This is a genomic window from Nocardia jejuensis NBRC 103114 (assembly GCF_001613145.1).
Taxonomy (GTDB): domain Bacteria; phylum Actinomycetota; class Actinomycetes; order Mycobacteriales; family Mycobacteriaceae; genus Nocardia; species Nocardia jejuensis.
In genome coordinates this window covers 57,672-115,084 of record NZ_BDBU01000010.1, presented here as the reverse complement: position 1 = coordinate 115,084, position 57,413 = coordinate 57,672, and the positions used below count along the sequence as shown (strand labels likewise).

General features: G+C 68.9%; 54 protein-coding genes (2 of these 54 cut by a window edge). 33 read left to right on the top strand and 21 right to left on the bottom strand.

The window, feature by feature from the left end:
* Both NJ1_RS08005 and NJ1_RS08000 read left to right on the top strand, forming a co-directional pair.
* Positions 1-373, top strand: partial view of a TetR/AcrR family transcriptional regulator gene (locus NJ1_RS08005; protein WP_067689617.1) — the 3' portion only. 302 nt of this gene lie to the left of the window's left edge; only the last 373 of its 675 coding nucleotides appear in the window; its start codon lies off the left edge, out of view; it ends in the stop codon at positions 371-373.
* A gap of 123 nt (positions 374-496) precedes the next feature.
* A complete protein-coding gene (locus tag NJ1_RS08000) occupies positions 497-1,279 on the top strand; it encodes a VOC family protein (protein ID WP_169813110.1) in 783 nt (260 codons plus the stop codon).
* A 27-nt stretch (positions 1,280-1,306) separates the two neighbouring features.
* Here NJ1_RS08000 and NJ1_RS07995 read toward each other — a convergent pair whose 3' ends face one another.
* From NJ1_RS07995 to NJ1_RS07965, 7 genes are all read right to left on the bottom strand, one after another.
* Positions 1,307-1,717, bottom strand: a complete 411-nt coding sequence (locus NJ1_RS07995) for a YchJ family protein (RefSeq protein WP_067689821.1) — start codon at positions 1,715-1,717, stop codon at positions 1,307-1,309.
* A 201-nt stretch (positions 1,718-1,918) separates the two neighbouring features.
* A complete protein-coding gene (locus NJ1_RS07990; RefSeq protein ID WP_067689611.1) occupies positions 1,919-2,590 on the bottom strand; it encodes an O-methyltransferase in 672 nt (223 codons plus the stop codon).
* A 114-nt stretch (positions 2,591-2,704) separates the two neighbouring features.
* The gene (locus NJ1_RS07985) at positions 2,705-4,426 is read right to left on the bottom strand and encodes an urease subunit alpha (protein ID WP_067689608.1); all 1,722 of its coding nucleotides are present in this window, start codon (positions 4,424-4,426) and stop codon (positions 2,705-2,707) included.
* Positions 4,426-4,770 carry an urease subunit beta gene (locus NJ1_RS07980; RefSeq protein ID WP_067689605.1) on the bottom strand — a complete coding sequence of 115 codons (345 nt, stop codon included), beginning with the start codon at positions 4,768-4,770 and terminating at the stop codon, positions 4,426-4,428. The genes NJ1_RS07985 and NJ1_RS07980 overlap by 1 nt, the downstream gene beginning before the upstream one ends.
* A gap of 5 nt (positions 4,771-4,775) precedes the next feature.
* The gene (locus tag NJ1_RS07975) at positions 4,776-5,078 is read right to left on the bottom strand and encodes an urease subunit gamma (RefSeq protein ID WP_067689602.1); all 303 of its coding nucleotides are present in this window, start codon (positions 5,076-5,078) and stop codon (positions 4,776-4,778) included.
* 142 nt (positions 5,079-5,220) lie between these two features.
* Positions 5,221-5,610: a PaaI family thioesterase gene (locus tag NJ1_RS07970; RefSeq protein ID WP_422615743.1), complete on the bottom strand. Its 390-nt coding sequence runs from the start codon at positions 5,608-5,610 to the stop codon at positions 5,221-5,223.
* Positions 5,611-5,891: 281 nt separating this feature from the next.
* The gene (locus NJ1_RS07965; RefSeq protein ID WP_067689599.1) at positions 5,892-6,593 is read right to left on the bottom strand and encodes a hypothetical protein; all 702 of its coding nucleotides are present in this window, start codon (positions 6,591-6,593) and stop codon (positions 5,892-5,894) included.
* Positions 6,594-6,693: 100 nt separating this feature from the next.
* On the opposite strand from NJ1_RS07965, the gene NJ1_RS07960 reads away from it, so the two are divergent.
* The 14 genes from NJ1_RS07960 to NJ1_RS07895 all read left to right on the top strand — a co-directional run bounded on the left by NJ1_RS07960 (position 6,694) and on the right by NJ1_RS07895 (position 23,175).
* The gene (locus NJ1_RS07960; RefSeq protein ID WP_067689595.1) at positions 6,694-7,752 is read left to right on the top strand and encodes a FecCD family ABC transporter permease; all 1,059 of its coding nucleotides are present in this window, start codon (positions 6,694-6,696) and stop codon (positions 7,750-7,752) included.
* The gene (locus NJ1_RS07955; RefSeq protein ID WP_067689592.1) at positions 7,749-8,825 is read left to right on the top strand and encodes a FecCD family ABC transporter permease; all 1,077 of its coding nucleotides are present in this window, start codon (positions 7,749-7,751) and stop codon (positions 8,823-8,825) included. Before NJ1_RS07960 ends, NJ1_RS07955 begins: the two co-directional genes overlap by 4 nt.
* A 161-nt stretch (positions 8,826-8,986) precedes the next feature.
* Positions 8,987-9,766 carry an ABC transporter ATP-binding protein gene (locus NJ1_RS07950; protein WP_067689816.1) on the top strand — a complete coding sequence of 260 codons (780 nt, stop codon included), beginning with the start codon at positions 8,987-8,989 and terminating at the stop codon, positions 9,764-9,766.
* A 116-nt stretch (positions 9,767-9,882) separates the two neighbouring features.
* On the top strand, positions 9,883-10,281 hold the full coding sequence (locus NJ1_RS07945) for a BlaI/MecI/CopY family transcriptional regulator (RefSeq protein ID WP_067689589.1): 399 nt from the start codon (positions 9,883-9,885) through the stop codon (positions 10,279-10,281).
* A 45-nt stretch (positions 10,282-10,326) separates the two neighbouring features.
* A complete protein-coding gene (locus tag NJ1_RS07940) occupies positions 10,327-11,268 on the top strand; it encodes a M56 family metallopeptidase (RefSeq protein WP_067689586.1) in 942 nt (313 codons plus the stop codon).
* A gap of 88 nt (positions 11,269-11,356) precedes the next feature.
* Positions 11,357-12,886: a DEAD/DEAH box helicase gene (locus NJ1_RS40385; protein ID WP_422615742.1), complete on the top strand. Its 1,530-nt coding sequence runs from the start codon at positions 11,357-11,359 to the stop codon at positions 12,884-12,886.
* 366 nt (positions 12,887-13,252) lie between these two features.
* Positions 13,253-14,689, top strand: a complete 1,437-nt coding sequence (locus NJ1_RS07930) for a GuaB1 family IMP dehydrogenase-related protein (protein ID WP_067689580.1) — start codon at positions 13,253-13,255, stop codon at positions 14,687-14,689.
* A gap of 288 nt (positions 14,690-14,977) precedes the next feature.
* Positions 14,978-16,357, top strand: a complete 1,380-nt coding sequence (locus NJ1_RS07925) for a hemolysin family protein (RefSeq protein WP_067689813.1) — start codon at positions 14,978-14,980, stop codon at positions 16,355-16,357.
* Entirely contained in the window at positions 16,350-17,414 is a 1,065-nt protein-coding gene (locus NJ1_RS07920; RefSeq protein WP_067689577.1) for a hemolysin family protein, read from the top strand. The genes NJ1_RS07925 and NJ1_RS07920 overlap by 8 nt, the downstream gene beginning before the upstream one ends.
* Before the next feature lie 2 nt (positions 17,415-17,416).
* Positions 17,417-18,337: a 3-methyladenine DNA glycosylase gene (locus NJ1_RS07915; RefSeq protein ID WP_067689574.1), complete on the top strand. Its 921-nt coding sequence runs from the start codon at positions 17,417-17,419 to the stop codon at positions 18,335-18,337.
* A 163-nt stretch (positions 18,338-18,500) separates the two neighbouring features.
* Positions 18,501-19,919 carry a DUF1254 domain-containing protein gene (locus tag NJ1_RS07910; RefSeq protein WP_067689571.1) on the top strand — a complete coding sequence of 473 codons (1,419 nt, stop codon included), beginning with the start codon at positions 18,501-18,503 and terminating at the stop codon, positions 19,917-19,919.
* A 207-nt stretch (positions 19,920-20,126) separates the two neighbouring features.
* Complete coding sequence (locus NJ1_RS07905) at positions 20,127-21,662, top strand: LVIVD repeat-containing protein (RefSeq protein ID WP_422615737.1); 1,536 nt, start codon at positions 20,127-20,129, stop codon at positions 21,660-21,662.
* Positions 21,659-22,324: a DUF305 domain-containing protein gene (locus NJ1_RS07900; RefSeq protein WP_067689565.1), complete on the top strand. Its 666-nt coding sequence runs from the start codon at positions 21,659-21,661 to the stop codon at positions 22,322-22,324. Before NJ1_RS07905 ends, NJ1_RS07900 begins: the two co-directional genes overlap by 4 nt.
* 110 nt (positions 22,325-22,434) lie before the next feature.
* Positions 22,435-23,175: a PaaI family thioesterase gene (locus NJ1_RS07895; RefSeq protein WP_067689562.1), complete on the top strand. Its 741-nt coding sequence runs from the start codon at positions 22,435-22,437 to the stop codon at positions 23,173-23,175.
* A 40-nt stretch (positions 23,176-23,215) separates the two neighbouring features.
* Here the strand turns inward: NJ1_RS07895 and NJ1_RS07890 are convergent, their stop codons facing one another.
* Entirely contained in the window at positions 23,216-23,782 is a 567-nt protein-coding gene (locus NJ1_RS07890; protein ID WP_067689559.1) for a GlcG/HbpS family heme-binding protein, read from the bottom strand.
* A gap of 174 nt (positions 23,783-23,956) precedes the next feature.
* On the opposite strand from NJ1_RS07890, the gene NJ1_RS07885 reads away from it, so the two are divergent.
* Positions 23,957-25,147, top strand: a complete 1,191-nt coding sequence (locus NJ1_RS07885; protein ID WP_245717271.1) for a sensor histidine kinase — start codon at positions 23,957-23,959, stop codon at positions 25,145-25,147.
* Positions 25,144-25,806, top strand: a complete 663-nt coding sequence (locus tag NJ1_RS07880; protein ID WP_067689556.1) for a response regulator — start codon at positions 25,144-25,146, stop codon at positions 25,804-25,806. Before NJ1_RS07885 ends, NJ1_RS07880 begins: the two co-directional genes overlap by 4 nt.
* Positions 25,807-25,932: 126 nt before the next feature.
* Here the strand turns inward: NJ1_RS07880 and NJ1_RS07875 are convergent, their stop codons facing one another.
* The 3 genes from NJ1_RS07875 to NJ1_RS07865 are packed head-to-tail and all read right to left on the bottom strand — an operon-like array spanning position 25,933 to position 28,621.
* Positions 25,933-27,222 carry an acyl-CoA dehydrogenase family protein gene (locus NJ1_RS07875; RefSeq protein ID WP_067689553.1) on the bottom strand — a complete coding sequence of 430 codons (1,290 nt, stop codon included), beginning with the start codon at positions 27,220-27,222 and terminating at the stop codon, positions 25,933-25,935.
* A gap of 2 nt (positions 27,223-27,224) precedes the next feature.
* Complete coding sequence (locus tag NJ1_RS07870) at positions 27,225-27,878, bottom strand: TetR/AcrR family transcriptional regulator (protein ID WP_067689550.1); 654 nt, start codon at positions 27,876-27,878, stop codon at positions 27,225-27,227.
* The gene (locus NJ1_RS07865; RefSeq protein ID WP_067689548.1) at positions 27,875-28,621 is read right to left on the bottom strand and encodes an SDR family NAD(P)-dependent oxidoreductase; all 747 of its coding nucleotides are present in this window, start codon (positions 28,619-28,621) and stop codon (positions 27,875-27,877) included. The genes NJ1_RS07870 and NJ1_RS07865 overlap by 4 nt, the downstream gene beginning before the upstream one ends.
* Positions 28,622-28,803: 182 nt before the next feature.
* On the opposite strand from NJ1_RS07865, the gene NJ1_RS07860 reads away from it, so the two are divergent.
* Positions 28,804-30,987 (top strand): malate synthase G, encoded by a 2,184-nt coding sequence (locus NJ1_RS07860; protein WP_067689545.1) that lies wholly within the window; start codon positions 28,804-28,806, stop codon positions 30,985-30,987.
* A 538-nt stretch (positions 30,988-31,525) separates the two neighbouring features.
* On the opposite strand, the gene NJ1_RS07855 is transcribed toward NJ1_RS07860, so the two are convergent.
* The 7 genes from NJ1_RS07855 to NJ1_RS07825 form a co-directional block, all read right to left on the bottom strand.
* Positions 31,526-32,488 carry an NAD(P)-dependent alcohol dehydrogenase gene (locus tag NJ1_RS07855; RefSeq protein WP_067689542.1) on the bottom strand — a complete coding sequence of 321 codons (963 nt, stop codon included), beginning with the start codon at positions 32,486-32,488 and terminating at the stop codon, positions 31,526-31,528.
* On the bottom strand, positions 32,488-32,709 hold the full coding sequence (locus NJ1_RS07850; protein ID WP_218025147.1) for a helix-turn-helix transcriptional regulator: 222 nt from the start codon (positions 32,707-32,709) through the stop codon (positions 32,488-32,490). The genes NJ1_RS07855 and NJ1_RS07850 overlap by 1 nt, the downstream gene beginning before the upstream one ends.
* Entirely contained in the window at positions 32,706-33,131 is a 426-nt protein-coding gene (locus NJ1_RS07845) for a hypothetical protein (RefSeq protein ID WP_174557053.1), read from the bottom strand. The genes NJ1_RS07850 and NJ1_RS07845 overlap by 4 nt, the downstream gene beginning before the upstream one ends.
* Positions 33,132-33,281: 150 nt before the next feature.
* Entirely contained in the window at positions 33,282-34,565 is a 1,284-nt protein-coding gene (locus tag NJ1_RS07840) for a cytochrome P450 (RefSeq protein ID WP_067689535.1), read from the bottom strand.
* Position 34,566: 1 nt separating this feature from the next.
* Positions 34,567-35,919, bottom strand: a complete 1,353-nt coding sequence (locus tag NJ1_RS07835) for an FAD-dependent oxidoreductase (RefSeq protein WP_067689533.1) — start codon at positions 35,917-35,919, stop codon at positions 34,567-34,569.
* Positions 35,916-37,136 carry a cytochrome P450 gene (locus NJ1_RS07830; protein ID WP_067689531.1) on the bottom strand — a complete coding sequence of 407 codons (1,221 nt, stop codon included), beginning with the start codon at positions 37,134-37,136 and terminating at the stop codon, positions 35,916-35,918. The genes NJ1_RS07835 and NJ1_RS07830 overlap by 4 nt, the downstream gene beginning before the upstream one ends.
* Entirely contained in the window at positions 37,133-38,371 is a 1,239-nt protein-coding gene (locus NJ1_RS07825; protein ID WP_067689808.1) for a cytochrome P450, read from the bottom strand. Before NJ1_RS07825 ends, NJ1_RS07830 begins: the two co-directional genes overlap by 4 nt.
* Positions 38,372-38,636: 265 nt before the next feature.
* Between NJ1_RS07825 and NJ1_RS07820 the strand changes: the two genes are divergently transcribed.
* From NJ1_RS07820 to NJ1_RS07785, 8 genes are all read left to right on the top strand, one after another.
* The gene (locus NJ1_RS07820; protein WP_067689528.1) at positions 38,637-40,322 is read left to right on the top strand and encodes an AMP-binding protein; all 1,686 of its coding nucleotides are present in this window, start codon (positions 38,637-38,639) and stop codon (positions 40,320-40,322) included.
* Positions 40,323-40,376: 54 nt separating this feature from the next.
* Positions 40,377-41,165 (top strand): ferritin-like domain-containing protein, encoded by a 789-nt coding sequence (locus tag NJ1_RS38845; protein ID WP_067689525.1) that lies wholly within the window; start codon positions 40,377-40,379, stop codon positions 41,163-41,165.
* 2 nt (positions 41,166-41,167) lie between these two features.
* The gene (locus NJ1_RS38840; RefSeq protein WP_245717270.1) at positions 41,168-41,680 is read left to right on the top strand and encodes a PaaI family thioesterase; all 513 of its coding nucleotides are present in this window, start codon (positions 41,168-41,170) and stop codon (positions 41,678-41,680) included.
* Positions 41,677-41,925 (top strand): acyl carrier protein, encoded by a 249-nt coding sequence (locus NJ1_RS07805; protein ID WP_067689522.1) that lies wholly within the window; start codon positions 41,677-41,679, stop codon positions 41,923-41,925. The genes NJ1_RS38840 and NJ1_RS07805 overlap by 4 nt, the downstream gene beginning before the upstream one ends.
* Entirely contained in the window at positions 41,922-42,755 is an 834-nt protein-coding gene (locus NJ1_RS07800; protein WP_067689519.1) for an SAM-dependent methyltransferase, read from the top strand. The genes NJ1_RS07805 and NJ1_RS07800 overlap by 4 nt, the downstream gene beginning before the upstream one ends.
* 9 nt (positions 42,756-42,764) lie before the next feature.
* On the top strand, positions 42,765-43,610 hold the full coding sequence (locus NJ1_RS07795; protein ID WP_067689516.1) for an acyl-ACP desaturase: 846 nt from the start codon (positions 42,765-42,767) through the stop codon (positions 43,608-43,610).
* A gap of 183 nt (positions 43,611-43,793) precedes the next feature.
* On the top strand, positions 43,794-44,474 hold the full coding sequence (locus tag NJ1_RS07790; protein ID WP_067689513.1) for a CPBP family intramembrane glutamic endopeptidase: 681 nt from the start codon (positions 43,794-43,796) through the stop codon (positions 44,472-44,474).
* Between the two features lie 71 nt (positions 44,475-44,545).
* Positions 44,546-47,770: an alpha-mannosidase gene (locus tag NJ1_RS07785; RefSeq protein ID WP_067689510.1), complete on the top strand. Its 3,225-nt coding sequence runs from the start codon at positions 44,546-44,548 to the stop codon at positions 47,768-47,770.
* 34 nt (positions 47,771-47,804) lie between these two features.
* On the opposite strand, the gene NJ1_RS07780 is transcribed toward NJ1_RS07785, so the two are convergent.
* Positions 47,805-48,422, bottom strand: a complete 618-nt coding sequence (locus NJ1_RS07780; protein ID WP_084477872.1) for a PaaI family thioesterase — start codon at positions 48,420-48,422, stop codon at positions 47,805-47,807.
* 155 nt (positions 48,423-48,577) lie between these two features.
* Here NJ1_RS07780 and NJ1_RS07775 point away from each other — a divergent pair, with 155 nt between their 5' ends.
* Complete coding sequence (locus NJ1_RS07775; RefSeq protein WP_067689508.1) at positions 48,578-50,083, top strand: cytochrome P450; 1,506 nt, start codon at positions 48,578-48,580, stop codon at positions 50,081-50,083.
* Positions 50,084-50,443: 360 nt separating this feature from the next.
* On the opposite strand, the gene NJ1_RS07770 is transcribed toward NJ1_RS07775, so the two are convergent.
* Together NJ1_RS07770 and NJ1_RS07765 are read right to left on the bottom strand one after the other, a co-directional pair.
* The gene (locus NJ1_RS07770) at positions 50,444-51,142 is read right to left on the bottom strand and encodes a DUF8020 domain-containing protein (protein ID WP_067689505.1); all 699 of its coding nucleotides are present in this window, start codon (positions 51,140-51,142) and stop codon (positions 50,444-50,446) included.
* A 154-nt stretch (positions 51,143-51,296) separates the two neighbouring features.
* Entirely contained in the window at positions 51,297-52,223 is a 927-nt protein-coding gene (locus tag NJ1_RS07765; RefSeq protein ID WP_067689502.1) for a PDR/VanB family oxidoreductase, read from the bottom strand.
* A gap of 143 nt (positions 52,224-52,366) precedes the next feature.
* Between NJ1_RS07765 and NJ1_RS07760 the strand changes: the two genes are divergently transcribed.
* The 5 genes in view from NJ1_RS07760 to NJ1_RS07740 are tightly spaced (at most 36 nt apart) and all read left to right on the top strand, a layout consistent with a single transcriptional unit that may run on beyond the window.
* Positions 52,367-53,542: an acyl-CoA dehydrogenase family protein gene (locus NJ1_RS07760; RefSeq protein ID WP_067689499.1), complete on the top strand. Its 1,176-nt coding sequence runs from the start codon at positions 52,367-52,369 to the stop codon at positions 53,540-53,542.
* 36 nt (positions 53,543-53,578) lie between these two features.
* Positions 53,579-54,163, top strand: a complete 585-nt coding sequence (locus tag NJ1_RS07755; RefSeq protein WP_067689496.1) for a YiiD C-terminal domain-containing protein — start codon at positions 53,579-53,581, stop codon at positions 54,161-54,163.
* Positions 54,160-55,053, top strand: coding sequence for an alpha/beta hydrolase family protein (locus NJ1_RS07750; protein ID WP_067689493.1), 894 nt, complete (start codon positions 54,160-54,162; stop codon positions 55,051-55,053). The genes NJ1_RS07755 and NJ1_RS07750 overlap by 4 nt, the downstream gene beginning before the upstream one ends.
* 9 nt (positions 55,054-55,062) lie before the next feature.
* Positions 55,063-56,247, top strand: coding sequence for an ABC transporter ATP-binding protein (locus NJ1_RS07745; RefSeq protein WP_067689490.1), 1,185 nt, complete (start codon positions 55,063-55,065; stop codon positions 56,245-56,247).
* Positions 56,248-56,279: 32 nt separating this feature from the next.
* Positions 56,280-57,413, top strand: partial view of an ABC transporter substrate-binding protein gene (locus NJ1_RS07740; protein WP_067689487.1) — the 5' portion only. 234 nt of this gene lie beyond the right edge of the window; only the first 1,134 of its 1,368 coding nucleotides appear in the window; it begins with the start codon at positions 56,280-56,282; the stop codon falls past the right edge of the window.

Here is a 57,413-nt window from a genome sequence, read left to right as displayed (position 1 = left end):
CTTCGCGGTACCGCGCTACAACTTCGGCGAACACAGCCTGATCGTGCTGAGCTGGCTGGTGGAGGGATTCACCGGCGAACTCGGCGTGGACACCCGCGAGGCCACGCGCATGTCGCTCTCGGTGTGGAGCTACATCGCGGGCGTGGCACTGCAGCAGGTCAGCGCCCGGCTGCTCTCCACCCGCGACACCGAACCCGAGGAATGCTCCGGGCTGACCGCACTGCTCGAGGGCGAACCCCGCTGGCCGACTCCCCCGGCCCTGGCCGATCTGCACGGCACCGGCGACGGTGATCTGCTCGACCCCGAGCACCTGCTCTACACGGGACTGACCGCACTCTGCGACGGCTTCGAAGCCCGGGCCCGGCGCGCCTGACTCACGCGGAGAGCAATCCGCACGACCGATGAATCCGCGCGACCCGTCTCGTCTGCACGACTGCACGGAGGCGGTCCGGCGTGGATCGCGCGTGCCTCGAAGGACCCGAACGAGGAGATGACCATGCCTTCCGATTTCGCCCTCGGTACCCCCAGCTGGTTCGACGTCACCAGCCCCGATATCCCGGCGGCCGCCGAGTTCTACAGCGCCCTGTTCGGCTGGAGCGCGCAGGACACCGGCCCCGAGGCCGGGAACTACACGATCCTGAGTCAGGACGGCGCGCAGGTCGCGGGCATCGTGTCCGCACACACCCCCGCCGGCGGCACCAAACCGTCGATCTGGTTGCCCTACTTCACCGTTGCCGACGCCAAGGCCACCGCCGCGGCCGCCGTGGACGCGGGCGGCACCGTGTTCATCGAACCCACGGATGTGTTCGGGCGCTTGGAGTTCGCCATTCTCACCGACGCGGACGGCGCGGCCTTCGGCATCATCCGGCCCATATCCGAACCGGGCACCGAGCGCTTCGGCGAGCTGAACAATCCGATCTGGGTCCAGTACGCCAGCCCGAAAGCCCCCGCGGAATCGATGGCGTTCTACGCGCGCGTGCTGGGGCTGCACCACGAGAACGCGGGCTGGGTGACCGAGGGCACCGTGAATCCCTATCAGGCCCTGTCGGTTCCGGGCAGTCGCGAATTCGGCGGCGCGCACTTCGCGGAGCCCGGCGATCCCGCACCGATGTGGAACGTGACGATCCATGTGGCCGATGCCGACGCCATCGCCGAGCGCGCGGTGCAATTGGGCGGCTCGGTGCTGTCCGCGCCGCAGGACATGCCCGGCCCGTCACGGATCGGAGCCATCGCAGACCCCTTCGGCGCGCCCCTGGGGCTCATGGCGTTTCCGCGCTGAGATCGCGCTGGGCATCACCCGGGCGGCTCAGCGCACGAACACGCCGTCCAGGTACATCCACGCGCCGTTGCCGCGGCGGAAGCGGCTGTTCTCGTGCAGCTCGCCCGCCGCGCCTCGGGTGCGATAGAACGCCCGGAACTCGACGGTCCCCTCGATGTGGAACGCACCGCCGCCGGTCGACCCGAGAATCTCCAGGCGATCCCAGCGCTGCCCCGGGTCGAAATCCACCTCCGCCGGGCGCGTGGACGGATCCCAGCTCGCCAGCAGATACTCCTCGTCCTGCACCGCGAACGCACTGAACCGCGAGCGCATCAACTGCTCGGCCGTGGTCGCCTGCGCCTCACCCCGATGCAGTCGCCCACAGCAGTCGAGGTACCTCGCGGGTAGCCCGCAGGGACAGTCCAGGGGGGTTGACCGAGAATCGCGGCGCTTCGACATGGACCCATTCTGTGCTGCGGGCGCGAACACGGGGTCGGCCGGGTCGTGACCACGCCGACTCGATTCGCCCGCGTAGACCCTCGACGGGCGTGGATCCGACGGCATACCCCGCGGTGAAACGACGGAACAGGCGCGAACTACCGATGCCCGTGACAGCGGAGCCGGGCCACCCGTCCGGGCGGCCGAGCCCCGCAACGACTGTCAGTCGTCCTCGCCGAGGACCACCGCGTAGGCGAAGCCGTCCCAGCCCTTGCCGCCGACGGTTTGCAGGACGGTGGCGTCCAGGCGGGGTTCGGCGGCGAGCAGCTCGATCACGTCGCGGCTGGCGCGGGAGTTGGCGTCGGTGGTCGCGGCATCGGCGATGCCGCCCTGGCGAACCACGTTGTCCACGATGATGATCGAGCCCGGGCGGGTCAGCCGCAGCGCCCACCGCACATAGTTGCTGTTGTTGACCTTGTCCGCGTCGATGAACACCAGATCGAACGGTTCCGGGTTCTCCTCGGCGAGAATCGGCAGGCTGTCCAGCGCCGCGCCCACCCGAATCTCCACCCGGTCCCCGACCCCGGCGCGATCGAGGTTGGCGCGGGCCACCTCGGCGTGCTTGGGCTCGTATTCGAAACTCACGACCTGACCGCCCTTGCCGACGGCGCGCGCCAGCCACGTGGTGCTGTAGCCGCCGAGCGTGCCGAACTCCAGCACCCGGCGCGCCCGCGCGGTCTTGGCGATCAGGTACAGGAACTTGCCCTGCGGCGGAGAGACATCGATGGCGGGCAGGCCCCCGGCGGCGTTGGCGCGCAACGTCTCCGAGTCCCCGTCACCCACCAGGGTGTCCACGAGATAGCGATCCACTTCGGCCCAGTCGGATGTGGTCATGAGTCGAAGTCTGCCACCGGCGCGAGCGCGCGCCCAGGATTACGATCGGCGCGAGAGAATTCGCACCCGCTCGCCGAGCCCGGCGGACAGACCGTGACTCGGCGGGGCGAGCCTTCAGAACAGGAAGTAGCGCTGCGCCATCGGCAGTTCGGTGGCGGGCTCCTCGGCCCAGACCTCGCCGTCGATGCGCACGGTGAAGGTGTCCGGATCCACCTCGATGCGCGGCATCGCCTCGTTGCGCGGCATATCGGCCTTGGTGCGCCTGCGAACATTGGCCACCGGCACCAGTTTTCGATTCACCCGCAGGCGATCGGCCAGTCCGTCCTCGATGGCCTGTTCCGACACGAAATGCAAAGACGCACCCGCTGCGACCACCGGGGAGGCGCCGAACATGGGGCGCGGCAGCACCGGCTGTGGTGTGGGGATGGAGGCGTTCGCGTCCCCCATCGCGGCCCAGGCGATCACGCCGCCCTTGAGCACCGCGTGCGGGCGGACACCGAAGAACGCGGGCTCCCACAGCACCAGATCCGCGAGCTTGCCCACCTCGATCGACCCGATCTCGTGATCGAGACCGTGCGCGACGGCCGGACAGATCGTGTACTTCGCGACATAGCGCTGCACGCGATTGTTGTCCGCCGCACCGTCTCCGGGCAGCGCGCCGCGACGGCGCTTCATCACGTGCGCGGTCTGCCAGGTGCGCATGACCACCTCGCCGATGCGGCCCATGGCCTGAGAATCACTGCCGATCATGGAGATCGCGCCCATATCGTGCAGCAGATCCTCCGCCGCGATGGTCGAGGGCCGGATCCGGCTCTCGGCGAAGGCCAGATCCTCCGGAATCGACGGACTCAGATGGTGGCAGACCATGAGCATGTCGAGGTGCTCGTCGAGGGTGTTGATCGTGTGCGGCCGGGTCGGATTGGTGGAGCTGGGCAGCACATTGAGATGCGAAGCGACGGTGATGATGTCGGGCGCGTGCCCGCCGCCCGCACCCTCGGTGTGATACGAGTGGATCGCCCGCCCGCGGATCGCCGCGAGGGTGTCCTCCACGAATCCGGCCTCGTTCAAGGTGTCCGAGTGCAGCGCGACCTGGACGCCCGCGGCGTCGGCGACGGTCAGGCAGGCGTCGATGGCCGCGGGCGTGGTGCCCCAGTCCTCGTGCAGCTTGAAACCGGCCGCGCCGCCGCGCAATTGCTCCCACATGGCCTCGGGCCGGACGGTATTGCCCTTGCCGAGCAGGACCACGTTCACCGGCCAGCCGTCGGTGGCCTCGAGCATCCGTCCCAGGTGCCACGCGCCGGGCGTGACCGTGGTGGCCTTGGAGCCCTCGGCCGGACCGGTGCCACCGCCGACCAGCGTGGTGATGCCGCCGCCCATGGCCTCCTCGAGCAACTGCGGGCAGATGAAGTGCACGTGGCAGTCGATCGCGCCCGCGGTGACGATGCGCCCGTTGCCCGCGATGATCTCGGTCGAGGCCCCGACCACCAGATCCGGATGCACCCCGGTCATGGTGTCCGGGTTGCCTGCCTTGCCGATGGCGCTGATCCGCCCGTCGCGAATCCCGATATCGGCCTTGATGATTCCCCAGTGATCGACGATCACCACGCCGGTGATCACCGTGTCCGGCGTCCCCTCGGCGCGGGTGGCCCGGGACTGGCCCATGGATTCGCGCAGCACCTTGCCGCCGCCGAACACCGCCTCGTCGCCGGCGAATCCCGGTCCGCCGCTACGGTCCTCGGTGATCTCGATGAGCAGATCGGTGTCCGCCAGGCGGATTCGGTCGCCGGTGGTCGGCCCGAACAGTTCGGCGTAGCGGGCGCGAGAGAGTTCGGCCATCAGGCATCCAGCTTTCCGGGAGGGGTGAGGCTGATTCCGTGCACTTCACGCGTGCCGCCCAGCGGCACCAGTGACACCCGCTGCCCCAGACCGGGTTCGAAGCGCACCGCGGTCCCGGCGGGGATGTCGAGGCGGCGGCCGTGCGCGGCCTCGCGATCGAACGCCAAGGCCGAGTTGGCCTGCGGGAAGTGCACGTGCGAGCCGACCTGAACCGGCCGGTCACCGGTGTTCACCACATCCACCTCGATGCGGTCCGCCCCCGGATTGAGCTCGATAGTGCCCTCGGCACAGAGGAATTCGCCCGGCACGAGCCGCGAGCGCGAGGTCCCGTCGGTGATCGCCATGCCGCTCAGCCGATCGGGTGGTGGACGGTGACGAGCTTGGTGCCGTCCGGGAACGTGGCCTCGACCTGCACGTCGTGGATCATCTCCGCAATGCCGTCCATGACGTCGTCGCGGGTGAGCACGGTGCGGCCCGAGGCCATCAGCTCCGCGACGGTGCGCCCGTCGCGCGCGCCCTCGAGCACGTGATCGACGATCAGCGCGATCGACTCCGGATGGTTCAGCTTGAGTCCGCGCGCCTGCCGGCGCCGGGCCAGCTCGGCCGCGTAACTCAGCAGCAGGCGTTCCTGCTCGTGCGGCGACAGTCGCATTCGGGCTCCTCGTGGAGGTGGCGGGGTCGAGGTGGCGGGGCGGGCGGCTCGCGCACGAGCCGTCGGTCATTTTGACACGCCCCGCATTACCTGGATGTTTCCTCGCCGTGTGGCCTGCGGATACAGCGCCCGGATCCGGCTGTCAGTTCTGCGGATACAGGTTCTGCAGCCGGACCTGACCGCGCGCCACCGTGCGGTCCTGCTCGTCGGTGATCACCACGACCCACAACTGCTGCGAACGCCCGCGATGGATCGGGGTGGCCTCGCCGCGCAGCACGCCCTCGCGCACCGCCCGCAGGAAGTCCGTGTTGTTGTTGACCCCGACGACGGTCCCGCGCTCACCCAGCCAGGCGCTGCCCGCGATGCTGGCGAGGGTCTCGATGACCGTGCAGTACACACCGCCGTTCACGATGCCCGCGGGCTGGAAGAGTTGCGGTGTCACAACCCATTCCGCGGTCACCCGGTCGGCGGTGAGTTCGGTGAACTTCACGCCGATGAGGTCCGAGAAGGTGCCCTCGCTGAACTTGGTCATGAGTTCGGGCGTCACGTCCGCCATGGACTTGATCGCGGAGAAGTCGTCGGTCATGCCATTCACAGTGGCACAGGCCCGAAATCGGCCCGGAACGGACCCGGAAAACGAGGCGGCGGGCTCCCCTGGAGAAGGGGAACCCGCCGCGGCAGTGGATCGGGGGTCTCCGGCAGCCCTCCGTGACTCGCTCTCGATCCTAACGCCGATTCCGAGTGTAGGTCAGCCTTACCTAACAAAGCAAGTCTTTCCGCATACCGATTCCTCGCGACGACCGGGGCGACCCACTAGCGGCACGCCCTGCGCACCGGCAGACCACGATCCTCGAGCGCCGCGAGCATCGCCTGCCCACGCCGCGCGCCCTCCACCGAGGAGGTGCGCGAGAGCGCCGGAACATACGTCGCCGCACCGACTATCGACTCCGCGACCAGCACCCAGAAACGCCGCGCGCTCAATCCGGAGCAGCGACCCATCGCCTGCTGGATCAACAGCAGCGCGGGCTCGCACCGATGCGCCAGCCACACGTACATCGCGGGCTCACACGGCAGCGCCACGACGCCCGCCTCACCAGCGAGCGGATCGCCGTCGACCACGCGAATCGTGGTGTCCGCCAAGCCCGCCCAGTCGATGCCGCCGTCGTTGTCGGTGTGCACCCACAGGTTCTCCAGGCCCGGATCCCAGGCCCGGCCCTCGGACACCACCATGGCCATCACGCGGCCGATGACCGCGTGGATCAGCGCCGTCGCCACCACTTCCGCGGCGATGCCGGCATTGCTCATCTCGGCGGCGTGCCGCCGGTACATGAGTTCGATGCGGCCCTCACCGATACCGTCGGCCAGCCGCCACCATCGGCGTTTGCCCTGTTCCGCCATGGGCGCCACGGCATAGACCCGCGGGTGTTCGGGTTGCAGGCTGCGCAGCCGGGCACAGGCACGCCCGAAGGCGATCCTCGAGTCACGAGGCAGGCACACGCTTACAGGTTCGGGCATCGAAACTCCTCAATCATCGACTTTTACGGCCGAAACGAAAGATAGGTTAGGCTTACCAGACTTAATCGAGCAATCATCGCGTCAGGAGTAGTTCGTCACCGTGCCCGCCGTAGTCACCATCGGACGGCCCGTAGTCACCATCAGACGGCGACGTCTGTCCGGACTGCTCCTCCTCGCAGTGCTCCTGCTGTTCGCGGTTCTCGCGAGCATCGCCCTCGGCTCCCGATTCATCGCGCCGCACACTGTCTTCGACGCCATCACCTGTCCGGGCGGGTTTCCGCTCACCTGCCCCGCCGAGGGCACCGCCGAGCAGATCGTTCGCGAATTACGGCTGCCCAGAACCGGACTCGCGCTCATCACCGGTCTGGCCCTGGGTATGGCGGGAGCTCTGATCCAGGGATATACCCGAAATCCACTCGCCGATGCGGGTCTGCTCGGCATCAACGCGGGGGCGGCCTTCCTCGCCGCGCTGAGCATCCATCTGCTCGCCCTGACCAGCCCCGCGCAGTTCATCTGGTTCGCCTTCGCGGGCGCGTTGATCGCGGGCCTGGTGGTCTTCGGCATCTCCTCCATCGGCGGCGGCAAGGCCAGTCCGCTCTCGCTGGTGCTGGCCGGTGCGGCGGTGACCGCGTTCCTGCAGGCCATGACCAATGTGGTGATCCTGACCGACAGCACCGCCATGGACACCTATCGGTTCTGGGTGGTCGGCGATGTGGCCGGGCACGACGCGGCGGTGTTCCGGCAGGTGCTGCCGTTCCTGATCGTCGGGGCGGGGCTCGCGCTGATCGCGACGCCCGGCCTGAATCTGCTCGGTCTCGGCGACGATGTGGCCCGCGGCCTGGGCGTGAACCTCGGCCGCAGCCGGGCCCTCGGCCTCGCCGCGGTGGTGCTGCTCGCGGGCGCGGCGACCGCCGCCGTCGGCCCGATCGCCTTTCTCGGCCTGATCGTGCCGCATCTCGCGCGCGCGATCACCGGCCCCGACTATCGCTGGCTGGTCCCCTACTCCGGACTGCTCGGCGCGATCGTCCTGCTGCTGGCCGACACCGCCGGCCGGCTCATCGCCCGGCCCGGCGAACTGCAGGCCGGAGTCACCCTCGCCGCACTCGGTGCGCCTTTCTTCATCCTGCTGGTGCGTCGCCGAAAGCTGGTGAACCTGTGAGCCTTACCGCCACGCGTCCCGCCGTGCGGATCGGCGCGTTCTCGGTGGTGCTGCGAATCACCGCGCTGCTCACCGTGATCGCGCTCGTCGCCATCCTGCTCGGCCTGTTCGCCCTCGATATCGCGATCGGCGAATTCCGGATTCCGCTCGGCCGGGTGCTGGACGTGCTCGGCGGAGGCGGCACTCGCGCACAGCGTTTCGTCATACTGGATTCGAGGCTGCCGCGGGTGCTCACCGCCGTGGTGGTCGGCGCGGCGCTGGGATTGGCAGGCGCGGTGACACAGTCGATCCTGCACAATCCGCTGGCCAGCCCCGATATTCTCGGCATCACCTCCGGGGCGAGCGTCGGCGCGGTCGCGATGCTGGTGGGCCTGGGCGGGGTGAGCACCGGTACGGCTGCGGCACTGGGTGTTTCGTTCGCGGCCCTGATCGGCGGACTGCTCACGGCCGTGCTGATCTATCTGCTCGCCTGGGGCCGGACCACCACCGGAGACGGCGGGGTGATGGGATTTCGACTGGTACTCATCGGCATCGGCGTGAACGCGGCGCTGCTGTCGGTGGTGAGCTGGCTGCTGACCCGCGCCACCCTCACCGACGCCTCGCACGCCCAGTTGTGGCTGAGCGGATCGCTCAATTCCGCGGACTGGTCCACGCTGATCCCGGCCACCGTCGGCCTGGGGATCGCGCTCGTCGTGTGCGCCGGTTCGGCGCGCACCCTGGCCGCGCTGCGGTTCGGCACCGACACCACCCGCGTGCTCGGCGTGCGGATCCAGACCCAGCAGGGGATTCTGATCGCGGCGGCGGTCGCGGCGGCGGCGCTCGCGACCGCGGCGGTCGGCCCGCTCGGTTTCGTCGGACTGGCGGCGCCGCAGATCGCGCGTCGACTGCTGCGCACGCCCGGTGAACCGATCATCGCCTCGGCGCTGGTCGGCGCGATCGCCGTGGTGGGCGCGGATCTGGTGGCCCGCACCCTGTTTCCCATCGACGTGCCGGTCGGCGTGGTCACCGCCGCGGTCGGTGGACCGTTCCTGCTCGTCCTGCTCGTGCGCACCAACCGGAAGGCCACACTGTGAACACAGCCAACAGCACCGTGAATACCGCGGACGGCACCGTGCGCACGGCAGCGGGCACCGCCGAGGCGACCGCAGGAACCGCCGGCGCGGCGCACGGCACCGCCACTTCGGCTGGGGCTCACCAGCTTCCGGCCGCCGAGCACCGCCTCGGCGCGGAGAACATCACCCTGGGCTACGGCGATCGCGTCATCGTGGACGGGCTCTCGGTCGACATCCGGCCCGGCGTGATCACCACCGTCATCGGTCCCAACGGCTGCGGCAAGTCCACCCTGCTGCGCTCCCTCGGCCGGCTGCTGCGCCCCAAGGCGGGCCGGGTGGTGCTGGACGGCAAGGCCATCTCCTCGCTCAAGACCAAGGACATCGCGCGGATCGTCGGCATGCTGCCGCAGACCCCGATCGCGCCCGAGGGCCTGACCGTCGCGGATCTGGTGGCGCGCGGGCGGCATCCGCATCAGTCGTGGCTGCGTCAGTGGTCCGCCGACGACGAGTCCGAGGTGGCGCTGGCGCTGAGCCAGACCGGCATCGCGGATCTGGCAGACCGCACGCTCGACGAGTTGTCCGGCGGTCAGCGCCAGCGGGCCTGGATCTCGATGGCTCTCGCGCAGGGCACCGACATCCTGCTGCTGGACGAGCCGACCACCTACCTGGATCTCGCGCATTCGCTCGAGGTGCTCGATCTGGTGGATCGCCTGCACGACGACTACGGCCGCACGGTCGTGATGGTGCTGCACGATCTGAACCTGGCCATCCGCTACAGCGATCAACTCATCGTCATGTGCGAGGGGCGCATCGTGGCGCAGGGCGATCCGAGTGAGATCATCGACGCGGCGCTGCTGCGCGAGGTCTTCGGTCTCCGCGCCGAGGTGCTCGAGGATCCGGTGTCCGGACGACCCATGATCGTGCCCATCGGCGACCGTCACTGCCGGGACTCGGTGCACTGACGCCGTGTCTCCGCACGCACTGACGCTGTGTCGCTATGACCAATCCCACACAGCTACCGACGGGTTACGACGACCTGTAGTACGCATTCGTGTCGTTGCCTCCGTAAGCTTAGGGGATGGCAGGTCTTGGTGAACTCGAGAAAGCGGTCATGGACCAGTTGTGGTCGGCCGATGAACCCCAAACGGTCAGGCAGGTCCACGAGGCCCTCGCCGAGCGTCGTGAACTCGCGTACACCACGGTGATGACCGTCTTGCAGCGCCTGGCGAAGAAGAACCTCGTGCTCCAACAGCGTGACGATCGCGCCCACCGCTACGCGCCGGTGCACACTCGCGACGAACTCGTCGCGAGTCTGATGTTCGACGCACTGCAGCAGGCGGACGAAGTCGGGAGCCGCCGCGCTGCCCTCGTGCACTTCGTGGAACAGGTCGGAGCCGATGAGGCTGCCGCTCTTCGCGACGCACTCGCTAAGCTCGAAGCGAACGAGGCGTCGCGCAAGGAGTCACCCAACTCCTGACGCAGTAGCCTCGGCCCAGGCCCCACAACGCAGTGAGCTGAGGAAATGGACGTGACAGCGCCGGTTTTCGCCGGTCTTGCCCTATTTTTGGCGGGACCGGCCCCGGCGCTGCTCAGCCGAGCTACCTGGCCGTACCGCAGTCCCCGTGCGGCACTGGTGCTCTGGCAGGCCATCGCCCTGGCCGCGGTGCTGTCCGCGTTCGGATCCGGACTCGCCATCGCCAGCCGACTGCTGGTGCCCGGATCCGACGGCCGGCCCACCACCACGCCCAGCAAGGAGATCGACGCTCTGGGCCTGCCGATCTGGCTGGCCCTGGTCACCGTTTTCGCGCTCACCCTGCTCATCGGAGCGCGCCTGATCTGGTCCGTGGTGCGGGTCGGGATCCACACCCGCCGCCGCCGCGCCCACCACCGCATGCTGGTCGATCTGCTCGATCAGAGTGCGGTGCAACGCAGTTCCGCCGACATTCGCGTGCTGGCGTCCACCGAACCCATCGCCTACTGCCTGCCCGGCCTGCGTCGCCGGGTCGTGCTGAGCCAGGGCACCGTCACCAATCTCACCGATGAGGAGCTGACCGCAATCGTCAGTCATGAGCGCTCGCACCTGCGTGCCCGCCACGATCTGGTGCTCGAGGCATTCACCGCCGCGCACGAGGCCTTCCCCCGGGTGGTGCGCTCCAAATCCGCGCTGGATTCGGTGAAATTGCTGATCGAACTGCTCGCCGACGATTCGGCGGTGAAGGTCACCGGGCCGACGCCGCTGGCGCGCGCGCTGGTCGCCTGCTGCAATTCGACCGCGCCGCAGGGCGCGATGGCGGTGGGCGGACCCACCACCCTGATCCGCATCCAGCGCCTCGCCGGGCCGATCGGGGATCTGCGGATCGCCTCGGTCGCCTATCTGGCCGCGCTGGCGATTCTGGTGGTGCCGACCATGGCCGTGGCCATCCCCTGGCTGACCGAGCTGAGCCGGTTGATCAGCCGTGCCTGAGCCGAAGCAGCGGGCCACCGAGCCGGAGCAGCGGGACGCGACACCGGCTCGACGCGCGGCGGGAGCGCAACCGTTCGCCGAACTCGGACTGCCGCCGATCCTGGTGCAGGCCTTGCGCCGCAATGGAATCGAATCGCCGTTCCCGATCCAGACCGCCGTCATTCCCGATATCCTCGCGGGCCGCGACGTATTGGGCCGCGCCGCAACCGGTTCCGGCAAGACCCTGGCCTTCGGATTGCCCATGTTGGTCAACCTGCGCGGCGCGCCCGCCGCGCCGGGAACTCCGCGCGGTCTGATCCTGGCCCCCACTCGCGAGCTGGCGATCCAGATCGAGGCCGCGCTGGACGAGCCCGCGCTCTCCCAGGGCATTCGCCTGGCGTCGGTCGTGGGCGGCCTGCCCATCAAGAAGCAGGAGGAGCGCCTCGCCCGCGGGGTCGACCTGCTCATCGCCACCCCCGGCCGCCTCACCGATCTGATCGGCCGCCGCGCCGTCGACCTGTCCCAGGTCCGCGTGGTCACCGTCGACGAGGCCGACCACATGGCCGAACTCGGCTTCCTGCCCCAGCTCACCGCCGTGCTGAACCGTGTTCCCGCCGAGGCCCAGAAGCTCCTGTTCTCCGCCACCCTCGACGAGATGATCGACACGGTGGTCGAGCGCTACATGCGCACCCCGGCCGAGCACTCGGTCGGCCCCACCGGCGCCCCCGTGGACCGCACCACCGCGAGCACCGAGTCGAGCGATTCGCCACGAACCGCGAGCCATGCGCGCGACATCGACGAATCCGATTCGACGACAACAACTCCCGGGCACGCACCCGGGTCGACCGGCACGACGGCAGCCTCGGCGGCGGCCGGAGCAACCTCGGTTTCCGGTGGGAAGAGCCCGAATTCGGGTGAGGGAGCCCCCACCGGTTCCAGGCGCCTGGCCGACTCCCCCGCGATCACGCACTACGCCCTGCACGTGCGCCGTTCCGACAAGCGCATGGTGGTGGCGGAGATCGCCGCCCGTGACGGCCGCACGCTGCTGTTCGTGCGCACCCAGTACGGCGCGGACAAGCTGGTGAAGCGGCTGCGCGAGGCCGGGATCTCAGCGATCGGCCTGCACGGCGGCAAGGCGCAGAACCACCGCGCCCGCACCCTGGCGGCTTTCGCCGACGGCACCGCTCCGGTCCTGGTCGCCACCGATATCGCCGCGCGCGGCATCCACGTCGACGGCATCTCCCTCGTGGTGCACGTCGACCCGCCCGCCGACCCCAAGGACTACCTGCACCGCGCGGGCCGCACCGCGCGCGCCGGGGCCGCGGGCACGGTCGTCACCATCGTCACCCCCGACGACCGCGAGGAGGCCGCCCTGCTGGCCCGCCGCGCCTCGGTCACCATGACCGACGTCGAGGTCCGCTCCGGCGACACCCTGCTGGCCGAACTCACCGGCGCTCGCCGCCCCACCGGCCGCGCCCTCGGCGACCCCTTCCCCGTCACGGCGAAACCCGCTGCCGCCCCGAAGGATCCGAAGGCCGCCACCCAGACCGCCCACCGCCCCACCGCCCGCGGCGAGAGCCGCAAGCACACCAAGAAGCGCGGCAAGCCCGGCTCCACCCGCCACAGCTCGTCGCGCTGAGCCGGGGCAGTGGCGCTGAGCCGGGGGCAGAGTAGCGCTGAGCCGGGGCGTCCGGCGCGGACCACGTCGTCGGGCCGCGCGGTGGTGGCGGCCCGGCTCGAGGTGCACCGACGGCGCGGCGACCGGCCCGCGCCGTGGTGTCGATCACGTCGGCGAACCTGTGGCATGCCGACCTGGGGCGAGCACCGACGGGCCCACCCACCCTGACCGGCTATCGCGCTGTCGCTTCCGGAAACCGACTACACTGGTGCGCTGCATGTGTGACATCAGGTTGAGAGCACTGTTCGGCGAGTTCGTGCGACAAACCTGCCTCCGTAGCATGGCCACCACGAAAATCCCACGTCAAACCTATGAGGCGGCTTAACCGTGCAGTTTCTTCCTGGGCAGAACCCGCCCTACGACCTGACCTACGACGATGTCTTCCTCGTCCCCAGCCGGACGGATGTGACCTCGCGTTTCGATGTCGACCTGTCCAGCAGTGACGGCACCGGCACCACCATCCCGCTGGTCGTGGCGAACATGACCGCCGTCGCCGGCAAGCGCATGGCGGAGACCGTCGCACGCCGCGGCGGCATCGTGGTGCTGCCGCAGGATCTTCCGATCGCGGCCGCCGCGGAGACCATCGCCTTCGTCAAGAGCCGCTCGCTCACCGCCGACACCCCGGTCACGCTCGACCCCGAGCAGTCGGTGTCCGATGCGCTGGCGCTGCTGCACAAGCGCGCACACGGCGCGGTCGTCGTGGTCGACAAGGGCAAGCCGGTCGGCGTCGTCACCGAGGCCGCCTGCTCCGATGTGGACCGCTTCGCCCGCCTGAGCACCGTCGCCGACACCGATTTCGTCACCGCCCCGGCCGACACCTCCCCGCGTGAGATCTTCGGCCTGCTCGAGGCCGGGCACCGCGATCTGGCCGTGCTGCTCAACCCGGACGGCACCCTCGCGGGCGTGATGACCCGCACCGGCGCCATCCGCAACGGCATCTACGCCCCCGCCGTGGACGCCAAGGGCCAGCTGCGCATCGCCGCCGCGGTCGGCATCAACGGCGATATCCCGGCCAAGGCCAAGGCCCTGGTCGACGCCGGCGCCGACGTGCTGGTCATGGACACCGCGCACGGCCACCAGGAGAAGATGATCGAGGCGCTGCGCTCGGTCGCCGCCCTGGATCTGGGCGTGCCGCTGGTCGCGGGCAACGTGGTCTCCGCCGCCGGTACCCGCGATCTGATCGAGGCCGGTGCGGACATCGTCAAGGTCGGCGTGGGCCCCGGCGCGATGTGCACCACCCGCATGATGACCGGCGTCGGCCGCCCGCAGCTGTCCGCCGTGGCCGAATGTGCCGCGGCCGCGGCCGAATTCGGCAAGCACGTCTGGGCCGACGGCGGCGTCCGCCACCCCCGTGACGTGGCCCTGGCCCTCGCGGTCGGCGCGGCCAACGTCATGGTCGGTTCCTGGTTCGCGGGCACCTACGAGTCGCCTGGCGATCTGCGCATCGATCGCGACGGCAACCGCTACAAGGAGAGCTTCGGCATGGCCTCCAAGCGTGCCGTCGCCGCCCGCACCGCCACCGATTCGGCGTTCGACCGCGCCCGCAAGGCGCTGTTCGAGGAAGGCATCTCCTCCTCGCGCATGCGCCTGGATCCCGAGCGCCCGGGCGTGGAGGACCTGATCGACCACATCACCTCCGGTGTGCGCAGCTCCTGCACATACGCGGGTGCGCGCAGCATCGCCGAGTTCCACGAGCGGGCAGTGCTGGGCGTGCAGTCCGCGGCGGGCTTCGCCGAGGGCCGCCCGCTGCCTTCGGGCTGGTAAGCACCGGCACGGCAGCCCACCCGGCGGGCCGCGATCCTGATCATCAGGCTCCCGGCCCGCCGGGTCCCGTATGTGCGGACCCGTCACGCGAAACCCGGCGCGTCAGCCGGTAATATGTGCGCTGTCGGGATCCCGCCGACACCACCCCACCGAAAGGAACCAGTTGTCACCCGCGTCCGAGGGCGCCGTTCAGGAGGGCTCCTCTACCGAGCCGGGTGACAAACCCGGCGCCATCGATCTTTCGGGGCCATCGGCCCCAGCCCTTCAGACGGCCGGGTGGTGCTGACCTTGTCGGCCCTGCTCACCGTTCTCAGCCTTCTCGGCTTCATCGCACTGACCGCCGGTACCGCGTTGTTCGTGGCCGCGGAATTCTCCCTCACCGCCCTGGAACGCTCCACCGTGGAGGCGCACGCCCGCGACGGCGACCGCCGCGCCCGGCAGGTGCGTCAGGCACATCGGACCCTGTCCTTCCAGTTGTCCGGCGCGCAGCTGGGTATCACCATCACCACGCTGATCACCGGCTACATCGCCGAGCCCGTCCTGGCTCGGCTGCTGGAACCACTGTTTCGCGCTGTCGGCCTGGAAGGGCCTGTGGTACACGGCGTTTCGCTCGCCCTGGCGCTGATCATCGCGACCTCGCTGTCGATGATCTACGGCGAACTGGTCCCCAAGAACATCGCCATCGCCTCCCCGCTGTCCACCGCGCGCTGGACCGCCGGGCCGATGATCTGGTTCTCCATGGTCTTCCGCTGGCTGATCAATTTCCTGAACGGCACCGCCAACTGGGCGGTGCGCCGCCTCGGAGTCGAGCCCGCCGAGGAACTGCGCTCGGCGCGTTCGCCTCAGGAGCTGGGTTCGCTGGTGCGAACCTCGGCCCTGCACGGCGCCCTGGATCAGCGCACCGCGCAGGTGGTGGATCGCTCGCTGCAGTTCGGTGAGCGCACCGCGGAGGAACTCATGACCCCGCGCGTGAAAATCACGGCGCTGGACCAGGATTGCACCATCGCGGACCTGATCGACGCCGCCCGCGAGACCGGCTTCTCCCGATTCCCGGTGATCGACGGCGATCTCGACAACACACTCGGCGTGGTGCACATCAAACAGGCCTTCCTGCATCCGGTCTCCGAGCGCCGCACCATCGCGCTCAAGACCATCGCGCAGCCGGTGCCGATCGTGCCCGCGAGCCTGGACGGTGACGAAGTGCTCGAACGCGTACGCGCGGACGGCATGCAGGTCACCCTGGTGGTCGACGAATACGGCGGCACCGCGGGCATCGTCACCATGGAGGACCTCATCGAGGAGATCCTGGGCGATGTGCGCGACGAGCACGACGAGGAGGAACTCGACGTGCGCCGCACCTCCGGCGGCTGGAACTGCTCCGGTCTGCTGCGCATCGACGAGGTCTCCCGCACCACCGGATACGACGCCCCCGAAGGCGAATACGAGACCCTCGGCGGTCTGGTGCTCACCCGCCTGGGCCGCATCCCGACCACGGGTGAGGAGGTGCTGCTGCCCGAGCCCGGCAACGGCCCGCACACCCTCGAACCGCACACCCGGGGCGGCTGGATCGCCAAGGTGGAGCGCATGGACGGTCATCGGATCGACCGGATCCTGATCCGCCCGATCGACGCCGAAGCCCTCGCGAGCTGGGAGCGCAGTCATGGGTGACTTCTACGGCGTGCTGCTGGCCCTGGTCCTGCTGCTGGCCAACGCGTTCTTCGTGGCCGCGGAGTTCGCGCTCATCTCCGCGCGCCGCGATCGCCTCGAAGCCCTTGCGGCACAGGGCAAGCGCAGCGCCAACACGGTCATCGAGGCGGCGCAGAACCTGTCGATGATGCTGGCCGCGGCGCAGCTGGGCATCACGATCTGCTCGATCCTGCTGGGCCGGGTCGGTGAACCGGCGGTCGCGCATCTGCTCGAGGGGCCGTTCGGCGCGCTCGGCGTGCCCGATCAGCTGCTGCACCCGATCTCGTTCGCACTGGCGCTGTCCATCGTGGTGATCCTGCACATCCTGCTCGGGGAGATGATCCCGAAGAACATCGCGCTGGCGGGGCCGGAACGCTCCGCGCTGCTGCTGGTTCCGATCCATCTGATGTGGCTGCGCCTGGCGCGCCCGCTCATCGCGGTCTACAACTTCGCCGCGAACATCACGCTGCGGGCGCTGCGGATCGAACCCAAGGACGAGCTCGATTCCACCGTCTCCTCGGTCGAACTGGCCGAGATGTTCGGTGAATCCCGTTCGGAGGGACTGCTGGACGAGGAGGAGCACCGCCGCCTCACCCAGGCGCTCGGCTCGAGCGATCGCATCGTCGCGGATGTGATGGTGCCGTTGGCCAAGACCCGCTCGGTCCCGCTGCGCGGTGACGGCACCACCCTGGGAGATGTCGAATCAGCGGTCGCCGAGACGGGCTACTCCCGCTACCCGGTGCGCGCGGCCGACGGTTCCCTGGTGGGTTACCTGCACGTCAAGGATGTGCTGGATCTGGTCGCCGATGACGCGGCCGGACCCAATACGCCCATCCCGCGCACCGATATCCGCCCGCTGCCGACGCTGAGCCTGGGTTCCACCCTGTTCGAGGCGCTGGCCCGGCTGCGCCGCACCAACTCCCATCTGGGACGCGTGGTGGACAGTCGCGGCAATACGGTCGGCATCGTCGCGCTGGAAGATCTGGTGGAGGAGTTCGTCGGCACCGTCCGCGACGCCACCCACCGGCTCGCGGAGTGAGCATGAGCCAGCTGCCCGTCCGCACGGTATCCGAGGCACCCACGGTGCTTTCGGCGACCGAGTGGCGTGCGCGCGCCGCGGCACATCGCGATCGCGTGGACGTCCTCGTCGGGCCGTATCTGCGGCGGCGGGCTGCCGGCTCGAAACACCCGGTGATCGATTTCCTGTTCACCTACTACGGCCACAAGCCCGCGCAGTTGAAGCGCTGGCATCCGGGGTTCGGGGTGGTGCTGTCCGACGCACCGGAGTACTCCGAAGCTCGTGGCTACCACCGGATTTCACTCGGCGATCCGACCGGCGACTCCCCCGTCACCGGCTGGACCGCCGATCCGGCGTTCCTGGAAAAGCGGCGCGGCACCGTCGAGTTCGTCACGCGCCTGCTCTCGGCGACCGCGGCCCGGCCCGCCCAGCTGTCCTGCTTCGGCCTGCACGAATGGGCGATGGTGTACCGGACCGACGAGGTGCGGCACCAGCAGGTCCCGCTGCGCCTGGGCTCGGCGGGCACCGATGCGGTGGTCGAGTCGATGCAGTTGCGCTGCACGCATTTCGACGCGTTCCGCTTCTTCACCCCCGAAGCGGTCCCCCGCAATATCGAGTCGCTGACCCGCGAGGATCAGCTCCGGCGGGAACAGCCCGGATGCCTGCACGCGAACATGGACATCTACAAGTGGGGTTTCAAGCTCGCCCCGCTGGTGAACTCGGAATTGCTGCTGGACTGCTTCGAACTCGCCTGCGCGGCACGCGAACTCGATATGAAGGCCAGCCCCTACGATCTGTCGGATCTGGGCTATGAGCCGGTGCGGATCGAAACACCGCAGGGCCGTGCGGAATACGTGCGCGGACAAGCGGAGATCGCCGACCGCGCCGAGGCGCTGCGGCAGCGGCTGCTCGGGATCTGCCGCGACCTGCCGGCGCCCGACTGATCCGGCAATCCGGGTGGTGTGTGCTCCCACCGGTGTGCGTAGCGAACCGTGATCACCCGGATCCGGTCGTCTCACGCTCAGCGCTTCCCCGCATGGCTAAGCTCTGGCAAATGCCCGTTTCCAGGGCCGCACGTTCCTTGTCGTAGCGAATCGAGGAGCACGGATGAGCGAAGTTCCGGGGTCCCGACCTGCCTTTCCGCGCCGATCGGCCCTGACGCTGGGAGCAGCGGCGATCGCCGGTCTGGCAGCCGCGTGCGGGAGATCCTCGACCACGTCCTCCGCACCGTCGAGCGCGCCGACCACGCCGCCGTCCGACACCCGGTCCGTCGCCACCGAGGCATACGTGTTCGGGTATCCCCTGGTCCTGATGGACGCCACGCGCGCGGCGGGCGCGCCGGCCAATCGGTTCTTCCACGCGAGCACCCTGCCGACCGCGGCCGATCGCCAGGTCGTGCGCATGAACCGCGACACCCTGTACTCACAGGCCTGGCTGGACCTGAAGCCCGAGCCACTGGTCCTGCAGGTGCCCGACATGGGCGAGCGCTACTGGCTGATGCCCCTGCTGGACATGTGGACCAATGTGCGCCAGGACCCCAGCAGCGTGCGTCCCGGCTCGGACGGGAGCCCGCCCTCGCCACCGTTCACCTACGCGATCACCGGCCCGAGCTGGTCGGGGAACCTGCCGGACACCGTGACGCGACTGGCGATGCCGACCTCGACCGCGTGGCTGCTGGGCCGGATCCAGGTCGACGGTGAGGCCGATATTCCGGCGGTCACGGCCATTCAGCAGCAATTGCGGTTGGTCCCGCTGAGCCGGTGGGCGAACGGTGCCGGTATCGGCGATTCCAGTGGCGCGCCCGCCGATCCGGCCGCGGATCCGGCCGCGCAGGTCGCCGCGATGGACGGCCCGGCCTTCTTCTCCCGGCTCTGCGCCCTGCTCGCCGACTACCCCACGACCCTGGACGACGCGCCCACCATGCAGCGCTTCGCGACCATCGGCATCACGCCCGGCGGCGATGCGTCCAAGCTGCCCACCGATGTCCTGAACGCGGCCGTCGCCGAGGGCAGAGCGCGCATCCCGGCATACACCGATCCCGGGTGGAAGAACGAGAACGGCTGGGAGTTCTCCACCGGTGTGGGCACCTACGGCACCGAGTACCTGACCCGCGCCAGCGTCGCCTGGCAAGGACTGGGCGCGAATCTCGCCAAGGACGCGCTGTATCCCACGGTGTTCGTCACCGCCTCGGATCGGGTGCCGCGCTACCGATTGCGTTTCCCCGCGGGACAGCTCCCGCCGCAGGACGCGTTCTGGTCGATCAGCGCCTACGGTGCGGACAACTTCCTGGTGCCCAACGAGTTCGGCATCTACTCGATCGGCCACGAGACGCCGGTGGTCGCCGGGCCCGACGGTTCGGTCGATCTGGTGTTCCAGTCCGATGATCCCGGTTCGGCTGTGCCCCGGGCGAACTGGTTGCCGATTCCGCCGAGTGGCGGGTTCTCGCTCTCCATGCGCCTCTACGCGCCCAAGGATCAGGCGCTCGACGGGCACTGGCAGCCGCCGAGGCTCACCCCCACCCCGTGACCGAACGGGATCGGCCCCGGGCGTCACGTTCCACAGTTGTCCGAATCGGTCCCTACCGAGCAGTCAGTTTCTGTACTACCGTCCGAAACGTAACCGTGACCACAGTCGCCACCGCGGTGTGCGGCTCGTCACGGATGTGACTCTCAGGGAACGGGGGGTGCCGCAATGCCGCGGTTCTCGGGAATTCGACGGTCCAGGCCGGCGATCATGTTGTCGGCGGTCGCCCTGTGCGCCGCCGCATTGCCGATGGGAGGGGCGTCGGCGGATCTGACCTCCGACCTCGGCTCGGCGGTGCAGCAGTTCTTCGATGTGGGGCGGACCTCGGCCGAACGCGCGCAGTGCGGCGCGGATTCGCTGCCGGAGACCGGTATGCAGGGCGATGTCCCGGCCGCCGATCGCAACAGCGGGCGCAGCGCGCAGGGGTACCGCTGCAATATCTCCTTCGTCGGCGGCTATGTCGGCAAGGGCGCGGGCATCACCTCGGCCACCTACGAGAACTGCTCGTACACCGGCTCGATGTTCCCCGGCAATATCCTGGGCCCGGCCCAGGGCGTACAGGTGCTGGACGTGTCGGATCCGGCCGCGCCGGTCGTGACCGCGACCCTCACCGAACCGGCCATGCTCGCCGGGACCTGGGAGTCGCTCAAGGTCAATGCCGAGCGAAAGCTGTTGGTGGGCACCGGGGTTCCGGTCGGCATCGGCGCGGGGTTCCTGTCGGTGTACGACATCTCCGATTGCGCGCACCCACGGCTGCTCAACCCGGGGTCGGGCACGAATCTGCTGATGCCGCTGCCGATCACGACGCACGAGGGTGGTTTCTCCCCCGACGGGCGCACCTACTGGGCCTCGGGCATCGCGCCCGGCTTCGTGAGCGCGGTCGATCTCACCGATCCGGCGAATCCGCACGTGATCTGGCAGGGGCTCACCGGGATCGAGGCGCACGGGTTCGGGATCAGCCCCGACGGCAATCGCATGTATCTCTCGGCGCTGGGCGGGTTCACCACCCTCGATATCAGCGCGGTGCAGCGACGCGATCCGAATCCGCAGGTGGCACACCTCGGCCGGGTGTTCTGGACGGACGGCTGGGCCACCCAGCACAGCATTCCGGTCACCTACGACGGCAAGCCGTTCCTGTTCACGGTGGACGAGGGTGGCGCGGGCGGGGTGAAGCTCATCGATGTCTCCGACGACACCAACCCGTCGGTCGCCGCCAAGATCAAGCTGGAGATCAACCTGCCGGAGAACCAGGATTCGGCGATGGCCTCGTCCATGGGCGGCTCGGTGTTCTCCTACGACGCGCACTACTGCGCGGCCGATCGCCCGGACAATCCGACCGCGCTGGCCTGCGGCTGGGAAGAGTCCGGCATTCGCGTGTTCGACGTGCGGGATCCGTTCCACGCCAGGGAGATCGCGTACTTCAATCCGCCCGCGCGCACCGGGCACAATCTGGAGCTGTGGAACTCGCCGCATGCGCTGGCGTCCATCATCGGCGTTCCGGTCATGCAGTTCCCGTCGGCGGCGCGCGCCATGCTCGAGGGCAAATTCGATCCCGCCCAGGCGCTTTCGGCCCGCACCGGCATGGTCGCCTTCGGTGATCTGTCGACCGACTGGTGCTTCGCGCCGCCGGAGTGGCACGGCAATCAGCTCTGGACCACCTGCAACGACAACGGTTTCATGGTGCTGCAGCTGGCCGACGACGTGTACACCCCACCCGCTGATCAGCACTCGGTGGTCGGATCGTGACGGGCGACCGACGGGTCCGCGCCGTACTCCTCGGCGTGCTGGCGCTCGCGCTCGTGGCCGGCGGAATGCTGCTGCGGCCCCTGGTGATTCCCGAGAACGAATCCTCCCCGCCGGTCCTCACGCCGACCGAGGTCGGCTTCGTGCAGGACATGACCGCACACCATCAACAGGCGCTGATCATGGTGCAGCGCCTGGACTCCGGGGTGGATCCGGGCGTGCGCGCGCTCGCCCAGCAGATCGCCGACACTCAGCGCATGGAGATCGGCACCCTGCTCGGCTGGCTCCGCCTCGCCGATGCCTCCCCCATGTCCGGGCATCCCATGGCGTGGATGCACAGCGCGGACAGCGCTGCCACGCAGGATCATTCGGGCATGTCCATGCCCACCACGACAGCCGCCGCGGGCAGCAGCATGCCGGGGATGGCCACTCTCGCCGAACTCGACGCCCTCGCCGCCGCCCGCGGCCCGGACGCCGAAACCCTGTTCCTGCAACTGATGCTGCGCCACCACCAGGGCGGCGTGGACATGGCCCAGGCCCTACTGAAACTCGTCCATTCCGGCGCGGTCATGGAGGCCGCGCGCGGCATGGTCACCACCCAAACCCAGGAGGCGGGCCTGATGACCCTCCTGCTGGCCCAGCGCAACGCCCAACCGCTCTCCTGATCCGAGCACGTCACACCGCTGACGTCCCGAACTCACCGGAGCCCCCGATCCGGCGCTGGGTATCGTCGAGAACGCACCCAGCGCCCGATCGGGAGAGGTCGACCAGCACCATGGCTTACCCCCGCACCATCCCCGCCCATATCCACGGCTACCCCGGCGTCGCCTTCGGCGGCTACGTCGCGGGTCTCCTCGCCGACCGAGCGAACCCCTCGGCCCAGGGCCACAAGGCCATTCGCGTGGATTTCCGCCGGACGATCGCCGTCGAGACCCCGATCCTGCTGACCGCTCCCACTCCCGACGGTCACGTCCGCCTGACCTCTACGGACCACACGCTGCTGGCCGAAGCCTCTCCCGCCGAACTGACCGTGGACCCGATCCCCGCACCGTCCTGGGCAGCGGCGAAGGCCGCCACCGAAACCGCCCTGTCCTCGCCTTCGCGAACGGTGACCGACTGCTACGGCTGCGGCGTCGCCGCACCCCGGGGCCTGCGAATCTTCCCCTGGGCCCTACACGATCGACCAATGGTCGCCGCCGCCTGGACCCCTTCCCCGTCTCTCGCGGACGAGTCCGGCAACCTCCCACCCGAGGTGGTCTGGGCTGCCCTGGATTGCCCCAGCGGCATCGCCGCCTGGGCCCGCTCGGGAATGACCCTGGGCGCCTTCACTGCAGCGCTCACCGCCACCCAATTGCGCCCCCTCCCGGCAGGCGCCGACTACATCGCCCACGCCTGGCCCCTGCACCGGGAGGGCCGCAAACACACGGTCGCCGTAGCCCTCTCCACCCCCGACGGCGACCTCTGCGCCCTCGCCGAAACCCTCTGGCTGGACCCCAAACCCGAGCCAACTGCCTGAAACACCGAGCCGGGGTTGCCCGGCCGTGTAGGCGCAGCGGTCAGTTGGCGAGTACTGCGGCGCCGGCCTGGGCGAAGGATTCGTCCTGATCGCCGCTGGGGGCGCCGGCTACGCCGATTCCTGCTATGGGGGCTCCGCCCTTGGCGGTGATGGGGGTGGCGCCGGCGAGGAAGAGGGTGCCGGGGATGTCGGCCAGGCGCGGGGCGGTGTCGAGGCGCTTGGTCAGTTGCGAGGTGGGGGCGTTCCAGGAGACGGCGGTGTAGGCCTTCTGCTGGGCGGAATCGTAGGACTGCGGGCCCGCGCCGTCGCCTCGGAGGGTGACGAGGGTGTTGCCGTTGCGGTCCACCACGGCGACGGTGACGTGCTGGTTTTCCTTGACCGCCGCGTCGAGGGCGGCTTGGGCGGCCTTCGTGGCGGCCGCGATGCTCAGATGGGTGCTCTGCTGCAGGTTCGAGTCCCTGACATCGGCGGAGACGGGGGCTTTGGCGGCCGGGTCGGGGGTTTCGGCGTTGACCGAGACGACACCGGCGACGCCGGCCGCGACTACTGCGGTGGCGGCGGTGCCGAGGAGGATGCGGGTGCGGAGGGATGTGGTCTGCGTGGTCATGCCATCAACACTCGTGGACCGGGCGGGGTTTGCCATCGGACGACCGGGTGGGGGCGGCGAGCGATCCGGGTGACGGGCGTGTCAGCCGATCGGATGACCCCGAGAGCGGCCGGGCACGGGAGAATGAAGGTGTTTCCCCATGTCAGCAGGTCCGAGGAAGGGAGCGGGGTGCAGGTGCCCACACGGAATCGGGACGAGGATCGGCAGCTCGCGCTCATCGTGCACAGCGCGTTCTATGTGTTGCTGGCCGCGTCCACGATGAGATTCCTTCTCCGCCATCCGCATTCGCCGCACATGGTGTGGGTGATCGCGCTCTCGGTGGCGCTGGCGGTGCTGTATCTCGCGAGCGAACTGCGCCGGTCCCGCCGGGTGCTGCTGCTGGCCTTGTTGATCGCCGCATGGTCGGTCCTGGTGCTGCTCGCGCCGAGCTATGCGTGGTGTGCGGTGCCGCTGCTGTACACCGGGTTGCGCCTACTGCCGCTGAAGATCGTGATCCCGCTGGCCGTGGTGATGACCGGGCTGGTGGTGGCCGCACAACTGACACTCGCGGGCTGGGCGGATCCGAATCTGTTGCTCGCGCCGCCCGCGGTCGCGGCGCTGAGCATGGCATTGTTCGTGGGGATGCGACGGCAGACCGAGCGGCAGGCAGCTCTCATCGACGATCTGCGGGCGACCCGCGCCGAACTGGCCGCCGCCGAGCGCCTGGCCGGAACGCTCGAGGAGCGCCAGCGCCTGGCGATGGAAATCCACGACACGCTGGCCCAGGGACTGTCGAGTCAGCAGATGCTGCTGCAGGCCGCCGATCGCGTCTGGAACTCGAGCCCCCAGCAGGCGCGTGACCACGTGCGAACCGCCGAGAGCGTCGCGGAACACAATCTCGCCGAGGCCAGACGCTTCGTGCACGACCTGACCCCGGCCGACCTGGCCGCCGGTGGTTCCCTCGATGCCGCCCTGGCGTTGCTCGCCGACCGCGAGAACGACGAATCCCTCACCGTCCGTTTCCATTCCGACGATCTGCCGCCCGCTCTGCCGGACCGAGTGGAGGCCACGCTGCTGCGTATCGCCCAGGGCGCGCTCGCCAACGTCCGCGAGCACGCCCACGCCACCACGGCGACCCTCACCCTCACCTACCTCGGCGACCGCATCGTCCTCGATATCGCCGACGACGGAACAGGTTTCGTTCCCGCCCACCGCCCTCCGGCGCATCGCGGTCACGGCATCCCCGCCATTCGTGCGCGATTGCGGCAACTGGGCGGTGAGCTGACCATCGAATCCACGCCGGGAGAAGGCACGGTGCTCTCGGCCGCGATCCCCCTGGCGGCCTCGCCCCGGAGTTCCCGGCCGCACGAAATCCCGGCCTCATGAATTCCGAACCGGCCGACAGCAATCCGGCCGATCCCCCTGTGCGCCTGCTGGTCTGCGACGATCACGCCGTCGTTCGCGCCGGGCTGCTGGCCCTGCTGGCCAGCGCCCCGGGCATCGAGGTGATCGGTGAGGCCGCCGGCGGCGCGGAGGCGGTGGCCCTGGCCGCGGGCCTGCGTCCCGACGTGGTCCTGATGGATCTGCAACTGGGTGCGGAGATGGACGGCATCGAGGCCACCCGCCGAATCACCGCACTGCCCGACCACGCTCCGCGCGTGCTCGTGCTCACCACCTACGACACCGACGCCGACATCACCCGCGCCATCGCCGCCGGTGCGACGGGATACCTCCTCAAGGCCGAACGCCCCGAGGAGCTTTTCGCCGCCATTCACGCCGCGGCCCAGGGCCGTACGACGCTGTCGCCCGTGGTCGCCGATCGCATGATGTCCCACCTGCGGAACCCGCGCCCCACCCTCACCGCGCGCGAACGCGACATCCTCGCCCAATTGGCAAGCGGCTCGGGCAATCGCGAGATCGCCCGAGCCCTGCACATCAGCGAGGCCACCGTGAAGACCCATCTCGGCCGCATCTACGACAAGCTCGGCGTGGAGACCCGCGCCGCCGCGGTCGCTGTCGCCAAGGAACAACGGCTGCTCGACTGACATGACTGCCGAGGCGCCGTCCCTGGACACCTCGTTCAGCCCGTGACCATCGTTGCCGCGCGCGAACACCCACGCGGTCGGGCACCGCCGACCGAGTCGTCCCCGGTGCCCTGCCGCGGTGGGGACCTACAGGTTCCCGACCGCGTGCTCCAACCGCTGCGCCACCAGTTCCCGCGCCTTCTCCCGCAGCAGCGGCCGATATCCGCTGGGGTACACCGGATCCGCGGGCGCGTAGGTCTTGAGGACCTCCTTGGCGAGGGTGATCTTGTGCACCTCGGTCGGCCCGTCCGCGATCGCCATGACCTGCGCGTAGTTCATCATGTCGGTGAACGGCAGGTCGGTGCTCACGCCGATGGCCCCGTGCAGGTGCATGGCGCGCTGGGCGATGTCGTGCATGACCTTCGGCATCGCCACCTTGATCGCGGCGATGTCGTGCCGGACCTTGCGGTAGTCCTGCTCCTTGTCGATGCGCCACGCGGTGCGCAGCACCAGCAGCCGGAACTGCTCCATCTCGATCCAGCTGTCGGCGATCTTCTCCTGCGTGAGCTGGAATCCGCCGAGCACGCCCTTGCGCATGGGCCGCGAGACCGCCCGCTCGCACATCATGTCGAATGCCTTGCGCACCAGGGCAACCGTGCGCATGGCGTGATGCACGCGGCCACCGCCCAGACGGGTCTGCGCGACGACGAAGCCCAAACCCTCCGCGCCCAGCAGGTGATCCGAGGGCACCCGCACATCGGTGAAGCGCAGATGTCCTTCGTGCTCACTGAATCCGGGCACGGCGAAGTTCTTGACGATCTCGAGTCCGGGCGTCCCGGCCGGCACGATGAACATCGAGAGCCGCTTGTGCGGTTCGGCCTCCGGATCGGTCACCACCATGACGATGTGGAAGGCCGCGTGCTCGGCGGCGGAGTTGAACCACTTCTCGCCGTTGATGACCCAGTCGTCGCCGTCGCGCACGGCCAGGGTCTTGAAGGAGGTCGGGTCCGAGCCGCCGGTGGGTTCGGTCATGACGTAGCAGGACCCGATCTCACCGTCGAGCAGCGGCTGCAGGTATTTCGCCTTCTGCTCCGGCGTCCCGAAGTGCGCGAGGATCTCGGCATTGCCGGAATCGGGCGCCTGACAACCGAATACGAGCGGCGCCCACAGCGAGGTGCCCAGCACCTCGTTCAGCAGAGCCAGTTTCAGCTGCCCGTAGCCGGGGCCGCCGAGCTCCGGGCCGAGGTGGCAGGCCCACAGCTCCTGCTCTTTCACCTTGGCCTGCAACGGCTTCATGAGCGCCCGGATCTCCGGGTTGTCGCGGTCGTACGGGTTCGGGTAGAGCAGATCCAGCGGCTCCACTTCGTTCCGGACGAACTCCGCGACCCAGTCCAGCTTCTTCTGGTACTCCGGATCGGTATCGAAATCCCACGCCATGATCAGCCTTTCGTCGCTTTCGAGGGGTGTGCGGTCGGTGCGGCGACACCGTCGAGGATGGTGCCGGTGAGAACGTCGGCGATCTGGTCGGGCCCGTACTCGCCGTCGGCGTGGTACCAGGCGCTGACCATATTGAGCATGGCCACCGTGCTGAGGGTGACCACGTGGTCGTTGGTGCGCAGTACGCCGGCGGCGTACCCGTCGTCGAACACCCGCTGCCAGCGCCGCTGGATGCCGTCGCGCAGTTCCTGCAGGTCCGCGGCGCGTTCGCCGGTGAGCGCGCCGGCATCGCGCAGGGCGATGGTGACGTCGTGCCGGTGCTCGACGATCAGCCGCACGTGGCTGCGGATCAGATTGCGCAGCATGGCGATCGGTTCACCGCCCGCGTCGGTGATGCGGGCGACGTCGTCGAGGATGAGCTGGGTGTAGTTGCGGCGGATCTGGAAGAGCAGTTCCTCCTTGGATCCGATGTGGTAATACAGTGCGCCACGCTGGATTCCGGCGCGATCGCCGATCTCCGAGACGCTGGTGGCGTGGAAGCCCTTCTCCGCGAACAGCTCCCGCGCGGCCTGCTGGATCCGCTCGCGGGTCTCACCCGGGCTGGCCTCGGAGGCGGGCGGGCGGCCGCGCCGCCGCGCCGGAACCTCGGCCGTCATCGGAATCCGCCGTCCAGCGCGAGGGTCGCCCCGGTACAGAAGGCCGAGGCGTCCGAGGCGAAGAACACCGCCGCGCCGACGATATCGGCGGGCACCCCGATCCGCCCCAGCGTGGTCTGCCGGGCCAGATGGTCCCGCATCTCCTGTGGCCAGGCCTTGGCGATATCGGTGTCGAACGCCCCGCAGCGGATGGTGTTGACCCGCACCGCGGGACCGTAGGTCCGGGCCAGGCCGCCCGAGAGCGCCTCGAGTCCCGCCTTGGCGGCCGCGTACGGCACGGCCAGCGGTTCGGGATGCGCGGCCTCGATCGAGGAGATGTTGATGATCGATCCGCTCCCGGCGGCGGCCATGCGCGCCCCGATCAGCGCGGAGAGCCGGAACGGCCCCTTGAGATTGGTGGCGATGATCTTGTCGAACATGCCCTCGGAGACCTGCTCCAGACTCGGGTACAGCAGCGACATGCCCGCGTTGTTGACCAGGACGTCGACCCGCCCGAACTCGGCGTACGCCGCCTCGACGAGGGCGTCGCACTGGTCCCAGTCCCCCACATTGCAGGCGACGGGAAGGGCGCGCCCACCGTGTTTCTTCCTCAGCTGTGTGGCGAGTTCCTCACACGAGTCCAGCTTGCGACTGGCGATCACCAGGTCCGCGCCCTCCTCGGCGAAGGCGAGCGACATCTCGCGCCCGAGCCCCCGGCTACCGCCGGTGACCACAACCACCTTGTCCGACAAGGACTTTCCCATGTATCGCACCTTCGTCCACGGAACCGATTTAATGTTCCACCCAGTACATTAAATGTACCGGACGATACAATCAAGACCCGCCGAGAAACCCGAAAGACCGGTACCCGGGAATATCGACGCATACCGGCGAGTAACATGACGGGCGTACTTTTTTATCCGGCTTTCTCGAAACGAGGCAGTAGATGACAGAGCGGATTCAGGTCGGCGGACTCCAGGTCGCGCGCGTTCTTCACGAGTTCGTGGAGAACGAGGCACTTCCGGGTACCGGCGTAGACTCCGCCGCGTTCTGGTCGGGTGCCGAGACCGTCATCAACGAGCTCGCCCCCCGCAACCGTGCTCTGCTCGCAGAACGCGACGACATCCAGGCCAAGATCGACGAGTGGCACCGCGCCAACCCCGGCGCCGGCTACGACAAGGCTGCCTACAAGCAGTTCCTGTCCGAGATCGGCTACCTGCGTCCCGAACCGGCCGACTTCCAGATCGGCACGGAGAACGTGGACGCCGAAATCGCCACCCAGGCCGGCCCGCAGCTGGTCGTGCCGGTGATGAACGCCCGCTTCGCCATCAACGCGGCGAACGCGCGCTGGGGCTCGCTGTACGACGCCCTGTACGGCACCGATGCCATCTCCGAGGAGAACGGCGCGGAGAAGGGCTCGAGCTACAACCGGGTCCGCGGTGACAAGGTCATCGAGTGGGCGCGCAATTTCCTCGATGACGCCGTGCCGCTGATCACCGGTTCGCACATCGGTTCCACCAAGTACTCGATCGAGGACGGCGAGCTCGTCGTCGGACTCGAGGACGGCACCGATATCGGCCTGGCCGATGGCGATGCGCTCGTGGGCTACCTGGGCGAGCCCGAGAACCCCACCTCGATCCTGCTGAAGCACAACGGCCTGCACATCGAGATCCAGATCGACGCCGAATCCCCCATCGGTTCCACCGACACCGCCGGTGTCAAGGATCTGGTCCTGGAGTCCGCGGTCACCACGATCATGGACTTCGAGGACTCGGTCGCGGCCGTGGACGCCGAGGACAAGGTCCTGTGTTACCACAACTGGCTCGGCCTGATGAAGGGCGACCTGTCGGAGTCGGTGTCCAAGGGCGGCAAGACTTTCACCCGCACCATGAACGCGGACCGGGTCTACAAGACCGTCGGCGGCGAAGACCTGGTGCTGCACGGCCGCTCGCTGCTGTTCGTGCGCAACGTGGGTCACCTCATGACCTCCGACGCCATCCTGGACAAGGACGGCAACGAGGTCCCCGAGGGCATCCTGGACGGCCTGATCACCGTGCTGGCCGCCAAGCACGCCCTCAACGGCGACACCAAGCTGAAGAACACCCGCACCGGCTCGATCTACATCGTGAAGCCGAAGATGCACGGCCCGGACGAGGTCGCCTTCACCAACGACCTGTTCGCCGCCGTCGAGGGCGTGGTGGACCTGCCCGCCAACACCCTCAAGGTGGGCATCATGGACGAGGAGCGCCGCACCACGGTGAACCTGAAGGCGTCCATCCATGCCGCCAAGGACCGCGTGGTCTTCATCAACACCGGCTTCCTGGACCGCACCGGCGACGAGATCCACACCTCCATGGAGGCCGGGCCGATGGTCCGCAAGGCCGAGATGAAGGCGCAGCAGTGGATCAAGTCCTACGAGGACTGGAACGTCGACACCGGCATCGCCGCGGGTCTGCCCGGTAAGGCCCAGATCGGCAAGGGCATGTGGGCCATGCCCGATCTGATGGCCGACATGCTGGTCCAGAAGATCGGACACCCCAAGGCCGGCGCGAACACCGCATGGGTGCCCTCGCCGACCGCCGCCACCCTGCACGCCACCCACTATCACCTGGTGGACGTGTTCAAGCGGCAGGCCGAGATCGCCAAGGGCGGCCCCCGGGCCACCGTCGAGGAGATCCTCGAGATCCCCCTCGCGCAGTCCACCGAGTGGACCGCGCAGGAGAAGCAGCAGGAGCTGGACAACAACTCCCAGGGCATCCTGGGCTACGTGGTCCGCTGGATCGACCAGGGCGTCGGTTGCTCCAAGGTGCCGGACATCAAGGATGTCGGCCTCATGGAAGACCGTGCCACCCTGCGCATTTCGAGCCAGCAGGTCGCCAACTGGCTGCGCCACGGCATCGTCACCGAGGCCGAGGTCATCGCCTCGCTCGAGCGCATGGCCCCGGTCGTGGACCGCCAGAACGCCGGAGACTCGAGCTACTTCCCGATGTCCCCGGACTTCAACGCCTCCATCGCCTTCCAGGCCGCCAAGGAACTGGTCCTCGAGGGCACCAAGCAGCCCAACGGCTACACCGAGCCGATCCTGCACCGCCGCCGCCGCGAGGCGAAGGCCTTCAACAAGAGCGTGTAAACGTCGCAGCCGAACAGGCTGAGCAGCAACGGAATCCCCCGTCCGGAATTCGGACGGGGGATTCCTTCGTCCGCGGGTCCGGACGCGATACAGCCACCACGACGGACCCGGCCGCGCGGTCGGGCACTTCGCGCGGGCACGGGTGGGCCGAGAAATGTGACACAAGAGTGTCTCAAATGCGCCGGGGCGGGGTGCGCGATACGGGCTCGGGCGGGGCGGAGCGTGGGTAGGGTGCGCTGCGACAGCCATCTGCAGTGAGGAAGTTTCATGGGTTCTACCGCCCTCGACGTCGTCAACCTGCTCCTGTCCCGTGTGAACGGGGCATGGGCGTGGGCTTCCAGCGGATCGTCCGGGCCGATGCCGCTGTAGTACCCGACGCGTCGGGAATACGCGAGTGCGCCCCTCTGCCTGGTCGGCAGAGGGGCGCACTGCTGTGCTCACCGGCACGGGTTGTCGCGGCTCAGTAGCAAGGTTGTCGCGGCGAGATCAGGGGTGTCGCGGCGAGCAGGTCGGCGGGGCGGCCGCCGGGGGCGCGAGGCTAGGCGACGGCGATCACGACCTTGCCCGCGGGGTGGTGGGTGGCGAGGTAGTCGATGGCGGCGGGGGTGTCGGGCAGGGCGAAGGTCCGGTCGAGAGTCGGAACGAGAGCACCCGAGGCGGCCAGTTCGGCTACGGCGGTGAGGGTTTCGGGTTTGGGCAGGACCAGCAGGGCCCGGAGACGGTGTCGGGTGAAGGGTGAGAGCACGGTGGCGCGCAGGGACCGGTCGGTGCCGCCCATCCAGCGGCCGCCGTTCTCGCCGCCGCCCAGGACCAGGGTGCCGGTCGGGGTCAGCAGCGCTCGGACTTCCGAGAGAGGTCGGTTGCCCGCCATGTCGAGGATGAGATCGTAGCTGCCGGTGATGGTTTCGCGGGTGTAGTCGATGACCCGATCGGCTCCGAGCGCCTGCACCATGGCGGTCTTGGATCCGCTGCACACCCCGGTGACGTGTGCGCCGAAGTGTCTGGCGATCTGCACGGCGAGGTGCCCCACTCCCCCGCCCGCGCCGATGATCAGGACCTGCTGCCCGGGCTGGATGTGCCCGGCGTCGCGCAGCCCGGCCAATGCCGTCATCCCCGAGGTGGGCAGCGCCGCCGCCTGTTCGAAGGTCAGACCGACGGGCTTGTGCTGCAATCGATCCGGCGCCGCACAGGCGAATTCGGCGAACGATCCGGGCACGGTCCCGAACACCTCGTCACCGGGCGCGAATCGGGTGACCCCCGCGCCGACCGAGTCCACGACGCCCGCCGCATCCCAGCCCCGGATCCGGATCTTGGGCCGGCGCAGCCCGAGTGCGAGCCTGCCGACCAACGGCAGCCCGGTCATCAGATGCCAGGCGCTGGGATCCACTCCGGCCGCCTTGATCCGGATCACCACCTCGCCCGAACCGGCTACGGGCATGGGCACATCGGAGTACGAGAGCGTCTCGGTGGTGCCGTACGCGTCCTGGGTAATGGCCTTCATCACGACTCTTCTTCCGGGTATTCGAAGACTTCGTCCAAGGGCGCGCGGAACACCCTGGCGATCTGGAACGCCATCTCCAGCGACGGCGAGTACCTGCCCTGTTCGATGGCGATGACGGTCTGCCGGGTCACGCCCACGCGGTCGGCGAGTTCCGCCTGCGTCATCTCGCCGTGCGAAAACCGCAGCGCGCGAATGTTGTTGGTGACCCTCGTCGACTTCACCACGGCCAGAACCCCCGCCGGTAGGCGATGACCTTCGCGACCGAGCCGACCACGGCCGAGAGCGTGAAGCCCAGATACAGCACGTTCGCGATCCAGAACCGATCGGCCTCGATCATGGCCAGTACCAGCGCCGCCACCGCGCCGAGCACCACGAACGCCTGCCCGACCCAGTTCCCCATCCGGTCGATCTCGAGATCGCGCTGATCCTTGCGATCACCGTCCCGCGAGCCGATCGACACCGCGATGCTCGCCACGATCGACACCGCGATCGAACCACCGACGGCCCACACCAGCGGCCGGACGTACGCGACCCCGGACAGCGGGCCGTCCTGAGCCCGAATCAGCACCACGACCAGGTAGACGAGATACGAGACCACGGCCGCGACGCCCATGATCCAGGTGCGTTTCTCCTCGTAGGGCATGCACTCACTGTAAAGAATTACAGACATCATGTAAAGAATCTTTGACAATGCCCCCGCACACGCGCGAGAGCCGGGACCCGTTGGCGGATCCCGGCTCTCGCTCTTCGGTGGCGCCGGTTGAGGCGGCGCGCGGGGAGGGGTGGTCCGGTTCTACTTGCCCTTGAACGACACCGGCAGCGACTCCAGCCCGCGGATGACGACATTCGGCTTGAACGGCGGATTCTCCGAAAGCAGCTCCAGCGCACCGACTTTGCGCGTGATCACGTCCAGCAGGATCTCCATCTCGAGCAATGCCAGCGGCGCGCCGAGGCAGTAGTGGATTCCCAGGCTGAACCCGAGGTGCTTCTTGGCCGGATTCTTCGGATCGGAGTACCGGGTGAGGTCGGTGCGGTCCGGATCGGGGAAGACGGCCTCGTCGTGATTGGCCGAGTTGATCAGGATGACCACGCCGTCGCCCTTGTCGAAGTCGTGGCCCGCCACCGTGATCGGCCGGGTGGCGGCCCGGGTGGTGATCTGCACCGACGGCTCGAGCCGCAGCAGTTCGTCGGGCGCGACGCCGAGCAGGTCCGGCCGCTCGCGCAGCAGCTCGATCTGATCGGGCGAGCGCAGCAGCCGCAGCATGCCGGTGCCGATCAGATTGGCCGTCGTCTCGTGCCCGGCGACGAAGGTGGTGATGCAGGTGGCGAGCAGTTCCTGCTCGGTCAGCACATCACCGCGGTCCTCGACCTGCGAGAGCACGCTCAGCAGATCATCGGTCGGGTTCACCCGTCGCTCGTTCAGCAATTCACGGAAGTAGGTCATGAACCCGCGTGAGGCCGCGCTGCGGGCCTTCAGCGCCTCCTCCGGCAGCGTGTAATCGTGGTCGAAGCCGCGCGCCAGATCCAGCGACCACTGGTGCACCTGCCCGTACGCCTCGGGCGGCACGCCGATGAGCTCGCACGCGATGATCAGCGGCAGCGGATAGGCGATGAACTCGACCAGGTCGAATTCCCCCGCCGCCAAGGCCTTGTCGACGAGTTGCTCGGTGAGTTGCTCGATCCTCGGCCGCAGCCGGGTCACCATGCGCGGGGTGAATCCCTTGGTGACCAGGTTGCGCAGCCGGGTGTGGTCCGGCGGCTCCATCCACAGGAACGAGGTGGGCAGCTCATCGGCCGCGTTCTCCGGCGAGACGGTCGGGTGCATGAGCCCCGCCTCTTCCGCGTGGCTCCACGCGGTGGTGGACAGCACCGCCGCGCAGTCCTCGTACCGGGTCAGGACCGGAAAGCCCAGCGGCGTGACATGCACGGGTCCGGCTTCGCGCAGCACGCGCGCCGGGGTGTAGGGATCGGCCCGGCCCTCGGGTCCGAAGAGTTGGACCATGGCCTCGAGAACGGCCGGGTTCTGTTCGTCGACAACGGTTTCCGTATGTGAAGCGGCCACGTGCGGAGCAGCCATATCAGTCCTCCTGTGTTCGACGGTGAGATGACGAGGTGAGGGACAAGCCCGTGCCGCGCAGCACGATCCGGCCGACGATCCCGGGATCGGTCAGGGCGGCCGGTGCTTCGACCAGGTGCGCGACCCGCATGAAGGTGCGTGCGACCCGGGGATCGTGGTGCGCCGCGCGATGCGCCCGCGCGACGAAGGCGTTCGTCAGGCGGGTGCGCACGGTGCGCTCACCCGCCACGCCGGGATTGCTCAGATCCGATTCGGCGGCGAGCCGCCAGGCCAGCTCCACCGATTCGGCCGCGGCGGTGTGGAATCGAGCGGGCAACTCGCTCGGGGACGGCTCGCCGGCCAGACACGCCCGCAACGCGAGCGCTTCGAGCGCCGCCACGGTCATCCCCTGGGCGTAGAGCGGATTGAACGCGCATTGCGCGTCCCCCAGCACCAGCAGGCCGGACGGGCTCGTCGGCATTCGATCGAAGCGCCGCCGCGTCGCGGCCCGGAACCGATAGGGCACAGCGTCATCGAGCGCCTGCGATCCGGTGATGATCTCGTGGATGTCGGGCGTGGTGAGCGTGCCCGCGTACTCCTGGAATCCGGCCGGGTCGGTGGGCGGATGGTCACCGAGCATGCCCGCCAGGGTGACGAGCCAGCGGTTGCCCTCCACCCGCACCGCCCCGCCGCCGCGCCCGTTCTTGCCGGTCGAGACGATCACCGAGGACTGCCCGTCCAGCTGTCCGTCGCGATGCCGATACACCCGCGAGGCGTATCCGAGGTCCACTTCGAGCTCTTCTTCCGGCGGCGGCTCCGCGCCGATCCCGCCGAGCCACTCGCGGATTCGCGATCCGCGACCGCTCGCATCGACCACCAGATCGGCGGGGATGGTCGCGGCTTCGCCGTCGCGGCCCACGATCACCCCCGATACCCGATCCGGATCACCGGTCAGCCCCGATACCGTGAGTCCTTCGCGCAGTTCGACATTCGGCAGCGCGAGGGTTCGCTGCCGCAGCACCGATTCCAGCAGCGGCCGGGTCGCGATGACGGAGGTGAGACCGGTGGGCGTCGGGGTCAACCGCGCACCGCCGACGTACCAGCGGGTGCCGACCAGCACCTCGGCGGTGGTGGCCCCCTGCCGCACCAGTTCCTCGGTGTATCCCGGATACAACTCCTCCAGGATGGCGCGCCCGCGATCGAGCAGCCCGTGCAGATGCCGGCCCTGCGGCACGCCCCGCCGGACTCCCCCGTCCAGGAGCACATCACGCTCGAGAATCGTTACCCGCGCACAGAATTCGGACAGCACGCGCGCCGCGAGCAGTCCCGCGAAACCCGCGCCGATGACGACCGCGTCCCGCCCGGCCGGGCTCACATCGTCACCGGCAGCGCGGCCAGACCGCGATGGATCAGGCTCGGCCGGTACTCGAGGGCGTCGGTGGCCAGCCGCAGTTCCGGTGCGCGCGCGAGCAGGGTGCCGATGGCAGCTTCGGCTTCGATCCGGGCCAGCGGCGCTCCGACGCAGTAGTGGATGCCGAGGCTGAAGCCGAGATGCTTACGCGCGGGCTGGTTTCCGGCGTACCGGGTCACGTCGAACGCGTCGGCGTCGGCGAAGACCCGGTCGTCGCGGCTGGCCGAGGCGGTGAGCACCACGACGCCGTCCCCGCGCCGGAATTGCCGCCCGCCGACCACGGTGTCGGTGAGCGCGACCCGAATCGTGAACTGCGTGGGCGCGTCGTAACGCAGCATCTCCTCCAGCGCGGGTCCGATCAGTTCCGGGTGTTCGCGCAGTATGCGCAGCTGGTCGGGATTGCGCAGCAGCGCGAGTATGCCGCTGCCGATCAGATTGATCGAGGTCTCCATGCCCGCGACCAGCGTCAGCAGCGACATGCCGATGACCTCGGGCTCGGTCAGGACCTCACCGTCCTCGCTCACGGACACCAGTTGGCTCAGCAGATCCGGGGTGGGCGTGCGCTTCTTGCGCGCGATCAGTTCGGCGAAGTGGCCCATGCATTCCACCGCCGCCTTGCCGCGCGCGGCCACGGCGGCCTCGTCGAGCAGGCTGTCCGGATCGCTGCCGCGCGCGATCGCCAACTGCCACTCGCGAAATCGCGGCCCGTCGGCGGGGTCCGCGCCGAGCAGTCGCACCGGAATCATCGCGATCGCGAGCGGCACCGCGAGATCCTCGAGCACGTCCAGCTCACCGCGGCTGACGGCGGCGTCGACGAGATCGTCGACGACCTTGCCCGCGACCGGAACCAGTTCCGCGACCGTGCGCGGGGTGAACGCCTTGGCGACGATCTTGCGATAGCGGCCGTGCTCGGGCGGGTCCATGCGCACGAACGAGCCGGGGATGGCAGCGGTGGCATCCCGGAACGGGCTGATCCCGGCCGAGTAGCCGTGCCCCCAGTCCGGGCTGGTCAGCACCGTGGAACATTCCTCGTAGCGGGTCACGAGAGTGACCGGCACATCCCCGAATTCGTAGGGGAACAGCGCGGCGGCATCACGTACCCGCCGATAGGCCGGATACGGATCGGCCCGCTCACTCGGCTCGAAGGCATCGAAGGTGATCTCGGGGACAGCGGTGCTCATAAACCCTCCACACGGACGCGCAGTTCGGACATGCCGCGCACGACCACGTTCGGCCGGTACGGCGGTTCTTCCAGCAGGGTCAGGCGTCCCACCCGACATGCGATGGCGTGCAACACCTCCCGCATCTCCAGGCGTGCCAGCGGCGCGCCGAGGCAGTAGTGCAGCCCGAGCCCGAACGAGAGATGCCGTTCGGTCTTGCGGCCCGGGGTGTACCGGCCGATATCGAAGCGATCGGGGTCCGCGAACGCCGCGGGGTCCCGGTTGGCGGCGGCCATCATCACGATGACCGCGTCGCCCGGCGCGAATGTCCTTCCGGCGACGGTGATCTCGGCGTGCGCGGTGCGGGTGGTCAGGTGCACCGGCGCGTCGTAGCGCAGCACCTCGTCCACCGCGGGCCCGGCCAGCTCGGGATCCGCGCGCAGTCGCTCGAACTGGTCCGGGTTGCGGATGAGCGCGAGCACTCCGTTGCCGATCAGGTTGACCGTGGTCTCGTGTCCGGCGACCACCAGGATAAGCAGGGTGCCGATCAGCTCGGAGTGGGTGAGCCGCACACCGGCCTCCTCGGCCTGCACCAGCGCCGAGATCAGGTCCGCGCGTGGGGCTTCGCGCCGCTGCCGCACCAGATCACCGAAGAACGCGGTGAATTCGTGCACGGCCGTCGTACGCGCGGCCAACTCATCCGGGCTCAGCAGCAGGTCCGGATCGAGACCGCGCGCGATGCCCGCGGACATGAGCCGCACCTGCTCGTGCGCCTCGGGCGGCACACCCAGCAGTTCGCAGATCAGGGTGAGCGGCAAGGGATAGGCCAGGGCCTCGAGCAGATCCACCTCACCGGCGGCGAGGATGCGGGTGAGCAGGTCCTCGACCAGCGTGTGTGCGCGCTCGGTCAGACCGGTGACGGTGCGCGCGGTGAACGCCTTGCCGACCAGTCCGCGCAGCCGGGTGTGGTCCGGCGGCTCCATCCAGAGGAACGAGCCGGGCAGTTCGACATCGCTGTCGCCGTGCAGCAGGTCGGGTTCCTCGGCGTGACTCCAGTGTGGATCCAGCAGGATCGCCTGGGCCTGTGCGTAACCGGTGACCAGTTGAGTGTCGTGGGGTCCGGGGACGAACGGCCCGGCCGCGCGCAGCACCTCGTAGCTGTCGTACGGGTTGTGCCGCAGGTGCGGCGCGACACTCTCGACGACCGCCAGTTGCACCGGGGTCACCTCCGAGACGGCGGCTTGATCGGAACTCACCGGCAACTCCTGAAGGCTGTGTGAATACCGCCGGCAATGAATACCGCCGGCGGGGCGGTCACATTCCGCGTCGGCGGCGAAACAATTCCGCCGCCATCCTGAACCGGTTCCGGCCTGGGCGAACTCGGCTATCGCCGCTTCCTATCGCCTGATCACGGTATCCCGTTATCGTGCAACGTAATTGGTTGATCGAGCCTGCTTATCACCGTGTTCGATCAACCCCGCGTTCAACATCCGGACACAATTACTTGTTGTCGTGGCCTTTATGAATTCCTCGGATTCACGAGCCACCCTGCCGAGTCGGCTGGCGGACATCGCGGCCGACCATCCCCGGGTGGCGGCAACCTTCTGGTCGACCGCCGAGACCATGGACTACGCGGAGATGCTGCGCGCCTCCCGGATCGCCGCGGCGGCACTGGTCCGGCGCGGGGTGCGCCCCGGTGAGCCGGTGGGCATCCTGTGCCCGAACGCCCCCGAATTCCTGGTGAGCCTGTTCGCCATCACCGCGGCCGGTGCGGCGGCGGCCCCGCTGCCCCTCCCGGCCGGCGCGCGCCGAGCGGGCGGCTATCCGCAGCAGCTCGCCGCCATCACCGCGACGGCCGGCATGCGCACGGTCCTGGCGTCCCCGCGTTTCGGTGAACTGGTGCCGCTGCTGCACGGGACCGTGAACGTCGAGTTCCTCGACACCGCAACGCTGTCGACCGGCGGCGGAGCCGACGAGGCCACCGCCGAGGAGGTCGAGGCCCTGGCCCGCGCATTGCCCGCGCCTCGTACCGACGACCTGGCGATCGTGCAGTTCACCTCGGGCAGTACCGCGATGCCCAAGGGTGTCCTGCTGACCCACCGCCAGGTACTGAGCGGCCTGGCCGCGATCCGCACCGGCATCGCGCTGGACCTGGACGATCAGGGCGGCTTCTGGCTTCCGCTGTTCCACGATATGGGCCTGTTCGGCACGCTCTCGGCGATTCTGCGCGGCATCCCCGCCCACATCTGGTCGCCGATGGCTTTCGTCAAGGATCCGGCCCGCTGGCTGCGCGAATTCGCGGCGAGCAAGACCACCATCACCGCCATGCCGAACTTCGGCTACGAGGCCCTGCTGGCCGCGATCGGACCCGAGCAGGTCGCGGAATACGATCTGAGCAATTGGCGCATCGCCTTCAATGGCGCGGAACCGATTTCGCGCGAGGTGGTCACCGCCTTCGGTGAGCGCTTCGCCCCGGCCGGTTTCGCGCCCACCACCATGTTCGGCGTCTACGGGATGGCCGAGGCCACCCTGGCGGTGGCGTTCCCGCCGCTGGGCCGCGCACCGGTCTTCGAATGGGTGGATCGCGCCGCGCTCGCCGACGACTCCGCCGCACAACCGGTTTCGCCGCACGATCCCGGTGCGCGGGCCGTCGCCGGGGTGGGAGCGGCGGTGCAGGGGCTCGAACTGCGCATCGTGGACCTCGAGAGCGGGACCGACCTGCCGGACGGGCGCGTCGGGGAGATCCTGATCCGCGGCGCGTCGGTCACCGACGGTTATCTCAGCACCGATCCCGCCTCGGTCGCCGACCGCTTCGTCGACGGCTGGCTGCGCACCGGCGATCTCGGATATCAGCGTGCCGGTGAGCTTTTCGTGACCGGCCGCTGCAAGGACATGATCACCGTGCGCGGCGTCAACCACTACGCCCAGGACGTGGAAGCGGTGGTGCGCGACCTCGACGGCATCTACAAGGGCCGCTGCACCGCCGCGGTCGACCCCGACGGCGAGGACCACATCGCGCTGATCGCCGAATCCGAGCTCACCGGCGCGGACGCCGAGCTGCTCTCGCGCACCATCCGCGAGCGCATCGCCGCCGAACTCGGCCTGGCCGCGGTGCAGGTGCACCTGGTCGCGCCGCGCAGCATCCCGCGTACCAGCAGCGGCAAGCTCCAGCGCCTGGCCGCCCGCGACCTCATCGCCCAGCAGTAGCTCGAGAAGTACACAAGCCCAGCGGTATTCGCCTCTCACGAACCGGAGTCCCCCGTGCACAGTTACGACGTCTTCCGCCACTACGAACGCCTGCACTGGAATCTGAGCGACCTGAACTTCGACGCCGTCGACCCGGCCCTGGTGCGGCCGGAGTACGTGACCCTGGCCAAGAGCGCGGCCATGGGTGAATCCAATGTGATCGCCGCCGTGGACGGATTCCTGCGCGAATTCGTCGACGACTACGACTTCTCCACCTTCGCCGTGGTGTGGGGTTACCAGGAAGTTCAGCACCACTACGCCTTCCGCACCTGGCTGCGCGCCATCGGCCAGGATGTGCAGGACAAGGCCGTGGACGCCATGCGCGAGCCGTACGCGCCCGGCACCACCCCCTCGGCCACCCTCGCGACCAACATCATCTCCGAGCTGACCGTGAACCACGTGTATCGCGCGGTGTCGGCATGGGTGCAGGAGCCGGTGCTGAAAACGTTGCTGCTCAACGCGAGTCGCGACGAGGCCGGTCACGCGCGCGAGTTCATCCACTACGCCACCGAGCGCCTGGTTCGTCACCCGGAGGAACTGTCCTCGGTGCTCGAGACCCTGTACGTGTACAGCTCCGAAGCCAAGATCAAGCATCCGGTCAGCACCTTCAAGGCCGGTATCGCCGAGATGGGCGATCACGAGACCATCGACACCGGCTTCGAGCTGTTCCTCGAACAGGTCGCCGCCACCGGCGAATTGGAGGTGCTGCACGACAAGGTGCGGCGCACCTTCGCGAGCATGACCGGCCTGGATCTGTCCAGCAACGCCAAGGTGCGCCGCGCCCTGGCCGACGTGATCGCCTGATCGTGGACGTCCCCTGGTCGGTGGTGCCCGACTACCACTGCTTCGGCTGCTCCCCGCACAACGCGTCCGGGCTGGGGCTGAGCTTCACCCCGCATCCGGACGGCCTGCAGGCCAGCTTCCGGCTGAGCCGGTCCTTCGAGTCCTATCCCGGCGTGGTGCACGGCGGCCTGACCGGCGTGATCTGCGACGAGGTGATGGGCAATCTGATCGTGCTGGCCCGCCGCACCCCCGCCTTCACCGTCTCACAGCGCACCCGCTTCCTGACCCCGCTGCTCGTTGATGCCGAATACCTCTGTGTCGCAAGCCTTTCCCACGGCGGTACCGGGCTCATCCAGGCATCGGCCGACATCTTCGACGGCGAGGGCGCGGTCTGCGTCTCCTCGACGGCGACCTATCAGCCCTTCGCCCTGGCCGACGTACGCCATCAACTCTCCCTGGACGACGACGAGGTCGCCCTGCTGTCCGACGCCATCACCACCGCGTCCGCCCCTTCCTCGAATGGAGTTCTGACATGACCAGCGACATCCTGCGCACCGTGACCGAGATCGCCGCGGCCGAAACCGGTCTCCCGGAGGCGGAGCTGCGCCCGGACGCCGATCTGCGCGCCATGGCCGGCGTGGATTCGGTGCGGGTGCTGCGCATGATCGCGCGCATCGAGCGCACCTTCGACATCGAGCTCGAGGACGAGGACGTGTTCGGCACCTCCACCCTCGCCGAGGTCGCCACCGTGGTGGACAAGGCCCTGCGGGAAGCGGCATGACCGTCACCGCCGATACCAATCAGCACTACGATCTCGATCCGGACATCTTCGGGCAGTTCCTGGATCCGCAGCGCAAGTACAGCGCCGGTCGTTACCAGAGCGACAGCGACACACTGGAACTGGCGCAGCGCAACAAGCTGCGGTTCGTGGCCGGGCGCCTCGGCCTGACCGGTGGCGAGCAGCTGCTGGACATCGGCTGCGGCTGGGGATCGCTGATCCTGTTCATGGCCCAGGAGTACGGCTGCCACGCTCTGGGCGTGAGTCCCGCACCGCGTCAGCACGAGTACATCGCGGAGCAGGCGCAGGAGCGCGGGGTGGCCGCCCTGGTCAGCACCCGGGTCGGGCATTTCGAGGAGATGGACCTGCCCGCGCGCAGCGTGGACGCGGTCACCATGCTCGGCTCGATCGTGCACATGCCCGATCTGGACGAGGTGTTCCGCCGGGCCCGCACGGTGCTGCGGCGCGGTGGCAGCCTCTACGTCTCGGAGAGCTGCTTCCGTAATGCCGCAGCCCGCAAGGCCTTCGACGAGCGCGCGGGCACCGAGTTCGTGCGCTCCGACATCTTCGGCTGGGGTGATCTGCGGCCGCTGTCGGATCTGCTGACCGCCGCCGAGGACGCCGGTTTCTCCATCGTCGCGGTGGACGATCTCACCCAGGACTACCACCGCACCATCGAGGCCTGGATCGAGAACGTGGACGCCGCAGCCGAGAAGATCGACGCCCACCAGCCCGGTCTGGCCGCCAAGCTGCGGCACTACCTCGAGGTCGCCAATGCCGGATGGGGCTACACCACCAAGCATTACGGCCTGACCTGCCGCAAGGCGCGGTAGCGAGCCGTCATGAGGATCGACACCACCACCCTGCTGCCCGTCGACGAGCTGACCGCGGCCGTCGACGGGTTCCTGGCCGCCTCGCCCGTCGCGCGCGGCTGGGATGTGGAGACCGCCTTCGACTGGTCCGCCGCCGACGCGAACCGCCTCACCGAGGGCCAGCGCTCCGCCGTGCAGTTCGTGACCTTCATCGAGGATCACCTACCCGGCTATTTCGACGTCTACCACCGGTCGTTCCCGGTGGACGGCTCGGTCGACCTGCCCACCTTCGCCCACAATCGCGAGCTGTACCACTTCACGGTCCGCTGGGCCCTGGAGGAGGACACCCACGCCCGCGCGCTGGCCCGCTACCAGTGCGAGTCCGGCATCACCGAACGCGGAACTCTCCGTGACGAATTGGCGATCGAGGGCCACAAACCCTTCGATCTCCCCTACGACCATCCGGTCCAGTTCTTCGCCTACGCCCTGGTGCAGGAGAAGGCGACCCAGATGTACTACCACCAATTACGGGACGTGGTGGAGGATCCCGTGCTCACGGCCGTTCTGTCCCGCCTGGCGCGGGACGAGGCCCGGCATTTCAGCTTCATGGCCGACGTCACCACCCGCTACCTGCGCACCTACGGTGACGCCGCCGTGGAACCCATCCGCGACGTGATCGCCAATTTCCGCATGCCCCTGTCCGACACCCTGCGCGGCTATTGGCGCTGGGCCCTGCGCATCGCCGATGTCGCGGACTACGACCACACCGCCGCCTACGAACACCTGCTCAAGGTCATCGACCGCGCGGTGGACGCCCGCACCGATCGCGTGGACGAACTGGCCGTGTTCATCGCTCAGTGCCGCGCGCTGCACTGAGCGGCGTCCGCGGCTGATCCGCCCCCCACCGCGCCGAGCCCGCCGCGGGCACGCCGACCTCACCCACGTTTCCCGTTCGTCGCACACGGATCGAGTGCGAAGTCGGTGAAATGTGGGTGAAGTCGTTGTGGGCCGGGGCTGTTGGGCGGTCGCTCGAGCGGGATACGCCAATACTGTGGGGAGATGCGGATCGGATCGTTGCGGCGGGCATATCTGGCCGCGGAGTACGCGGCCCTGTTCTTCGGTGGGACGACGGCGTACAACGCCGTCGCGCGGGGGAAGTCGCCGATTCCGGCCCTGCTCGTCCTGGGGTCGGGGGCGGCGCTGTATCTGCGGCGGTCGCGGGGGTTCGACCGGAACTCGCTGTGGCGCGCGGAGGCGCTGCGACCGCAGGCGCGGTCCATGGCCGCCTCGGCCGGTGTCAGCGCGCTCGGACTCGCGGCCGGCGTCGCGGCGCTGCGGCGGGAGGATCTGTTCGATCTGCCGCGGCGAAATCCACTGGTGTGGCTCGCGGTGCTGACGCTGTATCCCGCGCTCAGCGTGTACCCGCAGGAATTGATCTTCCGGTCCTTCCTTTTTCACCGCTATGCACCGGTTTTCGGAGACGGCCTCGGTATGGTTGCTGCCAGCGCGGCCGCGTTCGGGTACGTGCACATCGTCTTCGGCACCTGGTTCTCGGTTCTGGCCAGTGGGGTCGGGGGGTGGATCTTCGCCATGCGGTACCTGCGGACGCAGTCGCTGTTCACCGCGTCCGTGGAACATTCGGTGTACGGAATGCTCGTGTTCAGCATCGGCTTGGGCCGGTACTTCTATCACGGTGCGGCGCCGGCGGCGCGGGTTCGGCTGGGTGGCGCGGCGGTGTAGCGGTGAACACGGCGTGTGGTGGACAGCGTGTGGTGAACACAGTGGCGTGATCACGAAGGGAGTCAGCGCACATGCACGATGACCGCCGGTTGATCGAGGGCAGGCTCGGTCGCGTGATGGACCGGATTCGTCCGGCGATCTACCCGGAATCGGTGCCGCTGCGAGCCTCGGTATGGGTCGCGCCGGACGAGCCGGTACCGGTCGCCGAAGGACTGGCGGCCCCGCGCACGCCCATCGAATCCGGGGCGCGCTGGGGTGCGGCGTGGGGAACCAGCTGGTTCACCGTCGAGGGCGAGGTGCCCGCGAACTGGGCCGGAAAGACCGTCGAGGCGATCATCGATATCGGCTTCGACCCGGGAGCGACCGGTTTCCAGTGCGAAGCTCTGGTGTATCTGCCGGACGGATCGCCGGTGAAAGGTCTGCACCCGCAGAGCCAGTGGGTGCGGGTGGGGTCACCGGTGCGGGGCGGGGAGCGGGTGCTCTGGCACGTCGAGGCCGCCTCGAATCCGCAGATTCCGTTCTCGCCCAACGATCTCGGTGACACCTCGACCGCCGGGAGCGAACCGCGATACCGGCTGGGGCGGCTCGATCTCGCGGTGTTCGACGAGGTGGTCTGGGAGCTGGTGCGCGACCTCGAGGTACTGGGCGAGCTCATGCACGAGATGCCCGAGGACCCCGCACGCCGCTACGACATCGTGCGCGCCATCGAACGAGCGCTGGACGCGGTGGATCTGTGGCATGTGAACGAGACCGCCGCCGCGGCGCGCGCCTGCCTGAGCGAGGTGCTGGCCGCGCCCGCGATCGCGTCGGCGCACACGATCTCCGCGGTCGGGCACGCGCACATCGACTCGGCGTGGCTGTGGCCGCTGCGCGAGACGGTCCGCAAGGTCGCCCGCACCACCTCGAACATGACCGCGCTGCTGGCCGTGGAGCCCGAGTTCGTCTACGCCATGTCCCAGGCCGCGCAGTACGACTTCATCAAGCAGCATCGGCCCGAGGTCTACGCGAAGGTGAAACAGGCTGTGGCCGAGGGACGTTTCGTGCCCGCGGGCGGCATGTGGGTGGAAGCGGACACCAATATGCCCGGCTCCGAGGCGATGGCCCGGCAGTTCGTACACGGCAAGCGGTTCTTCCTGGACGAGTTCGGCATCGAGAATCAGGAGGCCTGGCTGCCGGACACCTTCGGTTTCGCCGCCGGGCTCCCCCAGATCATCAAGGCGGCCGGATCTCGATGGCTGCTGACCCAGAAGATCTCCTGGAGTCAGACCAACCAGTTCCCGCACCACACCTTCCTGTGGGAGGGCATCGACGGCAGCCGGATCTTCACCCACTTTCCGCCGGTGGACACCTACAACTGCTCCATGTCCCCTCGCGAGATCGCGCACGCGGCAAAGAATTTCAAGGAGAAGGGCCGAGCCTCGATGTCGCTGGCCCCGACCGGTTACGGCGACGGCGGTGGCGGCACGACGCGCGAGATGATCGCCCGCGCGGCCCGCATGCGGAACCTCGAGGGCGCCCCGAAGGTGCGGTGGGACACCCCGGCCGACTTCTTCACCAGGGCCGAGGCCGAGTACCGTACCCCGCCGGTCTGGGTCGGCGAGCTGTATCTGGAGTTGCACCGCGCCACCCTGACCAGCCAGGCGAACACCAAGCAGGGCAACCGGCGCAGCGAACACCTGTTGCGCGAGGCCGAGCTGTGGGCTGCGACGGCGGCGGTCCGCGCGAATCTCGAGTACCCCTACGACACCCTGGACCGGGTCTGGAAAACGGTGCTGCTGCATCAGTTCCACGACATCCTGCCCGGCTCGTCGATCGCCTGGGTGCACCGCGAGGCCGAACAGACCCACGCGGCGGTGGCGCGGGAACTGACCGCTCTCATCGACCGGACCCGATGGGCTCTCGGTGGGGAGCAGCCGGGCCCGAACCTGTTCAATTCCACACCCCACGAATGGGATTCGATCCCGGCCGGCGGCGCGGCCGTACCGACCACCGCCGCACCGGCCGCGGTCGCCGAGCGCACCGGCGGCGGATTCGTCCTCGACAACGGCCTGCTGCACGTCGAAATCGACGCGCACGGCCTGATCGTCTCGATCCTCGATCTCGAGCACCGGCGCGAAACCCTGCCCCCGGACTCCCCGGCGAACCTGCTGCAACTGCACCCCGATTACCCCAACGCTTGGGACGCCTGGGACGTCGATCTGTTCTACCGCAACCGAGTCACCGACCTCACCGACGCGGATTACGTTGTCGCGGGCATACATTCGACGGATTCGGCGGATTCCGCAGCCGCGCGCCGTTCGGCGGCTCCACCCACGTCCCACGCATCGGCACAGCAGGGCGCATCGCAGAGCACGAACGCACCCGCGGAGTCGGCCCGACAGGCAGAGCCGACTCCGGCGGCGGACTCGCCCGCGTCGGCGGTGTCCGCCCGGGCCGCCGAATCGGTCGCTTCGCCCGAGGCGGACGGCTCGGCTGTGGTGCGCGTCGGTCGCACGTTCGGATCTTCTTCCGTCGAGCAGACGCTCACGCTGCGGCCGGGTGCGCGCGGACTCGAGATCGACACTCGCGTCGACTGGCACGAGAGCGAGAAGTTCCTGAAACTGGCCTTCCCGCTGGACATTCACGCCGGGAGCTACGCCTCCGAGACGCAGTTCGGGCATCTGTTCCGGCCGACGCACACCAATACCAGCTGGGAGTGGGCGAAGTTCGAGGCGTGCAACCATCGGTTCGTGCACCTCGGCGAACCGGGCTGGGGCGTGGCGCTGGTGAACGATTCGACCTACGGCCACGACGTCACGCGCACCGTGCGCGCGGGCGGCGGAACAACCACGACGGTGCGGGCGTCGCTGTTGCGCGCCCCGCGCTTTCCGGATCCGGAAACCGATCACGGCGCGCATCGATTCCGGCACACGCTGGTCCCCGGTGCCTCGATCGGTGATGCCGTGCGCGAGGGCTACCGCATCAACCTCACGCGGCCGGATTCGGTTGTCGCGCCGGGTGTCGCGCACGCGGTCGCGCCGCTGTTCGTCATCGACGACGACGCCGTGGTCACCAGTGCGGTGAAACTCGCGGACGACGGGAGCGGCGATGTGGTGCTGCGGGTGTACGAATCGCTCGGCGGTCGCGCGTCGGCGCTGGTGACCGTCGGCTTCGCACATGCCGGGTTCCAGGTCTGCGACCTGCTGGAGCGCCCGCTGGACGGGGACCCCCCGGCGAGCCCGGAGGGCACGGGCGTTCGGCTGTCGTTGCGCCCCTTCCAGCTCGTCACGCTGCGGTTCGCGCGAGCGGAAGGGTGAACGGCCCGGCCCTCCGGGATCTGTGAACCGGCACTCAGTTGCCGGGGCCCAGGACGAGCACGGTGGTGGAGCCGTGCGCGATGAGTTTGCCTGCGGCGTCGGTGATCCGGCCCTCGGCGGTGGCGGTGCGACGGCCGACGTGCACGGCGGTGGCGTCGCAGGTGAGCCGGGAGCCGTCCATCGTGACCGCGCGAATGAAGTTCACCTTGAACTCCAGCGTCGTATAGGCCACGCCGTCGGGCAGTTTCGTGAATACCGCGCTGCCCATGGCGGTGTCCATGAGGGTGGCGATGACGCCGCCGTGCACGGTGAACATGGCGTTGATGGTCGCCGGATTCGGATCCAGGTAGTACTTGGTGCAGCCGTCGCCAGCGCTGACCAGCCGGATCCCGAGGGACGCGCCGACGCCGAGATTCTCCTGCAAACCACGCTCGAACACCGCGGTGAGCTCGTTCACGCGCTTGGCCACGGTCTCGTCGAGCACGGTCTCGTCGAGCACAGCCTCGTCGAGCACGCCCTCCTCGAGCACAGCCTCCTCGAGCACGCCCTCCTCGAGCACAGCCTCCTCGAGCACGCCCTCCTCGAGCACAGTCTGCTCGAGCGCCGCGCGCTCCTCGAGTTCAGTCTCCGGTCGAGCATCGGTGCTGGTCATGGAATCTTCCTCCCTGCCGATCGAGTGTGCGGCCATTCGATCAGCGGGGAGTGAATTCCACATGGCCACAAGGGTTTCCATTCCCATCTCCGATCGGCTGATCGACACTGCCAGCCGCCGGGCGCATCGCGGTCACCGACCGATAGCGTCGCGACATGGTCGATATCGAGGCGCCGGATCGGATCGAAACCGTCGGGGCGGACTTCTTCGCCGATCCGCACGCGCACTACCGCCGCTGGCGCGACCACGGCCCCGTCCGGCGAGTCCGCTTCCCCGACGGCGTGATCCGCTGGGTGATCCTCGGTCACGCCGAGGGCCGGGCCGCCCTGTCCGAGCCGAGCCTGCACAAGGACGCCCGCAGCATCGATCGGCTGCTGAGCGCGAAGAAGCAGGTGGCTCCGTCCGACCCACGGGCCCTCGCGCTGTTGACGCACATGCTCAACACCGATCCGCCCGAGCACACTCGGCTGCGCAAACTGGTGAGCAAGGCATTCACCGCACGCCGAATGGCTGCCCTGCAACCCCGCATCGAGGCGATCACCGAGTCATTGCTCGATGCCATGACCGCACACGCGGCTCGGGTCGACGCCGAGGGCGGGAAGCAGACCGACCTCGGGGCCCGAGAACGAGTCGATGTCACGGCCGGGGAACAGGTCTACGGCAGAGTCGAGACCGAGTCCGAGATCGATTCCGACGCCGGATCCAGCGCCGGGAGTGAGGCCGGAGCCGAGGTCGAGACCGGAGCCGTAGTCGAGGCCGGAGCCGTAGTCGAGACCGGAGCCGTAGTCGAGACCGGAGCCGTAGTCGAGACCGGAGCCGTAGTCGAGACCGGAGCCGGAACCGAGCTCGAGGTCGATCTGCTGCGCGAATTCGCTGTGCCGCTGCCGATCACGGTGATCTGCGAGCTGCTGGACGTGCCGATGCGGGACCGCGACACCTTCCAGGAATGGACCCAGGCGCTCGTCGGCGTGGCCGGGCTCGAACGGGAGCGCGCCGCCGCCACCACCGCCATGGCCGCGTTCCTGTCCCGCCTGATCCAGGACAAGCGCGCCCACCCCGGCGAGGATCTGCTCTCGGCCCTGATCACGCCCGCGGTGGACGAGGACGGCGGGGACGCTCTCACCGATCCCGAACTGGTCGCCATGGCCTTCCTGCTTCTGGTCGCGGGGTACGAGACCACGGTCAACCTCATCGCCAACGGCACCCTCGCGCTCCTTCGGGACCGCGACCGCCTGCGCGCCCTGGCCGCCGACCCCGACGCGATCCCGGCCGCCGTCGAGGAATTCCTGCGCTACGACGGCCCGGTCAACATGTCCACCGTCCGCTTCACCACCGCCCCGATCACGTTCGGCGACACCGAGATTCCCGCCGGGGAGCTCGTCTACATCGCCCTCGCCGCCGCCAATCGCGACCCGCGGCGCTACCCGTCCCCCGACGGCCTCGATCCGAACCGCGACACCACCGGTCACCTGGCTTTCGGCCACGGCATCCACTTCTGCCTCGGCGCGCCCCTGGCCCGCCTCGAAGCCCGCATCGCGTTCACCGCACTACTGCGACGCTTTCCGAGTCTGGCTCTCGCCCCCACCGCGACCACGCCGCAGTGGCAGTCCAGCACCCTGATCCGTGGTCTGCTGAATCTTCCTGTGCGCCTGGGAAACTGAACGCCCGCACTGTCGCCCGGCGCTTGGATCAACGGCCCGAGTCTTCGAACGGCCCGAGACTTCGTGGGCGATTGCACGGGTTGCCGCGCGCGAAGTCCGAGAAGCTCACCCCGCACCGTCGCCGTGCGAGACGCCCTCGAGGGCGTCACGCCCCACAAACTGTCCATCCTCACCCGCTGCGGGGCGCGGCCGAACCGTTGCGCCGACGATCCGGATTCGACAAAGCCCGCACGGCAGACGGCCACACGGCCAGAACGGCCGCACGACAAAGACCCCGCCCGGATGATGATCCGAACGGGGCCTTCTGTCCCCCGGGCGAGGTTTCGCCGGGTCTGTCCCCCAGGTGAGGCGGTGGGGAAGTTACTTGGCCGGGGTGTTGGGCATCGGCTGGTTGATGGTGGTGAAGTACTGCACCGCAGCCAGAATCGCGACCGGCGCGGTCACGAGGACCTGGCCGACGAGGGTGCCCAGGAAGCCGATGACGCTGACGCCGGCGATGCAGCCGACGATGGCGCCCGGCAGCGCGCCGAACATGGCCGAGAGCGCACCGGTGAGGACCGCGCCGGTGGCGCCGCCGAGGACGCAGCCGACTGCCGCACCGGCGATGCCGCCGACCAGGGTGCCGATGGTGGCGCCCGCGGAGATGGTGGTGGTCATACGGCTCCAGGCCGCCTGCTCACGGTCGTAGTCGTTCTTCCAGGGAGCCTGGTTCTCGAAGGGCAGCGCGACCGGCTTGTAGGTGGCGTGCTGCAGATCCAGCTGCGGGGTGAGCACGGCGGTGCGGTCACCGATCTCGGCGGCGATCGGGAATTCGAACTCGTCGACGCGGAAGGACAGCGCCGTGCCCGCGACGACGGTGCCGTCGGCGGCCTTGATCTTCAGGACGCCGTCCTCGACTCCGATGGAGCCCGCGTCGGTGGTGATGGTCGTCGTCGTGGCGGTATTGGTGGACGTGTAGTTCACAACGCCGGGCTGGTCCGCCTGCGCCGTGCCGGTGGTTCCGGCGGTGACGCACAGTGCGGCGGCGAGCAGCGCGGACGCCGCGACAGTCTTCCTCATCGTGTACTTTTCTCTCTCTGTGTCATTCCCCGGATGGGGTCATGGCAATTCCCCGGACGGGGTCGGGTGTCTCCCCGGGCGGGGATACGGCGCGTGGAAGTACGCGCACGGCTTGGATGCGTGATTTCGCGAGGGGACAGCGTCTTTCGCCGCCTCAGAGGTCCAGGACCAGTACCTCCGAGCGGGCGCGCGAGACGCACGGCAGCATGGTCCTGCCGCTCTCGCGCTCCTGTGCGGTGAGCACCGAATCCCGATGCTCCACAACGCCTTCGAGCACGGCCGTCTCACAGCTTCCGCAGGTGCCCTCCCGGCACGAGGTGATGAGCGTGATGCCCGCGCTCTCGAGCACGTCCACGATCGAGCGTCCCGCCGGTATCGGCAGCGAACGCCCGTCGATCGCGAGCCTGACCTCGAATTCGCGATCGGCCGCGGTGTCCACGATCCGCGCGGTGAAGCGCTCGGTCCGAACCTCCGAACCCGCTCGCGCACCCTCGGTTTCGACCGCGGCGAGCATCGGCTCCGGACCGCAGCAGTACACCGTGGCCCCGGAGTGCTCGCCGAAGATCTCCGCCAGCGGCAGCAGCCCGGCCTCGTCCTGCGGGACCAGCCGCACCCGGGAGTATCGCCGCAAGTCCGCCGCGAACGCCAGGTGTGCGCGGGTCCGCGCCCCGTAGTACAGGGTCCAGGTCCGGCCCGCGCGCTCGGCCGCGACGAGCATCGGCAGGATCGGCGTGATCCCGATCCCACCCGCGACGAACACGTACTCCTCGCTGTCCCGCAGCTCGAAATTGTTGCGCGGCAGCGACACCTGAAGCCGGGTACCGGGCAGAGCGGTCCGGAACAGATGGTCCGAACCGCCCCGGCCGGCCGGGTCGTGCAGGATCGCGATGCGCCAGTGATCCGAGGCGGGATCACCGCACAGCGAGTACTGCCGCACCCCGGCGGCGCCCACGCTCACGTCGATGTGAGCGCCCGGTGACCACTGTGGAAGCCCGGCGTCGCCGACCGCCGACAGGTCCAGGGAGAACACTCCCTCGGCCTCGTCGTGTCGATCGGTAACCAGGACTGTCAGCTCGGTCATCGCATCCCCTCGGTGGAATCAGCGTCGCCCTCACCCTGGACGAGCGCGATTGCTTTCGTGCGCCGGTAGCGGGACACGATTCGCCCGATCGAGATTGACTATCGCCCGGACCCGATACACTGCCCCGGCCCGAGACTGGCCCCATGAGCGCTGTGGCTGAAAGCACCGTGGCAGAACTGGTCGAGAAGACCAGGCAGTTCGTTGTCGACCACGTCATTCCGGTGGAGCGCGAGGTGGTGGTCGACGGCCGCGTCACCGATGACGCGCTTCGCCTGGACCTGCAGAACAAGGCCAAGGAGGCCGGAGTCTTCGGTCCCCTCTCCCCTCCGGAGTACGGAGGTCTGGGACTGGACACCCGCGCTCAGGCGCAGGTGCTCGAGGCCGCCGGGGCGAGCCTGCTCGGACCGCTCGCGGTCAATGCCTGGGCCCCCGACGACGGCAATATCCACCTGCTCGCGCATGTCGCGAACGAGGAGCAGCGCGCCCGCTATCTGGCCCCGCTGGCCTCGGGCGAGGTCCGTTCGGCCATCGCGCTGACCGAGCCGGCCCCCGGCGCCGGCTCGGATCCGCGCATGCTGGCGACCGTCGCGCAGGAGACCGACACCGGCTGGGTCATCAACGGCGACAAGCACTTCACCACCGGCGCGAACGGCGCGGCCTTCACCATCTGCGTGGCGATGACCCCCGACGGCCCCACCATGTTCCTGGTCGATCAGGACAACCCGGGCCTGAAGGTCGGGCGGCGGATGCCGACCCTGGATCACACCAGCGCCCCCGGCGGGCACTGCGAGGTGAAGTTCACCGACTGCGAGGTCTCCGACGCCGCCGTTCTCGGCCAGGTCGGGCGCGGCCTGGAATTCGCCCAGGTCCGCCTCGCGCCGTCGCGACTGACCTTCTGCATGAACTGGTTCGGCCTGGCGGTGCGCGCGCAGCAGCTCACCATCGACCACATCACCTCCCGCACCTCCTTCGGCGTCCCGATCGCCGAACACGGTCTGGCCCAGGGCCTGATCGCCGACAACGAGATCGAGCTGGCCGCGGCCCGCAGCCTGATCCGCTCGGTCGCCGAGACCATCGACATCCACGGCCCGACCTCCTCGCAGGCCCGGCACGAGACCTCGATCGCGAAAACCTTCGTCTCCGAGACGGTCTGGCGCGTGCTGGATCGCGCGGTGCAGCTGCACGGCGGACTCGGTGTCTGCGAGGACCACCTGGTCGCTCGATTCCTGGTCGAGGCCAGGGCCTTCCGGATCTACGAGGGCCCCTCCGAGGTATTGCGCTGGTCGATCGCCCGGCGCGTGCTGCGCGCAACCCGCTGAAAGCTCTCTCCTACCTAACGATTGGGAACGATCGCGATGACCACGAAGGAACACGCCGGTGTCGGCGTCGCCGCCCCGAACCCGGACGCCGGCACGATCATCGAAGCACCCCACGGATTCGGCGCGGCCTATCCGGACCTGGACCCCGAGCACATCGACTACGACTACCTGCGCGCGGTGTCCCAGGACCTGGTGCCGTTCGGCCGGCTGGTCGGCACGCGGATCACCGAGGTCGGACCCGACCGCGCGGTGGTCGAGATCCCCGCCGGCGAGACGGTGCGCAACCATATGGGCACCGTGCACGCCGGCGCACTGTTCACCGCCGCCGACATCGCGGGCGCGACCGCGTTCGTCGGAGCGGCCGCCGCCCGACTGCACACCGTCGATCGCCTCGTGCTGCGCGGCGGCAACGACTCCTACCGCAAGCCCGCGGTGGGCCGCATCCGCGCGATCGCCACCGTCGATCAGCGCGAGCTGGCCGACATCCTCGCCGCGACCGCCTCGGCGCGCTTCGAATTGTCCGGCAAGGCCGTACTTCTCGACGACAACGACGTGCTGGTCGCCAAGTTCACCTTCGACTACGTCTGCGATGTGACCATCGCCGAAACGGAGATCCGGTGACCACCGCAACCCCCGAATCCCGTTCGGAATTCGGCTCTCTGGAATCCACCCGCGTCAGCACCGCCGACGGCGTCGCCTTCACCGTGCGCTTTCTGCCGTCCGAGCGGGCCGATGCTCCCGTCGTGCTCGTGCTGACCGCCATGGGCATGAAGGCCAAGCACTACCTGCATCTCGCCAGAGCACTGCATGCGCAGGGCCTTTCGGTGGCGACCGTGGATCTGCGCGCGCACGGCGAGGCCGCGCCCGCCCTCGGCGAGCACGCCGACTTCGGCTATCGCGAGATGCTCGAGGTCGATCTGCCCGCCATCGTCACCGCCGTGCAGGCGCGTTTCCCCGGTGCGCCGCTGCACCTGTTCGGCCACAGTCTCGGCGGGCAGCTCGCGCTGCTGTTCGCCGCCGCCGAACCCAGCCGGGTCGCGGGCGTCACGGTGATCGGCACCGGGACCGTGTTCTGGTGGGCCTTCGGCCCGCGGCGGTGGTTCGAGGCGCTGAGCCAGATCCAGTGGATCGGCCTGGTCTCGCGGTTCAAGGGCCACTGGCCCGGCGGCGTGCTGATTCCCGCCCCGATGCCCGGCGGCGTCATGATCGACTGGTCGGTGCACTCGCTGACCAGCTACTACCGTCCGCGCGGCACCCGCCGCAAATACAACACCCTGCTGGCCGAGATGACGCTGCCCGTGCTGGCCGTCTCGCTGTCCGAGGACGTGCTCGGCCCGAAATCCAATGTGGACTTCCTGGTTTCGCGCATGCCCGCGGCCCGCGTGACCCAGTGGCACATCGACGAATCCTCGTCGATCGCGCATCGCGACCACTTCCAGTGGGTGAAGGACGCACCGGCGATCGCGACCGGTGTGGCGACCTGGATCAACTCCGGCTCCGCGCCGGACTGAAGGAGAGACGTGGCCCGGCTGCAGATCAACGCGGTGTCGAAAAAATTCGGCGCCGACTACGCGGTGCGCGAGGTGAGCCTCGACATCGCCGATGGGGAATTCCTGGTGCTGCTCGGCCCCAGCGGATGCGGCAAATCCACGCTGCTGCGCATGATCGCCGGGTTGGAGGAACCGTCCTCGGGACGAATTCTGCTGGACGGCAACGACATCACCCAGGAACCGCCGCAGCGACGGGACCTGGCCATGGTGTTCCAGAGCTACGCGCTGTACCCGCACCTGACGGTGGCCAAGAACATCGGCTTCCCGCTCAAGTCTCGCCGTCAGCCCCGCGCGACCATCGCCGAACGGGTCCGGGAGGTCGCGGCCACCCTGGAGCTGTCCGCGCTGCTGGAGCGGCGGCCCGCCGCGCTCTCGGGCGGTCAGCGGCAGCGAGTCGCCCTGGCGCGCGCCATGGTTCGCGATCCCGGGGCCTTCCTGATGGACGAGCCGCTGTCCAACCTGGACGCGAAGCTGCGCAGTGCGACCCGGGCCGAGCTGATCGGCCTGCACCGCCGCCTCGGCGCGACGTTCCTGTACGTGACCCACGATCAGGTCGAGGCCATGACCATGGCCTCGCGCATCGCGCTGCTCAACGCCGGACAGGTCGAGCAGGTCGGCACGCCGGAGGAGCTCTACGACCATCCGCGCACGGCCTTCGTCGCGGGCTTCCTGGGATCGCCGCCGATGAACCTGTTCCCGGCGACGATCACCCTGGTGGACGGTGAACTGCGGGTGCGGACGGACGGCGTCGACGCCCCCCTCGGCATCGAGAACCGATCCGGTGACGGGACAGCGGTTCTCGCGGGCATCCGGCCGGAACGACTGCGCCTGAACGGAATCGGCGGCGCCGAAGCGGCCGTACGCGGACAGGTGACGATGGTGGAGAACCTCGGCAGCGAGGAACTCGTGCACGTCACCGCGGGTGCGGTCGAACTGTGCGCCCGGGCCGCGCGCCCGGCCGGAGTGCGCGTCGGTGACGACGTCGCCCTGTACATCGACGCGGCCGATATTCACCTCTTCGATCCGGAGACCGGGCTGCGACTCGCCTGGCAGGCGCCGGACGCGGCAGCCGAGTCCCATCCGGCGGCCGCCCCGCTCGCAGCGCCCCTCCCCACAGAGCCCCCCTCGGACGTGACGGCCGTATCCGTCGCCTGACTCTCGCACCACCACTCGATGAGGAGAATCTCGTGAAACGCACTGTGCCCGTTCTGGGCCTGGTGTTCACCGCCGCCCTGACCCTGAGCAGTTGCGGTCTCGGCGGCACCACGGCCACCGACGCCACGTCCACCGCCCAGGTGCCCGAACTCGCTGCGGACCAGCAGGTCTCGATCGTGTTCGAGTCCTACAACTACGGCCTGGCCGGCGCTTGGACCGACACGTTCAACTCGCTGATCTCGGACTTCGGCAAGAAGTTCCCCAATATCAAGGTCACCGCGCAGAAGCCGCAGGGCAACAGCCCCAACCCGGCGACCGACACCATCTCCAGCATCCAGAACCAGATGGTCGCGGGCACGCCGCCCGATGTCGCCCAATTGGGTTTCAGCGACCTGGATTTCACGATCAACCAGCTCAAGGCCAAGCCGCTGGACAGCCTGTTCGGCAAGGACGCCGTGCAGAAGAACTTCGACGGCGTGCAGCCGTACGCGCCGAAGGCGCGCACCCTCGACGACTGGGAGGGCCACACCTACGGCGTCCCGTTCGTGTTCTCCACCCCCGTGCTGTACTACAACGCCTCGCTGTTCGGCCAGGCCGGACTGGACCCGGCCAAGCCGCCGACCACCTGGCAGGAAGTCGCCGACGCCGGTAAGGCCATCAACACCAAGACCGGCAAGGACGGCGTCTACATCGACTGCCTGACCAAGTCCGCCAAGGACTGGTGCTTCCAGTCCATGCTGCGGTCCAACGGCGGCCGGGTCATCTCCGAGGACCGGCGCACGCTGAACTTCGCCGACGCCCCCAGCGTCGAGGTCACCAAGATGGCGCAGGACCTGGTCACCAACGGGATCATGCCGAAGCTGGCGCAGAAGCAGGGCTACGAGGCCTTCGCGCGCGGCGAGATCGGCATGATCCTCGAGACCAGCGCCATCCAGGGCACCTTCGTCACCGGCGCCAAGGACAAGTGGGACCTGCGCTCGACCACCATGCCGCGCTTCGGCACCAAGGCGCCGATTCCCACCAATTCCGGTGCGGGACTGCACATCCTGTCGAACGATCCGGCCAAGCAGCGCGCGTCGTGGGAGCTCATCAAGTTCCTCACCAGCGAGGATTCCTACATCAAGATCGCCAAGAACATCGGCTACCTGCCGCTGCGCACGGCCATG

Coding starts and splice junctions, on each gene's coding strand:
- NJ1_RS07915 (WP_067689574.1), top strand. CDS start 17,417: ATGAGCCAGCTGCCCGTCCGCACGGTATCCGAGGCACCCACGGTGCTT.
- NJ1_RS07865 (WP_067689548.1), bottom strand. CDS start 28,621: ATGGGAAAGTCCTTGTCGGACAAGGTGGTTGTGGTCACCGGCGGTAGC.
- NJ1_RS07920 (WP_067689577.1), top strand. CDS start 16,350: ATGGGTGACTTCTACGGCGTGCTGCTGGCCCTGGTCCTGCTGCTGGCC.
- NJ1_RS07870 (WP_067689550.1), bottom strand. CDS start 27,878: ATGACGGCCGAGGTTCCGGCGCGGCGGCGCGGCCGCCCGCCCGCCTCC.
- NJ1_RS07990 (WP_067689611.1), bottom strand. CDS start 2,590: ATGACCACATCCGACTGGGCCGAAGTGGATCGCTATCTCGTGGACACC.
- NJ1_RS07770 (WP_067689505.1), bottom strand. CDS start 51,142: ATGAGGAAGACTGTCGCGGCGTCCGCGCTGCTCGCCGCCGCACTGTGC.
- NJ1_RS07775 (WP_067689508.1), top strand. CDS start 48,578: ATGGTCGATATCGAGGCGCCGGATCGGATCGAAACCGTCGGGGCGGAC.
- NJ1_RS07985 (WP_067689608.1), bottom strand. CDS start 4,426: ATGGCCGAACTCTCTCGCGCCCGCTACGCCGAACTGTTCGGGCCGACC.
- NJ1_RS07895 (WP_067689562.1), top strand. CDS start 22,435: ATGGCTTACCCCCGCACCATCCCCGCCCATATCCACGGCTACCCCGGC.
- NJ1_RS07765 (WP_067689502.1), bottom strand. CDS start 52,223: ATGACCGAGCTGACAGTCCTGGTTACCGATCGACACGACGAGGCCGAG.
- NJ1_RS07820 (WP_067689528.1), top strand. CDS start 38,637: ATGAATTCCTCGGATTCACGAGCCACCCTGCCGAGTCGGCTGGCGGAC.
- NJ1_RS07755 (WP_067689496.1), top strand. CDS start 53,579: ATGACCACGAAGGAACACGCCGGTGTCGGCGTCGCCGCCCCGAACCCG.
- NJ1_RS07975 (WP_067689602.1), bottom strand. CDS start 5,078: ATGCGACTGTCGCCGCACGAGCAGGAACGCCTGCTGCTGAGTTACGCG.
- NJ1_RS08000 (WP_169813110.1), top strand. CDS start 497: ATGCCTTCCGATTTCGCCCTCGGTACCCCCAGCTGGTTCGACGTCACC.
- NJ1_RS07845 (WP_174557053.1), bottom strand. CDS start 33,131: ATGCCCTACGAGGAGAAACGCACCTGGATCATGGGCGTCGCGGCCGTG.
- NJ1_RS07945 (WP_067689589.1), top strand. CDS start 9,883: ATGGCAGGTCTTGGTGAACTCGAGAAAGCGGTCATGGACCAGTTGTGG.
- NJ1_RS07890 (WP_067689559.1), bottom strand. CDS start 23,782: ATGACCACGCAGACCACATCCCTCCGCACCCGCATCCTCCTCGGCACC.
- NJ1_RS07875 (WP_067689553.1), bottom strand. CDS start 27,222: ATGGCGTGGGATTTCGATACCGATCCGGAGTACCAGAAGAAGCTGGAC.
- NJ1_RS07795 (WP_067689516.1), top strand. CDS start 42,765: ATGAGGATCGACACCACCACCCTGCTGCCCGTCGACGAGCTGACCGCG.
- NJ1_RS07965 (WP_067689599.1), bottom strand. CDS start 6,593: ATGCCCGAACCTGTAAGCGTGTGCCTGCCTCGTGACTCGAGGATCGCC.
- NJ1_RS07840 (WP_067689535.1), bottom strand. CDS start 34,565: ATGGCTGCTCCGCACGTGGCCGCTTCACATACGGAAACCGTTGTCGAC.
- NJ1_RS07940 (WP_067689586.1), top strand. CDS start 10,327: ATGGACGTGACAGCGCCGGTTTTCGCCGGTCTTGCCCTATTTTTGGCG.
- NJ1_RS07760 (WP_067689499.1), top strand. CDS start 52,367: ATGAGCGCTGTGGCTGAAAGCACCGTGGCAGAACTGGTCGAGAAGACC.
- NJ1_RS07790 (WP_067689513.1), top strand. CDS start 43,794: ATGCGGATCGGATCGTTGCGGCGGGCATATCTGGCCGCGGAGTACGCG.
- NJ1_RS07855 (WP_067689542.1), bottom strand. CDS start 32,488: ATGAAGGCCATTACCCAGGACGCGTACGGCACCACCGAGACGCTCTCG.
- NJ1_RS07880 (WP_067689556.1), top strand. CDS start 25,144: ATGAATTCCGAACCGGCCGACAGCAATCCGGCCGATCCCCCTGTGCGC.
- NJ1_RS07805 (WP_067689522.1), top strand. CDS start 41,677: ATGACCAGCGACATCCTGCGCACCGTGACCGAGATCGCCGCGGCCGAA.
- NJ1_RS07910 (WP_067689571.1), top strand. CDS start 18,501: ATGAGCGAAGTTCCGGGGTCCCGACCTGCCTTTCCGCGCCGATCGGCC.
- NJ1_RS07785 (WP_067689510.1), top strand. CDS start 44,546: ATGCACGATGACCGCCGGTTGATCGAGGGCAGGCTCGGTCGCGTGATG.
- NJ1_RS07800 (WP_067689519.1), top strand. CDS start 41,922: ATGACCGTCACCGCCGATACCAATCAGCACTACGATCTCGATCCGGAC.
- NJ1_RS07780 (WP_084477872.1), bottom strand. CDS start 48,422: ATGACCAGCACCGATGCTCGACCGGAGACTGAACTCGAGGAGCGCGCG.
- NJ1_RS07830 (WP_067689531.1), bottom strand. CDS start 37,136: ATGAGCACCGCTGTCCCCGAGATCACCTTCGATGCCTTCGAGCCGAGT.
- NJ1_RS07905 (WP_422615737.1), top strand. CDS start 20,127: ATGTTGTCGGCGGTCGCCCTGTGCGCCGCCGCATTGCCGATGGGAGGG.
- NJ1_RS07995 (WP_067689821.1), bottom strand. CDS start 1,717: ATGTCGAAGCGCCGCGATTCTCGGTCAACCCCCCTGGACTGTCCCTGC.
- NJ1_RS07860 (WP_067689545.1), top strand. CDS start 28,804: ATGACAGAGCGGATTCAGGTCGGCGGACTCCAGGTCGCGCGCGTTCTT.
- NJ1_RS07970 (WP_422615743.1), bottom strand. CDS start 5,610: ATGACCAAGTTCAGCGAGGGCACCTTCTCGGACCTCATCGGCGTGAAG.
- NJ1_RS07980 (WP_067689605.1), bottom strand. CDS start 4,770: ATGGCGATCACCGACGGGACCTCGCGCTCGCGGCTCGTGCCGGGCGAA.